Origin of the sequence: Streptosporangium album (assembly GCF_014203795.1) — a bacterium.
Lineage (GTDB): Bacteria > Actinomycetota > Actinomycetes > Streptosporangiales > Streptosporangiaceae > Streptosporangium > Streptosporangium album.
Genome location: NZ_JACHJU010000001.1, coordinates 2,846,949 through 2,902,267 on the forward strand (window position 1 = coordinate 2,846,949; position 55,319 = coordinate 2,902,267).

Here is a 55,319-nt window from a genome sequence, read left to right on the forward strand (position 1 = left end):
TCCAGGGTCAGGACCATCCCCTCTATCTCCAGGTGGGGCAGCAGGACGCGGGCGGCGGGCCCTTCGCCTTTCTTACTGGCGACCTGGCATTGGCCCAGGATCACGCCGTGCTCGTGGCTGATCGCGCCGACCAGGAAGACCCGCCCGCCCTCGGCGGTGCGTGCTCCGCGCAGCGCCTTGCCGTCCAGCGCCGCAGCGGGCAGTAGCCCGTCCGGGGCGGGATGGGTGAGCTGCCGCTGCGCCGCGCGGCGCTGTTCCCGCTCGGCCGGGGCCGGGAGTGCCGGGGAACCGCGGCGTGGGGGCGTCCTGCCGTATCACCTCGGCGACATAGCCGCTGATCGCCGTATCCAGCGCATCGGCATCCACCTCCGCCAGAACCCGGCGGAAGGTGCGCTCGCTGGGGACCAGGTAGCGCCCGGTAAGCGGATCACGATAGGCGCCCAGCCGCTCCAGCACCGCTTGCGAGGATCGGACGGCCCACTGCCAGATCGCCGCGATGCTGTCGCCGCCGATGACCAGGGTCGCGCACGCGGTCAACGTCAAGATGACCAACAGCGGATGTCGCAGCCCGCAGGCCGAACGTCGATCCGGGACCCTCGCCAACCGGGCCATCAACGCCGATTCCACCATGCTGGGGGCTGCGGCCAGCTCTGCTTCCCACAACGCCAGGCTGGCGAGTTGGTCAAGAACGCTGCCGGCCGGGGGCTGGGCCGGCGAGGATGTAGACACGAGCGCGGCTCCTGTGATGATCTTCGGTTTAGGACCCTGAAAGATCACCAGAAGTCGCGCTTCTTCATCTCCCACCTGCCGAAACGCTCAACATCGCCATACCGGATCAGAACCCGAGAACGCCGGGGCCCTGGACGTTCACCCGCGCGTGGCGATGCAGATCCTCCGGCATAGCCAGATCTCGGTCACGATGAACATCTACAGCGAGGTCTCGTCAGAGGAGACGCGCAAAGCGCTCAAGAAGCTGGGGGAGCGGCTGGATTCGTAGCCGTTGCTGTATTTCCGTGCTGTACGGCTCCCATAAGCCTCCCAGCACACGCGAAGCCCAGGTTGAGGGATCTTGGAGGACTATCCCTGACCTGGGCTTTTCTGTGTCCGACGTGGGGTGGAGCCTAGGAGATTCGAACTCCTGACATCCTGCTTGCAAAGCAGGCGCTCTGCCAACTGAGCTAAGGCCCCGAGATTCAAGTCGCCGAACTGCGTGCCCGCCGTACGACCTGCTTCAGTCGTACACCGTAGCAACAGGGACCGCCTCTGCGCCACTTGACCCCCGTGCCCGTCCTCACCACGGCTCAGGCACCATGCGGGCGGACTCGGATCCGCCATTTCATCCCATCCTTTATCGCAATTTACTGCGCTTCTTTCATATCAATCAATTTCACATTGAAACGGTCCATGTTCTGTTACCTTGACGGTCCGATCCCTTCAGGTATCAGGAGTCTCACGTGAGAAGAGGCATTACGGCCATCACGCTCGCCACCATGGTCACATTCACCACGACGGGATTCGCCCTTCCTGCCGAGGCCGGGGCCGGGGCCGGGGCGACGGTGCCGAAGGGAGCGGTCAAGGCCAAGGTGAAGAAGGTGATCGACGGCGACACCCTGCTCCTTCTCGTCGGCCGGCAGGAGATGAAGGTCCGGGTGCTGGAGGTCGACGCACCTGGCGGAAAGGCCTGCTGGGCGAGGGAGGCGACCGCGCGGACGGCCGGTCTGTTGCCGGTGGGCTCCACCGCGTACACATTGGCCGACAGGAAGCCTCGGGACGGAAACGGCCTCAACCTTCTCTACGTCTGGAATTCCAAAGGCGTTTTCGTCAACCGTAGCCTCGTCCGGTACGGCTATGCGAAATGGAAGTCGATGACACCGAACGATCGTTTCACCGACGTCCTCAAAAGCGACCAGAAGAAGGCGGTCCAGGAACGGCTCCGGATCTGGTCCGGGAGGTGCGGCGGCACGGCCACCCCGACACCGGCCCCCACCAGGACGCCGAAGCCGCCGAAGCCGAGTGACCCACCGGCCCCCAGGCCGAGCACCACGCCGTCGCCGAAGCCGAGCGACAGCGGGGGCGGCACCGACCCGCGCTTCCGGACGTGCGGTGAGGCGAACGCCGCGGGCTACGGGCCCTACCGGCGTGGGACGGATCCCGAATACGGCTGGTAGCAGGATCGCGACGGAGACGGCGTGGTCTGCGAACGCTAGATCATCGATCCACCGGACCGTCCGTCCCCCAGAAGGGACGACGCTCAGAAGGGACGACGCTCAGAAGGGACAACCCTCGGGAGGGACGCCGACAGCGCGTCAGCGGGGAGAGAGCCGGTGGCGCGGGACGTTCAGAAGGTGGAGGCGCCCACCGGCGTCTCCGCCTGATCCCTGCCGAGCACCAGGCCGGGCAGGTCGGCGATGGAGTCCAGGATGTGCGTGGCGCCGCCCTTGAGAAGGCGCTCCTTGCTGTGCACACCGGTCAGGATGCCGGCGACCACCGACGCGCCGGAGCGACGGCCCGAGAGCATGTCACTCTCGGAGTCGCCGGCCACCGCCACCTGACGGACATCCTCGATGCCGAGGCGGAGAACCGCGGCGAGGACCATGTCGGGCATGGGGCGGCCGCGTCCGGCGTCCTCGGGGCAGAGCACGAGGTCGACCTTGTCGGACCAGCTCAGAGCGGCCAGCATGCTGGTGATCGTGGTCCGGCTGAAGCCGGTGGTAAGGCAGATCTTGACCCCGGCGGCGCGGAGCTTCTCCAATGCCTCGACGGTGCCGGGCGGCGGGACCAGGCCCGCGCGTCCGATGACGCCCTCGTAGGAGCGCTCAAAGGTCAGGTTGGCCGCCTGGGCCTGAGCCTCGTTGTCGGGGAAGATGCCCCGGAAGACCTCGGCGGTCGGGCACCCCCGGGACCGGTGCACGTGCACCATGGCACGTGCGTACGCGCCGGTCCCGGGGACGATGCCCTGCGTGGCGATCGCCTCGGCGAACGCCCGCTCGACCATGGCGACATCACCGATCGTGGTGCCCGCCAGATCCAGGCAGGCAAGCCTGATGGGCATTACTTCCCCATCACGGGCAAGGACCATGAAAGCACCCAAATCGGTAGCCGCGTTTTCAGTTCTCGCTGCCGGTGGCCTCAGTCCACAGGTCCAGCTCGGCGCGGTCCGCCTGCACCTTGCGCCAGACCAGCAGTCCCCCAAGCGCGACAAGTGCCAGAACGACCAGCTTCTTCACGGTGTGACCCCACTTCTCGACGGTCTCACCTGCCGGGGTGAGACAACGCCCGGTTCTAACGGTTCCCTGCAGCCTAGCAAGGGATCGGGCCATGATCTGGTTTGCACCATAAGCCAAGGTGGCAAATCTACGCCAACCGGGTGATTTTAATCATCATGCCGTACGGCTCGCGCTTGAATGATCGCGATCCGCGACGAGTTCGACCTCGAAGCCGTCCTCGTTCTCAAGATAACCCGCGTAATGGGCGGTTCCGCCCGCATGAGGATGCCGATCGGTGAACATCAACGTCCATCCGTGCTCCGGTGCCGCCTCGACCAGCGCATCCACCCGCTCCGACCCGATGACGCGGAACGCCAAATGATTCAGACCCGGTCGGCATCGATCATGTGAGGAGGAGGTAAGCGCGGGTGACTGCTCGACGACGACATAGACGCCGTCCCGCGCCCAGCTCCGCCCGCCCTCCCAGTCCTGGAAGAGCTGGTATCCCATCTCCCCGAGCAACCATCCCCAGGACTTCACCGCACGGCCGAGGTCGGGAACCCAGAGCTCGATATGATGCAACATGACCGCTCATATTGCCAGGCATGACCACTTTCAGCCAGGTCGGTAGGCAGTCAGGCCCCGTCCAGCCGGCGGTCCCGCCCTCCGGGGACGGAGGGCGGACCCGGATCGTCACCTGCCTTTGACGAGGTCAGCGTAGTCGGGGTGACGTTCGATCCACGCCTTCACGAACGGGCAGCGGGGCACGACCTTCACCCCTTCGGCCCGGGCCGCGTCCAGCGCCGCGCGGGCAAGCGCACTGCCCACTCCCTTGCCCTCGAACTCATCGTCGACCTCGGTATGGGTGTAGACGATGACGCCGTTGTGCCGGATGAATTCCAACTGTCCCGCGTGCTTGCCGTCCACCTCCGCCTCGAAGAAATCGCCACCGGGCGAGAGTGTGACGTCAACCTGCATGGGGCCTCCTCCATCGGGGCCGCCGGACGGCGGCGCATCGATCAGCCGATCTCGTGCGACGTTCATTCCCGCAAAACCTATGAGATGTCCCGGCGGCCGCGCTGCGGCGTCCCGACGGATGATCATGTGGTGGCGATCTCCCGAACCAGCGGGAGCAAGACCCCCGGGCCGGCCGCCCCGCGGCCATCTCCCAAGGAGAGCCAGAAAGTTTTTGAAGGATCGGTAAACTAAGGGCGGTTACGGCGGCATTGACCTGGTGAACTGTCACGAGCCGGTCGACGCCCTCCCGAGAGGTTCGAGATTGCGGGTCACCGACATCGGTACAGAGCAGATCACTCCACCTTCCGGGGCGTCACCCGATGGCACCACCGTGCCGGCCCCTCCCTTCCCTCGATCGTCTGCAGAGGTTTCCCTGTGAGCACTGCCGTCCATGTCACCGCCGTATCCGACGACACTCTGGAAGACGTGTGCATGCTGGCCCTGGCCGGCGAGCTCGACTACACCAACGCCGAGCGGTTCCAGCACGATCTCCAGGAGTCCATCGGCTCGGAGCCGTGCGACCTCATCATCGATCTGAGTGACCTGACGTTCTGCGACTCCACGGGAATCCAGGTATTTCTGGCTGTTCGAAAGCTCGTCCACGATCGTGGCCGCATCATCGTGCTGGCCCGGCTCCACCCCCGCCTGGAGCGGCTCTTCCATCTGACCGGGCTCACCAGCGCCTTCAGCGTGCAGTCCACCGTCGATGACGCCGTCGAGCTCCTGCGGTCACGGCAGTCGTCGTAGAGTCCCGGACGGGCGGGCGCGGTCGCCCCCTCATGCTTGGCCGTTCCCCCGGCCCGTGCACCACCGCCAACACGGTCCACCCGCCTGCCTGCGGCGTCCACGCCCAGGTGCGGGAGGCCTCCGGCAGATATCTCTCCGCCTGTATGGTCGTAAGTTGGCAATGACCGGGCAGGTGTTTAGCATCATGTAACTCGTCAGCAACGCCCTGGTTCTGGAGCAAGTCGGCTTGCCCCCCGGTGACTGCCAGACAAGGCGACGTCAAGGGGGTGCCGTGACCGGCGACCGCGGCCAGCACTGGCCGATCGACGACGATCTCACCGCTCTGCGGCAACGTCTCCTCCAGCATGCGGCCCAGGCGGGTATGAGCGGTGAACGGCTGGACGACCTGCTTCTCGCCGTCAACGAGGCCGTCATCAACGTTCTGGAACACGGTGGCGGCAAGGGCACGCTGAGCATCTGGCACAACGACAGCTGCATCACCGTGGACGTCGTCGACACCTCGGGGAACCTGGCTCCCCGGCACATCCCCCCGGAACGCCCCACAGGCACGGTGCGGGGCTTCGGACTGTGGCTGATGAGCCAGCTGTGCGACGAGTTCACCATCCACCAGAACGCGGGAGAGTCACGTGTCCGGCTGCGGATGCGCCTGCACGCCACCCCTGCCCTGTAGGCCGGCGGTCCGGCCCCCCACGGAGTTACGGTCCGGCCGATATATGAATGGCCCGCACCGAGGGCTGATGACTACCCTCTTCATCGTTCGCACGATCGATCGAGGAGTACGCCCGTGATCCGCTACACCGACGCCGTCGACACGATCGACGCCGACCGGCTCAAGGGCTTCTTCGTCGGGTGGCCGACCCCCGCCTCCCCGGAGCAGCATCTGGCGGTGCTGCGCGGAAGTCACCGTGCGGTCGTCGCGATCGACGAGGAGACCGAGCTCGTCATCGGCTTCGTCAACATGATCAGTGACGGTGTCCTGACCGCTTACGTCCCCTGGCTGGAGGTCCTCCCCGAATACCAGGCTCAGGGGATCGGCTCCGAGCTGATGCGGCGGATCCTCGCCGACACCGAGCATCTCTACTCCGTCGACCTCCTCTGCGAGGCGCCGCTCCAGCCCTATTACGAGCGCTTCGGCATGCTCCCCGTCCCCGGCATGACGCTCCTGCACCGCTCCGCGCTCCACGGCTGAGGCACGGCTGAGGCTTCCGGTGCCGGAGCACTCAGCCGGGTACGGCTCTGCCGTACTCCAGATACGTCGATCCGCCGAGCTCGCGAGCCGCGGCCGCCGCCTTCACCCGCAGGGCCAGTCGCTCGGACACCACCTCGTCCACCTCGTCGACCGGATGGAACGCAAAGCTCGTCAGCTCGTTGTCGGAGAAGAAGATCCGCTCAAGCACATCCGCACCGAGCACGCCGCCGTCGAAGACGAAGAGGATCAGGTCGCCGTACTTCACGCTGGGCGCCCAGTCCGCCACGAGAAGGCGGCCTATCGGCGGCTGGATGCCGAGCTCCTCACCAACCTCGCGGACACAGGCCTCGTAGGGGGTCTCGCCCGGCTCCACGACCCCGCCGGGGATATCCCGCTGAGGTTTGTAGGACGGCTGGACGATCATGACGCGGCCGTCCTCGTCGAAGAAGAGGGCACCCGCCGCCGCCCGGGCCCGTGCCACGGGCGGAACCCCCGGCTCATCCACGGTGTCAACTCTAATAGAGCCCGGGCGGCGAGGACAGCGATATACACGCGGGTCGCTGCCGGCCGGGGCGGGCGGCAACGACCCGGCACACTACCTGGCAGGCCTCTGGGCGAGCAGTCCCGCGACGGCGTCCGCCGCCTCGGGATGCCGGACCAGCAGCGCGCCCACCTCACCGTGCCCGAGCCCGCCGGCGGCGGGAACGACCGGCCGCCACCCCGCGTCACACCCCAGCAGCGCCGCCACGGCGTCGCATGCCGCCGGGTGGCCGGCCAGCAGATCGGCCACCGGCCCCGCCTGCGCGGGCACCGGCCCGGCCGCCTCCGGCACTGCCCGCGTCTCCCACGGCGGCACCCATGTGTCGACGGCGGACAGGTCTGCGGGGAACGTACGGCCTGCCTCACGGACGAGCGCGGGCACCAGTTCGGGCGCCTGGTCCCGCAGGGTCGTGATCAGTTTGGGCAGCCACGGGAGCAGGACGGCGTCAGGCAGCCGCCCGAAGGCCTTGGACATCACCTCGACCACGAAGGGCGCCAGCGTCGGGACCGGCTCCAGCGCCTGCACGAACCCGCTCATGTACAGCGGGAACGCCGGGATGACGAGCGGGTTGGCCAGCAGTTCGTCGCACCGCGACCGCAGCTCGGCCAGGGGCAGCGCGCCGAGCCGGAACTGGGCGGCCCAGAGCAGCGACACCTTGGCGGTCGCCTCCGGGTGTGACTGCCGTACCGCGATTTCGAGCTGGGCGCGGTCACATCCCAGGGACAGCGCGAAGCCTTCCAGAGAGAACAGGAATCCGAGCATGGCGGCCACCTGGCGGACGCCGGTGCCCTCGTCCACGAAGGCGATCGGCAGCAGCGTGCAGTAGTGCGCGTATCCGGCGGTGACGAAGTCCTCACACCAGGCCGGCAGCACCGGCTCGGTGGCGCGATAGTGGGCCAGGAGCCGGCGGATCCGGCGCAGCACCTCGGGTGCGTCGTCCACGGTGCGCTCGGCGGCCAGCAGTTCCACGGCCCGCCTTCCGAGCTCGTCGACGGTCCGTCGGCTGCCCAGGTACAGGATGGCGTCTTCCACGGCCGCGAGAGCGACGGCGGCGGTGGCCTGAGGCTCCCGCACGGTACGGCGCAGGCGCTGCTCCAGCACCTGCTCGACGGTGACCCCCTCGTAGCCCAGCTCAATGATCGACTGCTGGTTACGGCCGATCGCCAGGTCCCAGCTCTCCTGGATCGACCGCTCGCCCAGCCGGCGCTCACCCATGATCGGACGGACGGCGTCCGAGGACAGCAGGCGGCGCAGCATCCACAGCAGGTCGGAGCAGGGCACCAGCTCGGGGTCCGCGTCGAGGTTCAGCAGCGCCCGATGGATCGTGCGCTTGCTCAGGTCGAACCCCAGCGGCTCCAGCCGGTCGTACACGTCACGGGCCAGCGGCGGGAGGGCATGGTAGCCGACCTGGCCGATCCGGTCTCCGCCCAGAAGGATCTCGCACAGCCGGCGCACGTCGCGGCGGCCGGGCACCACGTCCTTCTCGATGCAGGTGACCGCGGCGTCCTGGAAGTCGTAGGGCGTGGGACGGCTCCGGTTACGCATCCCGGCGAGCAGGATGGACGTCTCGAACACGGCGATGGCGTCCGCCGTACTGGCCAGGTAGCCGTTGCGGCGGGCCAGGTGGACGATGTCGACGCACCACCCCAGCAGCTCGGCCTCGTCGAGGCCGCCTGGCACGGGAGGGTCGGCCAGGAAACCGGACAACCGATCGATGACCGGCGCGGACGGGGTGGGGGCCGTCGGCCGCCCGTGCCCCGAGCGTTTGCGGGTCCCCTGCTGTCCCTTGAGCTGGAAGGGCGGGACGCCGGAGCGCGCCACCGCCTTGGTCCAGGTGGCCTCGGCGATCGACACCGAGCCGGAGGCCAGCGCGAACTGGGCCTCGATGGCGGAGTGGCTGGACGGGATGAGCCCGTACAGCCAGTGCGTGGCCGTCCGGGGGCTGATGTCGTAGGCCGGTGCCTCCGCGGCCAGCCCGAACTGCTCGACCCGGCTGGCCGCGTGGAACGCACCGCACACGTACAGGCACTGCGACGGGTCGGCGTCCGACGCGGCGAGGTGCTCGCGCATCCGGGTCCACATGTAGCGCTCGCGGTCCTCGTCACGGGCCAGCCGGTCGCCGTCGGTGGGGGTCAGCCGCCGGAAAAGGCTGCCGATCAGCACCATGACCTGGCGGTAGGTGTCGTGATCCGCGTCGGCCAGGGGCTGCTCCACGTACTGGTCCCACCACTCGGACCAGTGCCGGACCTTGCCGTGGTGGAGCAGGTGCGCTTCGAGTTCGGCGAAGCGGGGCCGCAGGTCGCCGATCTCGATGCCCACGGCGTCACCGTGCAGGGCCGGGTCCTCGCCGTGTCCGCCGGTCTCCCCGGACGGGGCCGGGTCCTCGCCGTTCCCGTCGGCGGCCGGGCCGGCCGGATCGCGGGGCAGCCACTGGAAGACGTGGTCCGCCGAGCGGTCCACCAGCACCAGTTCGACCCCCGGCGTGTCGAGGGCGTAGGCGATGACCTGGTATTCGGCCGACGCCTCGGTGATCGGCGCCACGACGCTGAGCGGCCCCCACTCCGGCGGGAAGCCGTCGAGCTCGGTCGCGAACGCCTGCAACGCCACGGGGAGGCGGCAGTTGCGCAGCTCGTCCAGGAGCGGCTGCAGGTCTTCGCACAGCTCCAGGTAGACGACCGTGGGCCGCTTCTCGCGCAGGCGTCGCGCCATGGCCAGCGCCGAGGCCGGTGAGTGGTGGCACACCGGGAAGATCTCAAGCTCCTCGCGCAGCGCCCGGTCGACGTCGTCGACCATGCCCGACAGGATGCCGGCCAGGCCGCTCGGCTCGTCGGCGAAGGCGGCGGCGGCGTCGAGCAGCTGCTGGCGGAGGGCGCCGAAGGTGCCCGGGCTCATCTGAATCCTTCCAGCGTGGAGATCCTGGCCTCCGGTTCCGGGGAGGAGGTCAAGAGAGCGTGGCGATCGCCTGGCGGCCGCCTTCGAGGAAACCCTGCCACGGTCCGCCGTCCTTCTTGCTGCGGGGCTCGATGACACCGTGCCAGTACTTGTTCAGGATGGCCAGGTCCTCCGGGCTGCGGCGGGCCAGGGAGCCCACCAGCGAGCCGGCGAGCGTCTCCGCCCGCAGCGTGCGGTCGCCGAAGAACTGGCTGTGCAGGATGGCGTCCTCGAGCACGCCGATCTGCTCGGCCGTGGACAGCGCCGACTCGAGCTTCTCGTCGTCGCTGGTGGCCGACGCCGCGGCGGCCCGCAGGTCGGCGAAGCTCTGCAGCAGGACGTCCAGCAGCGTCGGCGGCAGTTCCAGCTCGATCCGGTGGCGGTTCAGCAGCTCCGTGGTGCGGAACCGCACGATCTCCGCCTCGCTGCGCTTGCTCGTCACCACGGGGATCCGGATGAAGTTGAACCGCCGCTTCAGGGCCGACGAGAGGTCGTTCACCCCTCGGTCCCGGCTGTTGGCCGTGGCGATGATCGAGAATCCGGGCTGGGCGAACACGATGCCGTCGTCGTCGAGCTCGGGGATGGACACGTACTTCTCGGAGAGGATGGAGATCAGGGCGTCCTGCACGTCGCTGGTCGACCGGGTCAGTTCCTCGAAGCGCCCGATCACGCCCTGCTCCATCGCCGTCATGATCGGCGAGGGGATCATCGACTCGCGGGACTGCCCCTGGGCGATCACCATGGAGACGTTCCACGAATACTTGACGTGGTCCTCGGTGGTGCCGGCGGTGCCCTGGACGACGAGGGTGGAGTTGCGGGAGATGGCGGCCGAGAGCAGCTCGGCGAGCCAGCTCTTGCCGGTGCCCGGGTCCCCGATCAGCAGCAGCCCCCGGTCGGAGGCCAGGGTCACGATGCTGCGCTCGACGAAGCTGCGGTCGCCGAACCACTTCTGGGGGATCTCACGGTCGAGCCCGTCGGAACGCTCGGACCCGAGCACGAACAGCCGCACCATCCGGGGGCTGAGCCGCCACGAGAACGGCTTGGGGCCGTCGTCGATCGACTCCAGCCAGTCGAGTTCGTCGGCGTACTTGACCTCGGCCGGGGCGCGCAGCATCTCGTCGGTCATTCGCGGGTCTCCTAGGTGAGGAAGCTCTTCAGCTCGAGCACGAGTTTGCCGATGTGGCCCGAGATCACGGGTGTGCCCAGGTCCTTGAGGCGCTGGCGGAACCACGGGTCCACGCTCTGATGACCGGAGCTGTTCACCGAGCCGACCGGGATGAACTTCACCCCTGAACGGTGCACCGCCTCGAAGTCGGTGATCAGCGACCGGTCGTCGTAGAAGTCGGAGATCCACACCAGCGCGGTGTTGCGCGGTTCGGCGATCTTCGGCCGGGCCTTGGCCATCGCGACGGGGCCGTGGGTGCCGCCCCCGAGGGTCGTGCGCAGCAGTACCTCGAACGGGTCGTGCACCCAGGGCGTCAGGTCGAGCGCGCGGGTGTCGTACGCGATCAGGTGCACGTCCACCTTGGGCAGGCCCGCGAAGATCGACGCCAGGATGGTGCAGTTCACCATCGCGTCCACCATCGAACCCGACTGGTCGACGACCACGATCATCCGTGACGGCGTGGTCTTCCTGGCCGTGTGCCGGTAGTACAGCCTGTCCACATAGAGCTGCTGGTCTTCCGGGCTCCAGTTGGGCAGGTTCTTCCAGATCGTGCGGTTGAGGTCGAGGTTGCGGAACACCCGCTTCGGCGGCACCGACCTGTCGATGGTGCCCACGCTGGTCTTCTCGACCTTCGTGCGCAGCACCTCGGCGACCTCGTCGACGAACCGGCGGATCAGCGCCTTGGCGTTGGCCAGCGCGATCCCCGACAGGTTGGCCTTGTCCCGCAGCAACTGCTCGATGAGTGACATGCTCGGCGTCAGCCGGCCCGCCAGAGCCGGGTCGGCCAGCACCTCGCGCAGGCGCATGCGGCGGACGAGGTCGCCCTCCAGCCCGGCCAGGACACCGGCCAGCTCTCCCGCGCCGGGGTGGGACCGCAGCTGACCCGGCTCCGCCCCGAGCGCCTGCTCGAACCAGCCGACGTCCTGCTGCCATCGGGCCAGGTCGGTGGCGGTGACGTTGCCGGCCCCGGTGGCGAACACGTTGAGCAGGAGCTTCGACACCAGGGCCGCCCGGCGCACCTCGATCGCCCCGGCACGCTCCGGCGGACGCTCGTCGACGGACGCGGACACGGCGCCCTCCGGCGCGGGGTCGTCCTGCGCGGCGTCCTCGCCCCGCACGGCGCCGTCCACCGCGGTGTCGTCCTCCGCGGTGTCGTCCTCCGCGGTGTCGTCCTCCGGCGCCAGCAGGCCTCGCAGCTCGGGACCCAGATCCGGGAAGCGCTGCACGAGGGTGTCCACCGACACCGACGGGTCGAGCAGCGCCGGCGGCAGTCCGATGTCGTCGACGATGGCCACGCTGGCCGCCTCCAGCGAGGGCTGCTCGTCGGGGTCGAACAGCCGTGCCAGCAGGCGCCAGTAGAGCACTTGGCGCCGGTTCTCGTCGGCACCGATCCGGGAGTCGCTCATTTCCTCAGCAGCCGCCCTGCCCGCTCGCGCAGTACGGCCACCGCGTCGCCGGCCCGGGCCTCGGCCTTGGCGGCCTTGGGATCCGTGGGGCCCAGCGCCCAGTCCCCGTTGTGCGCCTCGACCGCCTTGCGCTTCACCGTCGCCTGGACCGCGAGGGGCTGCAGCGTCCACCGGCCGCCGTCCCAGCGGACCAGGCCGATGCACGCCGAAGAGGCGGCCACCATCGCGGAGGTGAGCGGGCCGCAGGCCGGCAGGCGGTCGGTGTCGACGGCGAGGGTGCTACCGCCCAGGTCCAGCGTGACCGCCGAACCGTCGCCGGTGGCCGTCTTGTAGCCCTCCACCAGCACGGGTTCGGCGATGCGCACCGGGTGGCGGTCCAGGGGCGGCACCGCCGGGGCGAGCACGCCGGCGAGCTGGACCCGGGCGGCGGCGAACGGGTCGACGGGCTCGCCCGCGCGTGCCCGGTCGTCGTGCCACACCAGGTCGCCGCTGTCCAGCAGGGGCAGATCCGTGACGTCCAGGCTGCGGCGTTCCGCCAGCGCGCCGAGCAACACGGGAAACCCGGTCAGCAGCCGCCACAGCGCCGGGCCGACGATCGTGTCCACCTTCGCGGCGGCGACGCTCGTGCGCACCAGCCGGGACGGCGCGCCGCCGCTGGGTTCCAGGATGCCGTGGACCTGTATCTGCACCGCGGTACCGTGCTCGTGCACGTCGACACCGAGGATCAGCAGCCGTCCCGACACCGTGCCGGCGGCCTCCGGACCGCCGGGCAGGCCACCGGCCTGTGACAACAGCAGGGCGCGTGTCCACAGGTCGGCCCACCGCCGGACGGGCAGCCGATCCGCCGCCTGGACCGGGCACGACGCCCGCAGTTCGGCCGCCAGGCCGTCGAGCAGCACCGCCGGCCTGCGCAGGCCGGGTTCGGCCGACAGCGCCTCGATCGCCTGGCCCGAGGCGGAGACGAGGTCGTGGTCGACGCCCCGCCATCCGGTGATGGCCAGCTCGTGGAGCCAGGACCGGCACCCGCTGAGCAGGTTGTCCGCCGCGACCACCGGCGGCACCGGCGAGGCCGGTCCCTCCCATGACGCCCGCGCCCGCCCCAGGGCGGCGTCGAGACGGGCGAGCAGGGCGTCGTGCACCGCGCCGAACAGCGCGGCACGCCCACCGGCCAGCGCCGTCAGGTGCTCGTCGGCGATCGAGCCGGCGGCGAGCTTCCCTGCCGCCTCACCCATCCGTTCACCGAGCGGCGTCGCCGCCATGGCCCCGGCCATGGCGGTCAGCGCCGCGGCACGCTCCTCGCCGAGCCGGGCGAACCCGTGCGCGAGGGCGTCGTCGAAGCCCGTCACCAGGTCGAGGGCCTCTCCGACTCCTGACGGGGTGCCGTCGAGCAGTTCGGCGAGCTGCACATCGAGCATCAGCTGACCGCCCCCGTGGCCGGGAACCAGTGCAGCTCCGCGATGGGCTCGGTGGTGTCCGGCAGCTCCAGGTAGGCCAGGTGGCGGAGGAACCGGCTGAACACGACGGCCGCCGGGGTCCGTTCGGGCCCGCCGCCCAGGCGGCTCGCCAGCCCGGCGGCGGACGACGTGCCGTCACTGACATCGACGCGCAGATAACGGGCGACACGGTCGACGCCGTACTGCAGCACAGCCTCCGCGATGAGCGCCTGCAGGTGCTTGCACGGCGAGCCGTACAGCCCACCGCACGGCCGGTTGTTGTTGGTGCTGCAGTTGTAGGTGTGGGTCCCGGCGGTGACCGACGAGACGTATACGCGCGCGATGTCCGAACCGCTGGACACGACGCCCTGCAGCCGCCCGTCCGCCAGCTCTACGAAAGGGACCTTCGCCAGTTTGCGGGGCTGAAGGGGGGACACCACCCGCGCTGAGCTGCACTGCTCCCACGCGGCTCTGTCCGCGTTCATGACCCTCGACCTCCAGCTCACCAGCTTGGAAACATCGCCCGGTACGGCGGCACCGACGCGAACGGCCGATCCGTGATCAAGAAATTTACCTTATTGCCGACTTGTCCAGAGCCCATTCCCGCGATGTCGGCCCCGGGGAACGGCCGTGAATCCGCCGTCAGGAGCTCACTCCCCGGCGGGGATGACCTGTCCCTCAGGCCCATGACTCCTGTCCCCCAGGGAGGAAGCCTTTGCCTAAGCCGGAGGTCGATCCCCAGGTCAGCAGGGGATAAGGAGCTTATCGTCTGTGCTCTGGGGGGATTCGATGGGCCTACTGAGGGTGAGCAGGGTCGGCGTGGTGGTCGTGGCGGCAGGTGCCGTACTGGCCGGGTGCGCACAGAGTGAAGATCCGCAGGCCAAGAAGGACGCCGGAATCGCCGCCGCCAAGGCGGCCGCAGCAGGTCAGGCAGCCCTCCTCAAGACGAAAATGGCGGCGGCCGCGAAGGTCCACGCCAACGAGCTGGGCGAGATCCCCGTGATCATGTACCACCGGGTGATCGACAAGCCGAGCACCCAGGACGACCGCACCCCCAAGCAGTTCCGCACGGAACTGGAGCGGTTGGCCAGGGAGGACTACGTCCCGATCACTGCGGCCGAGTATGTCAGCGGGCGGATCGACATCCCCGCGGGACGGCACCCGGTCGTCCTCACCTTCGACGACTCGTCCCCGTCGCAGTTCGATCTGGACGGGATGGGCGTGCCCAAACCGGGGACGGCCGTCGCCATCCTCCAGGACGTCGCCAAGGCCCACCCGGGGTTCCGCCCGGTGGCCACGTTCTACGTGACGCGCGACATGTTCGGGAAGACGAGCCCGGAAGAGCAGACCGAGATGCTGGCGTGGCTCCGTGACAAGGGATTCGACATCGGCAACCACACCCGTGACCACAAGAGCCTGGGCGGCAAGCCGGAGAAGCAGGTGAACGCCGAGGTCGCGGCGGGCCACGAGCTCATCACCAAGCTGGTCAACACCAACCCGGTCACGCTGGCACTGCCGTACGGCAACCAGCCGAGCCACAAGGACTGGGCTCTCAAGGGTGCCTCCGGCGGCGTCTCCTACAACTACGGCGGGGTGTTCCTCGCCGGGTACACCCCCGCCCTGTCGCCGTTCAACAAGAAGTTCGACCCGCTCGGCATCCCGCGCATCCGCTCGATGGACAAGACCGGCGACTGCGTGAAGTTCTGCTCCACCGCCTGGCTCGACTGGCTGAAGACGAACAGGGACGATCGCTACACCTCGGACGGTGACGTGAAGACGGTCGCCTTCCCCAAGTTCAAGTCTCCTTTCGTGATCAAGCGCTACGCCGATCGCGTCCTCGCCTACTGATCCGCCGGCCGGGAGGGATCGGGGAGGCGGTGCTCGGGAGTTCACCGCGGGGAGGCGGCGTTCACGTCCTTCTCCCCGGCGAGGGTGTTCCTCTGGAGGGACGACGGTTGGTAGGTTGATTCCCGGGTGAGCCGGGAAGTCTGGTCGGCACTTCTACCGGCGATCCCGAAAGTGCCGAGGTGTCATGCGTGCTCGCGACCTGGTCACCGAATTCCCGACCGTCTCCCTGGACACCCCCGTGCTCGACGCCGCCCGGCTCCTGGCCGACCAGGGACTGCCCGGCCTGATCGTGGTCGACGAGAACGGCTCGCCGCGCAGCATCCTGCCCGGCGCCCAGGTGATGCGTCTGGCCGTGCCCACCTACTGCCAGGACGATCCGGCGCTGGCCCGGGTGGTGGACGAGGCGCACGCCGACACCTTCCTGCGGTCGCTGGCCGGGCGGACGGTCCGCGAGTGCCTGCCGGAGAATCCGCGGGAGCTGCCGATCGCCGATCCGGACGCCACCGTGCTGGAGATCGCCGCGCTCATGGCGCGCACCTACAGCCCGCTCGTCGCGATCGTGGAGGAGGACCGCTTACAGGGAGCGGTCACGCTACAGGTGTTGCTGGACCGGACGCTCGACTCGTGACGGCCCTCGCGTGGCTGTCGGTGGCGGTGTTCCTCGGCGCGTACGCGCTGATCGCCAGCGAGCGGATCCACCGGGTCGCCGCGGCGCTGGGCGGGGCCGGCATCATGCTGCTGATCCACGCCACCGACGGCAGGGCCGCGTTCTTCTCCGAGCACACCGGGATCGACTGGAACGTCATCTTCCTGCTGCTCGGCATGATGATCATCGTTGGTGTGCTCAAACAGACCGGCGTCTTCGAATACCTGGCGATCTGGGCGGCGAAACGGGCGAAGGGCCGGCCGTTCCGGCTGATGGTCCTCCTGATTGTGATCACCGCCTCGGCGTCCGCGCTGCTGGACAACGTCACCACCGTGCTGCTGATCGCGCCGGTGACGTTCCTGGTGTGCGAACGGCTCGCGCTGCCGGTCGTGCCGTTCCTCATCAGTGAGGCGATGGCCTCCAACATCGGCGGCACCGCCACGCTGGTCGGCGACCCACCCAACATCATCATCGCCAGCCGGGGCGGGCTGAGCTTCAACGACTTCCTGGTCCACATGGCGCCCATGGTGCTGGTGCTGATGGTGGTCTTCATCGGGCTGTGCCGCGTGCTTTTCCGGAAGTCCTTCCGCTACGACCCGGAGCGGGCCGCGGAGATCATGCAGCTCGACGAGCGGGAGGCGATCGCCGACCGGTGGCTGCTGTGGCAGAGCCTGGCCGTGCTGGCCCTGGTGATGGCCGCCTTCGTCCTCCACCCCGTGCTGCACTACGAGCCCTCGGTCGTGGCGGTCCTGGGCGCCGGGATCCTGGTGGCCGCCACCAAGGTCACCACCGAGGACGCCATCCGCGAGGTGGAATGGCCCACCCTGGTGTTCTTCGCCGGGCTGTTCGTCATGGTCGGCGCCCTCGTCGAGACCGGTGTCATCGGGCGGATCTCCCAGGCGGCGGTGGACGCCACCGGCGGAAGGCTCGGGCTGACCACGCTGGGCCTGCTCTGGGCGTCGGCCGGCATCTCGGCCATCGTGGACAACATCCCCTACGTCGCCACCATGAGCCCCATCGTCGCCGACCTGGTGCAGGCCAACGGCGGCAACGGCCCCGCCCAGGTGCTGTGGTGGGCGCTGGCCTTCGGTGCCGACCTGGGCGGCAACGCCACCGCCGTCGGCGCGGCGGCCAACGTGGTCATCATCGGCATCGCCGCACGCAACCGCACCCCGATCAGCTTCTGGGAGTTCACCAAGTACGGCCTCATCGTCACCTCCGTCACCGTCGCCCTGGTGACGCCGTACCTGTGGCTGCGCTATCTGACGTAGAGCGCACACCGGACATCCACGATGTCCGGTGTGGGCTGCGGCGTCAGTGGGACAGGATCTCCTCCGCGGGCTCCGGAGCCCGGAGCCCGCGGACTCCCGGGGAGAACAGCGCGGCCAGGGAGGCCAGGACGACGACCGCGGCGCAGCCGAGCAACGCGGCCCTCGGACCGATCGTGATCGCCAGCGGTCCCGCCACCAGCAGGCCCACCGGGCCGAACATCAGGGAGCCGAGGGCGTCGTAGGAGCTGACCCGCGACAGGGACTCGGGAGGGATCTCCCGCTGCATCGTGGTGTTCCACAGCACCCCGAAGATGTCGAAGCAGACGCCCATGACGACCGCGCCGACGACGACCGTCCACAGCGGGGCCCCCAGGCCGAGCAGCAGGTACGGCAGGGCGGTGGGCACGGTGAGGACCGTGCCCACCAGGATGGGACGGCGGGGCCGTAGCCGCAGTGCGATGAAGACGCCACCGATCATGCCGACCGCCTCACCCGCCAGGACCGCCGACCAGGCGGGCGCTCCGCCCAGGTGCTCCTTGGCCACCAACGGTCCGAGCACGCCGTGCGCGGCCTGTATGGCCATCACCAGCACCGAGAACTGCGCGACGACCACCCAGAGCCACTGCCGGGAGACGAACTCGCGCCAGCCGCCGCGCAGGTCCGCGATGACGGAGTGGCTCGCGGACGCGTCGCGCTCCGCCGGGGCGAGCCGCAGCGCGGCGATGAGCACGGCCGCCACGGCGAACATGAGGGCGCTGACGGCCAGCGCCCAGCCACCGCCGAGCAGGACCACCGTGGCCCCGCTCAGGACGAGCCCGGCGACGCGCGCGCTGTTGGCGCCCAGTCCCAGTACGGCGTTGGCGGTCTGCAGCCGGTCGGCGGGGACGACGTCGGGGATGATCCCGGTCAGGGCGGGGAAGAAGACCGCCATCGCGATGCCGGTGGCCGCCGCCGCCGTCACCAGGGCGGGGAGCGGGGTCCATCCGGTGAGCAGCATCGCGGCGAGACAGGCGAACGCCACCGCGTTGAGCGTCTCACCGGCCATCATCACCCGGTGCCGGGGCAGCCGGTCCGCGATCACCCCGCCCACGAGCATGAACGCCACCATCGGCACCGCCTCGGCGGCCAGGACCACCGACAGCGTCGTGGCCGTCGAGCCGGGCAACCCCAGGACGCCGAAGGCGAGAGCCACGGGCGCGAAGGAGCTTCCCAGCATCGAGATGGTCCGGGCGGCGAGGAGCAGGGCGAAACGCCGATCCCGGAGCATGTCGAGGTCGCGGCGGTAACTCTGCACGTGCTGACTCCTCACAAAACCCGAACGGCCTCCATCCTGTCGTCATTCGGTGGCGATGTCTCCCCAATATCCGAGGCCCGTGAGGCGCCCGGCCTACGGAGCGGCGGCCCGGCTCCGGCATGACGACGGGACCACGCCGGGGTGGGCGCGGCGCGGCCTCAGCGCTCCACCGCAGACCGGCGCAGCGCTCCACACCGGCTGCGCGGTCACGCCGGATCAGCCGGCGCCACCCACCGCCGACGCCTCCCGCCTGCGGAAACTCATTGGACAGCCGATGAGATGCCTGGCAGCCTCGTTGAGATGAAGCGGACGTTCGAGGAACTGGTCGCCGAGGCCGAATCCGTCTCCGTCGACGGCTGGGACTTCTCCTGGCTGGACGGCCGGGCCACCGAGGAGCGCCCCTCCTGGGGATACGCGCGGCTCCTGGAGACAAGGATGGCGCAGGCGAAGGCCGCGCTGGACGTCGAGACCGGCGGCGGGGAAGTGCTGGCGGGAGTGCCGCGCCTCGCCCCGCTGACGGTCGCCACGGAGTCCTGGCCGCCGAACCTCGCGAGGGCGAGCGGACGGCTGAACCCGCGGGGCGTGGCGGTGGTCAGCACCGGCGACGAGCCACGGCTCCCGTTCGGCGACGGGGTCTTCGATCTGGTGGTCAGCCGCCACCCGGTGACCACCTGGTGGGAGGAGATCGCACGCGTGCTCCAGCCGGGAGGGACGTACTTCTCCCAGCAGGTCGGTCCCCGGACCGTCGTGGAGGTGACGGAGTTCTTCATGGGCCCGCAGCCGCCCGGCTCGGCACGCGATCTCGAACTGGCCAGGGCGGCGGCCGAAGCCGTCGGCCTGGAGGTGGTCGACCTCCGGATGGAGTCGCTGCGCACCGTGTTCCATGACGTCGGCGCCATGGTCTACTTCCTGCGGAAGGTGATCTGGATCGTCCCGGGCTTCACGGTCGACCGCTACCGCACCGAACTCAAGGCCCTGCATGACCGCATCCAGACCGACGGCCCCTTCCTCGCGCACACGACGCGTTTCCTCATCGAGGCCCGCAAGCCGGCCTGAGGTCGGCGCACCGGTTCCTCCGGCCGCTCCGGATCCTCCACAGGGACACGCGTTTTCGCGGTTGCCGGGCGCCTCTCCTCAGGCGAGGTCCCTGGCGGTGAGGGCCGCCTCCAGCAGGCGTGCCTCGGCGGGGACGGTGAGGTCCAGGCCGGTCAGCGCGGTCACCCTGTGCAGCCGGTAGTCGAGGGTGTTGCGGTGGATGTGCAGATCCTGGGCGGTCCGGCGGCGGTTGTGGCCCCGGTTGACGAAGGCGCGCAGCGTGTCGACCAGCTACGGGTGGTCGTTCAGCGGATCGAGCTTGGCTGCGAGCCTGGCGATTCCGGCACCGGGGCGGGCCAGCTGATATTCGACGAGGACGTCGTCGAAGCGGTAGAGGCCGGGTGGGCGGCCGAGCAGATCCACACCCGCCTCGACCAGCTGCGCGTGCTCGGCGGTCTCCGCCAGGGCCCGCCACCAGACTTCGGCGCTGATGAGGTAGGCGGTGAGCGCGGCCTCCAGCGGGACGCGCTCCTCGGCACGCCGCGCCGACCACGCGATGAGTTCGGTCAGGTCACCGAGATCGAGGACATCGCCCTTCCGCAGCGTCCGCAGCATCAGGCCGAGCACCACCGCGACCGACCGGCTGACCTCCTCGTCGAGGATGTCCTGGGGCTGCTCCCGGTAGAAGGGCACCTCGGACGCGCAACGCGCGACCACGACCGCGGTGAGCTCCCGGACACGCGGAGCCATGCGGGCGTGGAGGTCGAGCATCCAGGGATCGCCACATCGCACAAACCGGGATGTCAATCATTGCCGCGAGTGCGGAGAGACGGCGGGCGTTTACGCGTTCAGGATGTGCGATCAAACGAGAAGTGCGTCCGACGTAACGTGCGGTTCACTTCTCGACGGCCTCGGTCAGGAGACCCCCCGTGTATCGAAGACTGCTCCTCCCGCTGATCGCGCTCGTGCTCGCCCTCACCACCGTGCCGCACACGGCCATCGCCGACGCCGGCTTCCCCTCGGTGGGCCGGAACTGGGGCGCCCCCGGGCCCTATGCCACCGCCGTGGACGTGGGCGCGGTCACCACGCTCTACTACCCGCGTGACATCGCGCAGAGCCCGCGCCGCCATCCGGTGATCATCTGGGGGAACGGCACGTTCGCCTTCCCCGTGGTCTACCGCGACCTGCTGCTCCACTGGGCCAGCCACGGCTTCATCGTGGCCGCCGCGAACACTCCCCAGTCCAATCTCGGCATCTCGATGCTGGCCGGCATCGACCTGCTGGCGAGCAGGAACGCCAACCCGGGCAGCGTCTTTCACGACCGAGTCGATCTGAGCCGCATCGGCGCGTCCGGCCATTCGCAGGGCGGCGCGGCCGCCATCGTGGTCGGTGCCGACCCACGGGTGGACACCATCCTCCCGATCCAACCCGGCCCGCTGGCCAACGTGAACGCGGTGGGCGGTCCGATGTTCGCCCTGGCCGGGCAGTACGACAGCATCGTCTGGCCGACGCTGGTCAAGGCTTTATACGACGACGCCGACCACATCCCGGCGATCTATGGCGAGGTCAGGGGTGCCGACCACTTCACCGTCGTGGGTGACCCCGGTCCCTTCGCCGCGCCGACGACGGCGTGGTTCCGCTTCCAGCTCATGGGCGACGAGGAGGCGCGCGGCGAGTTCTTCGGCTCCGGCTGCCGCATCTGCTCCGACACCCGGACCTGGTCCGACGTCCGCCGCAATCCCCTGGCGCTCCAGGTGCCGGGCACGACATCCTGATCTCTGCGGTCAAGCCGTCCGGCGGTGGGCCCTCGGCGCGGAACCGCCGTCCCGCGCCTGTTCCTCCCGGCCTCCCGTCGACGGCCCGCCCCCGCACCCTTGGGTGCGGGGGCGGGGCCCTGTCCTGAGATGGCGCGGCGGCACGATCACGTAGCGCAGGCGGGCGTGAGACCGCTCGTCAGGGGCGGCGTGCCGCGGCGACGAACAGCGGCACCGCCATGAAGAGCCGTCCATCGCGTGCGCGCCCGGCCTGCTCCGCGGTCCAGGTGGCGGCCTGGTCCGGGGTGATGGCCCCCGCGGCGCAGGCGGCGTCGGCGATCCCGGAGAGCGCGGGCAGCATCAGCTCGTCGCTGAAGACACCGGTGCGCACCTCGACGGCGACGTCGTCGAATCCGGCGTCGAGCAGCAGGTTGCGGTAGCCGCGGGCGGCACGGGGGGCGGCTATGGTGTCGGCGCGGGCGTGCACGATGGTCCGGGTGAGGCCGGGGTGGTCGGAGTCGATGACGAAGGTGTCCCAGTCCTGGCCGATGAGGACGATGCGCCCGCCCGGGGCGAGCACCCGCCGCGCCTCGCCGAGCGCCCTGGCCGGGTCGCCGAGTTCGTGGTAGACCTTCTCCGCTCGATAGCCGGCCAGCTGTCCGTCCTGGAACGGCAGCGCATAGGCGTCGCCGACCCGCAGATCCGCACCGGGACGGCGCCGGCGGCCGACGGCGATCATCTGCTCGCTGACGTCGACGCCGACAGCCTCCGCGCCGTGCTCGGCCATCTCGGCGACGGCGCGCCCCACGCCACAGCCGACGTCGACCACGGGTGCTCCCGGTGCCAGATCGAGCAGTCCGTAGGAGTGGGCGCGGAGCGCGACCGAACTCGGCAGGGCGTCGACCGCGTCGAGTAGCCGGATCAGCCCGCTGACGGGGTCGTCTTCTTGGGGAGTGACGATGGTGTTGGACATGCGATCGAGGATGCGACTTAATGTCGACATGAAGTCAAGCGGGGATCGCGCGGTGATGAGCATCGGTGAGATCGCGCGGCGGTTCGGGCTGGCGACGCATGTGCGGCGGCACCGGGAGTCCGCGGGTCTGCTGGCGCCTGCCCGGGCCGAGGGCGAGCCCCGCGGAGATCGGCGAGGATGGCGGGATGACACGCATCGAGACACCGTGGGGTCCATGGGAACCGGCGCCGCTGGCCGAGGTCGTCGAGCTGTTCACGGGCTTGGCGGCACCGTGGTGGGTGAGCGGCGGGTACGCGATCGAGCTCGCGGTCGGCAGGCCGTACCGCGAGCATGCGGACGTCGACATATCAGTGCTCCGCCGCGACCATGAGACGGTACGGCGCCTGCTGACAGGCTGGGACTGCTGGGCGGCCGACCCGCCCGGGACGCTCCGGCCATGGCCTGTGGACGAACCGCTGCCACCCCCGGTCTATGACATCTGGGTCAGGGAAGGCGGGGGCGGGCCGTGGCGCTTCCAGCTGACGCTCGACGAGTCCGACGGTGACCGGTGGGTGTACCGCCGGGACGCACGGATCCACCGCCCGCTGGAATCGTGCACGGTCGCCGCAGGCGACGGCCCCCCGCGGATCGCTCCGGAGATCCAGCTCCTCTACAAGGCCAGAGACCCGCGCCCCAAGGACGAGACCGACTTCACCGAGGTCCTGCCCCACCTGACCGAGGCCCAGAGGCTGTGGCTGGACGGAGCCCTCGCGACCGAGCACGGCACCCACCCGTGGCGTGCCCGGCTGCGCCCCTGAACGGGGATACCGATGACGTCGCCCTTCGACGCGGACCGGGCGGGCGCCGCTCCGGAGCGGCGCCTGTTGATCGGCACTCGATCAGGCGGCCAGGTCCAACACCAGGGTGGCCACGACCAGCAGGAGGAACCCGGCCGCCAGGCCGAACTGCGGCGAGTAGTCGCGGGCGAGCAGGTGGGTGTAAACGGCACAGACGAAGAACAGGGTGAGGCCGATCGCGGCGGCCGTCCCGATCGGCGGCACGCCGATGACCAGAGCCGGCGGCGACGTCGACATGCTCGTCAAGCAGGGCTCGGCGACGGTTCTCCACCGGCAGGCGGATGCGCTGCGCTTCATCGGCCGCGCGTTCGGCAATCCGCTGGACGGACCAGCGGGCTGACGGGACACCGCCACCTGGGTGTCGCGGTATCAACCGGGCGGTCGCTCACGTGTACCGCACAGGGGACGTCAACCAGAGATCATCCGCTGAACGCACCCGTTCACGTCGGCTCCGCCCCCCTGTGTGCGGAGCCCGTGCTTCATTCCGTCAGGACAAGCCAGCTCCTGCCGTCGATGAGCTCACGTACCGCATCGAGATGACCGGCGTGGCAGGCGGTCTCCGTAATCACGTGCAGGATGATTTCTCGCAGATCATGGTGCCGCCAGTCGCTGAAGATCCCGGGGGCCCGCCAGGCCGGCGGGGTGTCCAGAGGGGTCGCGGTGATGATGGCGTTCGCGAGGTCTATCTCCTGCCGGTACAGGTCGAACACGTCCTCGGCCGGCACATCCGGACCGACCTGCCAGGCGTCGTCGGGGGCTTCGGCCAGCCAGTCGATGACGTTCTGCTCGCCGGCGACGACGGCGCGGAACCAGAACCGTTCGACGTCCAGGGCGAGATGCCGTACCAGTCCCAGGCAGGTCCACCCCGACGGCAGCACCGGCCGCCGTAGCGCTTCCTCGTCAAGACCGTCCAAGATTCCAAGCACGTGATCACGCTGAACTCTCAGGTACGAAAGAAGTGCCTTGATCTCCCCGCCCGATGTCGGCTGTGCCATCGTTTCACCCCTGGTTCAAGCGGGTCGGACAATCGACCCGATCATCGGTTACTTCGCGATCTCCCAGATGTGGCCGCCGGGATCGCTGAAGCTGGCGGTCCGTATGCCCCAGGGCCGATCCATCGGGCCGTTCAGCAGCTTCACTCCACGAGCGGCCAACTCCGCGCACATGGCATCCACGTCGTCCACGTCGATGGTGAGCTGAATGCGGGATCCGATCTCGCGAGGTGCCACCCCTGCGGGCTCGATGAGCTCACGCGCCGCTGTGGTCCTCAGCAGGTTGATGATCGTGTTCCCGAAGTCGAACACGGCCGAGTCGTCGTCCTCGAACTTCACCGGCAGGCCGAAGACCTCCCGGTAGAACTGCTTGGCGGCGTCCAAGTCCTCGACGAACAGAGTGATGGCACCGATACCCGTCGGCCACGAGCCCACTTATCCACCTCTTTGCCCTGAGTTACAGCCCCGAAGGGTCTCTCATCGTCTACGGTGCGCACCGAATGTACACACCGTAGACTTCTTCCTGTGCCGGAGGCAAGAAGCAGTTACCACCACGGCGACCTGCGAGACGCGCTGGTGCAGGCGGGCCTGGCGATGTCACGCGACCGTGGCGCCGAGGCGATCGTGCTGCGCGAGGCCACTCGGCGAGTTGGCGTGACCGCACGGGCCGCCTACCGCCACTTCGCTGACAGAGACGCGTTGGTCCACGCCGTGGCTCAAGCGGCCCTGACTCAGATGGCCCACGCCATCGAACAGAGGCAGATCGAACAGAGGCAGAGAGAGGCGAGAGACGGCTTGGCGATGCTGCGCGGGGTCGGGGAGGGCTACATCCAATTCGCACTCGATGAGCCCGGCTGGTTCGACGTGGCCTTCTTCGCGATGTCCGACATGGTCAACCCCACCTCAACCGACTCGGGCGGCGACGCCAGGCGTTCGCCGTACCAGCAGTTCCAGGACGCCCTGACCTGCCTCGTCGGCGCGGGACTCCTCAACCCCGACAGAGCCGGCGACGCGGCCATCACTTGCTGGTCGGGAGTGCACGGCTTCGCCACGCTCAATTCCCGCGGCCCCCTGCGACAGCTGCCACGAGAACGTGTCGACGCGCAGGCCGAGCGGCTGGTCGCGGACCTCGTGGACGCCGTCACAAGAGGACACGGGCCCGCTGCGTTGGAAACGCTTTGCGGCGCTCGGTCCAAGTAGGAGGTGTAAGGGCGAACGACGAAGGGAGCGAGGCCAGTGCGCCTCAGTGAAGATCCCGTGGCCTTCGAGGCCTTCTACCGCCGCCACGTCGACGCTGTCATGCGGTTCGTCGTACGCCGGGTGAGCGATCCCCATCTGGCCGCCGACCTGACCGCTGACACCTTCCTGGCGGCCTTGGACTCAGCGAATACCTACCGGCCCGGCCGGGGCAGCGAGATCGCATGGCTGTACGGCGTGGCGCGCAACGTCGTATCGGCCCACCATCGCCGGACGACTCGTGAGACGCGGGCAACCAGCCGCGTCGCGGGCAGACGGATGATGGACGACAACGATCTCGTCCGGATGGAAGAGCGGATCGACGCCGAGCGCCGGATGCGGCGCGCTCTGGAGGCGATGGCCGACCTGCCCGAGGGCGAGCGGGCCGTGCTGGAGCTCGTGGCGATCGACCAGCTCACCGTCACGGAAGCCGCCGCGGCCCTGGGCATCGGGAAGGTCACCGCGCGGGTCCGGTTACATCGGGCCAGACGCGCCCTTGAAAACGTCGCTTCGCCGTCGGCTGTGTACGTGGAGGGACAGGCATGAACAGCAACTTCGAAGAGCGCCTGCTCAGTGCACTCAAGGAAGAAATCACCACAAGGACGTCTGAAGAGAACATCGCTGTTCAGACACCGGTGCGACGTGGCCCGAACCGTCGCCTCCTGGGGCTCTCCGCCGTGGTGGCGGGGGCCGCGGCGGCCGTCACGGTGGCGTTCACGCTGTTCGGCGGCGCCGGCACACCGGCCTATGCGGTGGACAAGGGCGCGGACGGATCGGTCGGGGTGCAGATCAACGAGTTCCGCGACCCCGACGAGCTGGAGGCAAAGCTCGGCGCGGCGGGGATCAAGGCGGTGGTCGACTACCTGCCCGCGGGCCAGACCTGTCAGCAGTCCCGGGGCGAGCATGCGGCCACGGGCGGGCAGATGCAGATCGGCGTCGGGAGGGACGGCAAGGGGATCGCGTTCACGATCGGCAAGGGGCAGATCGGGTCAGACCAGACGCTGGTCCTGGCGATCTCCATCGACCGGGCCGGCGTGGACAAGCCACCCGTCGCGACCTCGCTGCAGGTGGTCAAGGGCTCGGTCGCGCCCTGCGAGACGACCGCCCTGCCCATCCCCACCGACCCGTCCACCAACGACGGCAAGCACGACAAGGGGACCGGCCCCACTGACAACACCGACAACAGCGGCAAGAACGAGGGCCCCAGCAACAACACCGGCAACGGCGGCAAGGACGAGGGTCCCAGCCTGAACACCGTCACCGGCTGAGGAGAGATACGAACATCCGACTACTGCTGGCCGTACCGGCATTGGCCTTGGCGCTCACCGCGTGCGGTGCGGAAGCCGGTGACGATGGCGTCGCCGGCGCGAGCACCTCCTGACCAGCGCCGACGCCGACACTGTGACGTGGGTGGCCGCGGAGGGCGCAGTGATCCGCCGCGGCCACCCACTGCTCAAGATCGACCGAAAGCCGCTCGTGCTGATGTACGGCAGGCTGCCGCTCTACCGGCAGCTGCGGCAGGGCATCACCGACGGCCCGGACGTCAAGCAGTGGCAGGACGATCTGGGCCTGCCGAAGACGGGGCGGGTGGACGCGACGCAGGTCGTGTCCGCGCCTGCCACGGTCCGGGTGACCGAGGCGAAGGTCGATGTCGGCGAGCGTACCGGCCCTGGTCAGGGGGTGCTTAGGGTTAGCGGTATCCGGCAGCTGGTGCACGTGGATCTCGACACCGACGACCAGGCACTGGCCAGGAAGGGCGCCGGGGTCACCGTCAAGCTGCCGGGTGGCGAGCGGATCGGCGGAAAGATCACCTCGGTGGGTACGGTCGCCAAGTCCGCCCGGTCCGGACAGGGACAGGGGCAGGACAGCGGCGAGACCACCGTCGATGTCGACATCACCCTGAACAAGACACCGCGCACCAAGCTCGACCAGGCCCCGGTCGACGTCGAACTGGAGAGCGAACGCCACAAGGACGTGCTCGCCGTGCCGGTCGAGGCGCTGCTGGCGCTGCGCGAGGGCGGGTTCGGTGTCGAGGTCGTCGAAGGCTCCGCCACCAGGGTCGTGCCGGTGGAGGTCGGCGTGTTCGGCAGCGGCAAGGTGGAGATCAGCGGCACCGGCCTCACGGAGGGCATGAAGGTCGGGGTGCCCGCCACATGAGTATCGTCGAGCTGCAGGGCGTGACCAAGGTCTACGGCGGACAGGTCGAGGCGCTTCGCAGTGTGGGCCTGACGGTCGAGTACGGCGAACTGCTGGCCATCGTCGGCCCTTCCGGCTCCGGCAAGTCGACCATGCTCCAGCTGATCGGAACCCTGGACCGGCCCACGTCAGGCACCGTACGCATCGCCGGCTACGACCTGGCCGAGCTGTCGGACCGGGAGCTGTCGGCGCTGCGCGCCCGCCACCTGGGGTTCGTGTTCCAGCAGTTCCACCTGGCCATCGGCGTGAGCGCGCTGGACAACGTGGCCGACGGCCTGCTTTACACCGGCACCGCGCTGCGCGAGCGGCGAGAGCGGGCCGAGGCCGCCCTGGAACGGGTCGGCCTCGGCAGGACCGGCGTGCGGGTGTGGGTGGACAACCGGTGGTTCACCGTCATCGGCATCCTGGGGCCGATGCCGCTCGCCCCGGAGATCGAACGCTCGGCGCTCGTCGGGTTCCCCGCTGCCGAGACGTACCTGGGTTTCGACGGGCACCCCACGACGATCTACGAGCGTTCTGCCGAGGAGGCGGTGGAGGCCGTCAGGGCGGTGCTGGGCTCCCTGACCACGGCCGGCTACGCGCTGTCGAGGGACTGGCCGCCCGTCGTACCGCCGTGGGCGATCGGCGGGGCGGTCGGCGCCACGCTCCTCATCGGTACGATCGCCGGCCTCTATCCCGCCATGCGCGCCGCCCGCCTGTCCCCGACGATCGCTCTGGCCACCACCTGAGTACGGTCCACGTCCTCCGGCGGCCTCTCCTGATGAGGCCTTCGCCACACCCTGCCCTGGGCCCTGGCCCATCACGAAAGTGAGGTAGATCCATTTTCTCGGTCAGCTCACCACGGTGAACTCGGCCCGCGACCTCGATCGGATGCGGACCGCGATCCTGGCGCTGCGCCGCGCCTACGACGTGACCCCGAAGAGGTTCACCGATCTGGAGATTCCCGCCGACGGTGCGATGGTCGCCATGCTGGCCATCCAGGCCTCACCGGACTGGCCGCAGGTCAGCCAGGCCCTCAAGGAACTGCGGGACGCGACCGCACCACCGCGCCGACCGCCGTCAAGAAGATGATGGGCCATGGCGCGATGAAGCCCCCGCCGCCCGACGCGCCGGAGCGATTCAACGCGACGACGGGCCAGGCGGTCTTCTGCAACGAAGACCCCAGCCGGCTCGGCTTCTCCGCCGCCTGGGCCACGTACCAGCGACGCCTTGAGCGGAACCCGGTGACCGGACGGGCCAGCCGCTTCTCCGCCCAATGCGCCGGCTGGCCGCTGCCGGTGCAAGAAATCCGGCTCCACCGCACCGGAGGGTCGCTGGTGCTGTCGGGACACCGCTACGAGTCCATCTCCCTGTACGCGTGGACGACGCAGATGCGCTCGGCCGTCGGCGGCACGGTGTTCACCGTCAACGACGACATGCACGGGTCGGTCCTGCGGGAGCCGAGCTGCGCCGCCAAGCTGGTGTCGTACTTCACCACAGGCCGGATCGACCGGGGCTGCGACGGTGTTCCGGTGCCGGAGAGCTAGCCGACGGCCCCACTGGGCCTGACCGCGGCAGCTGGTGACGACTCCGGCTACGTCGGCGCTGTGCGGATCGGCGACTGGGCTGTGCTCGTCGAACTCTGGGGCTGGAGGGCCCCGTCGAGCCCGGCGCGCTGGACCGCGTCTCGAAGGGGACCGGAGTCGTGTCGATCAATCGGCACGACTACGCCTCGGATGGCTTTGTCTATGCGGTCGACCGTGACGTGATGCTGAGTTTCGAGCCCTTGGCACCCCAGTACCGGAAGGGTGTCGACTCCGAGCGGTGGGAACCCGCGATGGAGGAAGTCGGCCTGGGACGCCGTACTTTTGATGATCCAAGTCAGCAGACTCCAGGCAGCGTGCATACCTTCGCCGCCATTTTGGCGGCGGTGTGACGCAGGGTCTTGATGGCTCGCTTCTGTGAGTAGCCGAAGGAGTCCGAATCGCCGGAGTAAATCATCAGCGCGCTACCCTTGCGCGCCACGAGGCCCGACAACAGGGGAGACCATTCTTTGTTGAGCTTGTCGTACATCATGATGCGCATCAGCGCAGCCTCGTTCGCGAGCCGCGTACGGTTCACTACCCACTGGGTTTTCCCGTCGTTGGCCCAGCTGTACGGCTTGCCGTCCGGCTTGGCCCCGCACCGCCTGGCGTCGGCGAGCAGCTTTCTCATGGCTGTCTTGGCCGCCTTGGCGTTCCGATAGATCACAAGTTGTTCGCTGTCGTACGACGGCCCGCTGGTGGTGTGGACAATGGTGCGCGCGACCGACCGGTCTGCCGTCGTGGCGCGTTTGCGCCCGCAAGGGTTCAGCTCCAAGGGCTTGTTCAGCTTGTCGCTGATTTTCCACCACACCTCGGCTTTCTCCACCTCCGACTGGGGTGCACGGGCGGCCTTCTCGCTCAGCAGGAAGTTCTTGGGGATCTCGACGGGGACAGGGGCAAGGGCCAGAGACACCCCAAGGATTATGATCATGCTGGGTTAGACGGACGGAGCGCCCACCAGGTTCGCACGATCATTCAATAAGAGATGATTCGCCGTGATCTTGGAGTCGTCCCTGCTCACTGTCTCGCTGTGGCCGTCGCGACGGTCAGGTGAAGGTCTGGCTCAGCTTCTGACGGCGTGCGAGCTCCGTGTGGAGGTGATCGGCAACGGCGATCGCCATACCCTCCGCAGAGCCCGGACGTGCCACTTCCTCGTCAGCAGCCGATTGCTGCACGTCTTGTCGTGGGTCACATGGATACACGCTCGTGGGGACGGGCGTGGCCTGTCCGGTTGGCCTGACCTCCGGTGAGGCGTTGGAGATCTTCGGGCACAGCCGCATCTCGGTCACCATGGAGATCTACACGCACGGGGACGGCGAGGGCCGCCAGGATGCCCTCAAGAAGGTCAACGGACCGTTCGAATGAGGCCGTTGCAGTACCCGTTGCAGCAAAACGCCCCGAAGCTTGATCGCTTCGGGGCGTTTAACGAGGTGGGGCTACCAGGACTTGAACCTGGGACCTCTTCCTTATCGGGCAAGGCGGGAGGGGGCGGGATCATGGGCTATACCCGCTCCCACCTGCGCATATGACAGGGAGACCACGCCACACCTGTCGCACCTACTCCAGCAGCGCCGCTTGCCCAGACACTGGCCCTGGCGGCAAGCCTTCATGAACATCTTCGACATCTGAGGTTCAGGAACTTTTCGGACACCCTCTACTGGTCGAGGTAGGCCAGAACGGCGAGTACGCGGCGGTGGTCGCTGTTGGATGGTGGTAGGCCGAGTTTGGCGAAGAGGGTGTTGATGTGGTTGCTGACCGATTTTTCGGTGATGACCATGTGTGCAGCGATCGCAGCGTTGGAGCGGCCCTCGGCCATCAGGCGGAGCACGTCCCGCTCCCGCGGGGTGAGGACAGCCAGGGTGTCGCGCTGGTGGAGCAGCTGCGCGACGACTTCCGGGTCCATTACCGTGGCGCCGGCGGCGATCTGGCGGATCGCGTCGATGAACTGTCGTACGTCACCGACGCGGTCCTTGAGAAGGTACCCGACCGCACCGGTGCGGTCGGAGAGCAGTTCGCGGGCGTAGAGCCGTTCGACGTACTGAGAGAGGATCAGGACGGGAAGACCGGGTACCTCGGCACGAGCGGCGATCGAGGCGCGCAGTCCTTCGTCCGTGAAGGTGGGGGGGAGGCGCACGTCGACCACGGCGACGTCGGGGCGGAGCGAGACGAGCGCTTCGGTCAGCTGCGGACCCTCGTCGATGGCGGCCACCACGTCGAAGCCGTACGCGGTCAGCATCCGGCTCAGCCCGTCGCGCAGTAGCAGCTGGTCCTCGGCGATCAGGACGCGCATGGCAGTTCCATGTCCAGTACGGTAGGCCCGTCTGGGGGGCTGGTGATACTGAGGGTCCCGTCGAAGGCGGACAACCGGCGCTGGATGCCGCGCAGCCCGGTGCCGCGTGACGGGTCGGCGCCGCCGCGGCCGTCATCGTGCACGGTGATGCGCAGCGCGTCGCCGTCGCCGGCGACGGCGACGGCGACCTGGATGCGATGGGCGCCGCTGTGCCGGATCGCGTTGGCCAGTGACTCGGCGATAACGAAGTACGCCGCGGACTCCACCGGGGCGGCCAGACGCCGGTCGAGTCGCAGATCCAGTTCGATTGGGATGCCGCTGGTCAGGGCCAGGGCTTGCACCGCTCCGGCCAGGCCCCGATCGGCCAGCACCGGCGGGTGGATGCCACGTACCAGATCGCGTAGTTCCGTCAGTGCCACGCCGACGCCGGCCTTCGCCTCGGCCATCAGCGCCTTGGCACTGGCCGGATCGGCGTCGATGACGTCCTCGGCGATGCCGAGATTCATGGTTGCCGCCACGAGGCGCACCTGCGCGCCGTCATGCAGATCACGTTCAACGCGGCGTAGTTCCACAGCGGAGGCATCGACGGCGGCTGCCCTGGTGGCGGTCAGTCGATCCACCCGTGCGGTCAGCCGGGCGGTGGAGGTGGGACCCAGCAGAGCACTCGCCAGCCGGGCCTGACCGGTGACGAGATGCCGGGGCAGGCGATAGGCGAGCAGTACCAACCCCACGCCGACCGGGACCAGCAGCCACGTCAGGGGGCCGGACCGGCCGGTGATCTCCAGCACCACGGGATCGAAGGTCGTGCGGGCCGGCAGCAGCACCCGCAGCAACGGCGCGAACATGCATTGCACGGCCGCCAGCCACAGCCCGAGACCCAGCGTCACGCAGATCACGCCCATCGCGAACTGGCACGGCAGCCAGGTCAGGTCGCGCCACGTGGCCGGGTCGCCGAGCAAGGCGCGGGTCCGGGCGAGAATGCCGGTGGGCAACGGCGAGTAGGGAGAGGTCACCGGTCCGCCCAGCACCGTAGTGGCCCGGCGGCGTTGCAGATCGGCCAGCCGACGGGTCAGCCAGGCAACGGTGACGAAGAGCAGGATGCCCAGGCCCCCCGCCAGACTCGCCGGGACCGAGATCAGCATCAGCAACAGCAGGAACGGTGCAGCCAGCCCGATGGCCGCACCGGCCAGTAGTTGCCCCTGCTCGCGTGCCACGCGCGCGATCTTCTGTCGCATGGTGACGATCCTCCCAGCCGTATCGCAGACGTCAGCGCAGACGCCCCTCTGGCCAACAAGATCAACGTTAGGTTCCGGGTCGGTCGGTGGTCGATGAGCCAGGAACCCCGATCGATCCAGGTACCTGCACCCCTATGACATCAGGTGCGGGAGCCATAGTCCGCTCCCCACGAACAGGCGAATCTTTATGTCGTGAATGGCGCGTCGCCGGACGCATCGAACGATCTGAAGAGGGACGGATGTCATGCGGCACATAGGGGCTCAGACGGGGGCAGCGGCTCGAATTGGCGGATCCGCCGCTCATAGACCAGGCCGGGCCAGGCGGTTGCCGCGGATCCCGGCGACTCTGGCAGCACTCGCCTCATCGGTGCTAGTCCTTCTGGCCGCTCCCGCACACGCCGCGCCAGCCGACCTGACCGCCACCGAGGTGTCCTTCGTCGGCAACGGTGGCGTGGTCCTGCACGGCACCGTTCTGGCGCTCGCGTCAGCGACAGAGCGCCGACCGGCGATGGTGATGATGGAGGGAGCCGGCAATCGAGGCCGGCAGGAGCTGCGTCCCGAAGCCGAGGCATTCGCCCGACATGGCATCGTGACGCTCATCTACGACAAGCGAACCGTGGGCTACTCCCTTCTTCACCGCGACTACTCGGTTCTGGCCGACGATGCACTTGCCGGCCTGCGGCTGCTGCGCTCCCGCGCCGACGTCGACCCGGCACGGCTCGGACTGTGGGCGCTGTCCGAAGGGGCGTTCGCCGCACCGCTGGCCGCCAACCGTTCGGCTGACGTGAAGTTTCTGATCACCGTCGGCGCGGTCGGCACCACCCCTGGAGCCCAGACGGCATGGGGGTACGGCGAGTACCTGCGACACGCTGGGGTGTCCGGGTCATTGCCGCACATGCTGCAGACGACCGCCGTGCGGATGACGATCGGAGCGGGCATATTCCCGGAGGCGGACTTCGACCCGGTACCGGCCTGGGAACACGTGCGCCAGCCAGTACTCGCCCAATGGGGTGAACTCGACCGTGAAGCCCTCCCTCGGGAAAGCGGCCAGATCATCCGGGAGGCGCTGGAACGTGGCGGCAACACCCACTACACGATCCGGTTCGTCCCTGGTGTTCGGCACAATCTGAACCTCACCGCCAACGGCGGCTTCGACCGGCTCCACAGCCTCTCGCCCGACTTCGGCGACTACGAGACCTCCTGGATCGACCGTCCGGCGCGCGCGCTGCCCGGCACGAGCGCCGACCCGGTTCCGGCTCAGGACCTGCCTGCCCCCACACTCGCGCCTCTGGCCTGGTATGAGTCCCCTTGGCTCCAGCTCGTCGCCCTCCTGCTGTTCCTGGTGGGCTTCGCCGGCTATCCGCTGGCCGCCGCCACGCGCCGTATCCGCGGCCGTCACAGTACATCGCCGGTACGGCGTTCCGCACGCTGGCTGGCCGCCACCGGCCTGATGACCACGATGGGCTCGCTCATGTACGTCTTCTTCATGGTGGCCACAGCGGCGAATGTGATCGGACCTATGGTGGTCGGCCGCCCGATACCCTGGCTCGTTCTGCAGCTTCTCGCTGTCGCCACCGTCGTGACCACTGCTGCGACCGCGCTGTCGTGGCGACGTCACCGCCGCGACCTGGCCCACGCCGACCAGGTCCGACTCGGCCTGCTCATCACAGCGGGCCTGCTGTTCCTGCCCTGGGCGGCCTACTGGGGACTGCTTGTCCCATGATGTCGGCACCGCTGCAAGGTCAGCCGGCAAGCACGTCGAGTCACACGCCCCAGAACCGTGCAGCGGTTGGGTCGAGCGTGAGCTGGTCTGGGACGGCGAGCAGTCAGCCTCGACCCCACGGACACGGAACGGCGCACACTCGGACTCGTGAACGATCCCTAAGGGCTTGCAGGCCAGTTCGCCGCAGGCCAGGGTTTGGCGGTGACCCCAACGGCCGAGATCCCAATAATGTGACCTTGTGACCAAGGACTTCGCGATTGTTCAGGCTTCTGCCGACGATGGGGATGTGCTGGGCGAGATCCACATGGAGTCCTGGAAGACGGCCTACATCGCAACGCCGCTTCCTTTGTGTCTTCCTTAACACGCTGGCAATGGCTCGGCGGACACTGATCAGCCGGTGACTTCGGTGCCGCCGTGCAGGGTGGCGAGGTCGGCGGCGGCGCGGCCGGAGAGCCAGCCGTCTCGGTTGTAGGACGGGGCCACTGGGCGTGAGGTCAGCTGGGGGAACATCTCGTCGACCGCCTCGTTGACCGCCTGGTCGCGGGCGGCCAGCACGGGGAGCAGGTCCGTGCCCGAGTTCGCGGCGGCCTCGCGCACCGCCTCCCCGGTGGCCTCGGCCAGGCGCTCGCCGATCCGCTGGGCGTAGGAGGTGAGGAACGACTGCCGGAAGGAACGGGTGGTGGAGCGGCCATGGCCGTCGCGGTGGGAACCGGCGTGCACCATGGCGGTGGTGGCCTGTACCAGTAGCGAGGTGAACAGCAGTTCCACCGCGTCCAGGTCGGCGGGGAAGCCGAGCACGGTGGAGAAGCCGAAACTGCTGCTCCATACCGCGCGGCAGCGGTTGGCCGCGGCCACCGTGTCGACCAGGACCGCCTTGGGCCCCTCGTAGGGGGCCTCGACGCCGATCCGGCGGCCGGCAGGCTTGTCGGTGGCGCTCTGGCCGTGTGCTGCGGCGGCCAGCAGCGCCGCATCGATGCTGTGCTTGGCCATCAGCCGCTGCGCCGCGGTGGTGAAGGTCTCGGCCTCGGCGGGGAACTCGGTCGACTCGGCCTTGGCCAGCAGCGCCCTGACCCGGGTCAACATGCGCTCATCGACCGCAGGGCCGCGCCGCAGGGTGGCGGGCCGGGCGGTGCCCGGCGGCGAGATCAGCCGCTCCAGCCGGGGAAGGGTGGCCAACAGGCAGATCAGCTGGAGCAGGAGGGTGACCAGGGCGGCCCGGTCCAGGCGTTCACGCTCACCGCGTGCCTGCGAGTAGTCGTCGCCCTCCCACCAGACCTTCGCCTCCAGCGCAGACAGCTGGCCGTGCCATTGGGGGTCGACGGTGGCCGCGGCATACTTCTGTGCCTCGTCAGCGATCGCGTCGGTCAACAGCCGCACGTGCCGGGCGCCGAACTCTTTGCGGGCCATCCGCACGACGTCGGCGGGCTGCCAGCCCCGCCGCCAGACATCGGCCAGATCGCGCCGCAGCGTGGCGGTCAGCGTGCGGTCGGCGACGCGCCGCCATCGGCTGACCCCGGGCCGCTCGACCAGCGCCGCCGCGCTTCGTTCGAACCCGTCGGTGTCGCCATGGAAGCGGGCGTGCACCGCCTCGGCCACCAACTGCTCGGCGAGCTCGGCGGGGCTGGACCGCCAGGACTGGTCGAACGGCGCGAACCCGGCCTTGCCGGGGAAGCCGAACGACGAGAAGTCATGCTGCCCGGCGGCCCCGTGGGGAGCCCCTGCGTCCCCGGACTGCCGCCGCTTGCGCTCCTTCTCCTTGGCCTTGCGCCGTTCCCGGTTGGCCTTGCCCATCGTCGGCTGCTCCCTGTTTCCGCTCGCTGGAGACTCGCGAATCTGAATTGTGCCGGGTTTCCCGCGACGGCGGTAACCCGATCACGGTTGCATAGATCGCCGATCGCGTCCGGGCCAACCCGAGCCGTGATCGTACCGACACCGCTGCTCAGGCTGTCGTCCGCCAGTGTTCGGCTGACGTGGTGTTCGAAGGCCTCGTCGGGGTCGCGGCGGCATCGGCGATCAGTTCGCACAGGGCCTGGTAGACGCACAACAGCGCCCAGACTTCTTGGCGGACCCCGTCGGGCTGGTGGGAGCGCAGCCGAACGGTGATATCGCCGCGCAGCGTGGTCTTGATCGCGCCGATCGCGGTTTCTCCCTCCCAGCGTTGCCGATACAGGGCAGGGATCTCCTCCATCGGCGCGGCAGTGGGGTCGAGCATCGTGGTGGCCAGGCAGAACAACTCACTGACGGTCTGCTGGGCGCCGTCGTCGCCGATCAGATCCCGGGTGAGCGTCTGCTCGCCAACGCTGTAGGGGCCGAAGGCGGCATCGATCAACGCCCGGGTGCCAACCTCGGCATGCGCTACACAGCGGACCTGGGGGAACGCCCCATCGGTCGGGCCGCCGAACTCGGTACGGTTGGCCGGGCTGTCGGGCAGGTCCAGGGTGAACCCGTCGATCGCGGTCAATCGGCGTCCTCGCCACCACACCCCGGGCGTGTCCGGGCCGCCGACCGGTCCACGGGCCTGCTCGAACAACACCTTCAAGGGCGCGGCGTCCACTCGCCCCGGCGGAAACGTCCGGGTCAGCACCCCCACCGCCACCCGATCAGACAGCCGCCCCCGGCCGGACCGCTTCACCGTCTCTCTCACACGCACCACACGAGCCACAACAGACGGTAAGCGATCAGCTCACGTGCTTATCGAAGCGGCGTTGCCCCTTCCTGTGCCGGGATGGCGCTACACTGATCGCCATGCATCGTCTGTTGTGTCTGAGCTGGTGGCGCTCCACGTAGGAGCGGCTACCTCTTTACACACGACCGGGCCGTTCGAATGGACGGCCCTTTGTGTTCTCCCTGGATAAGGGCCGCCATCAGAACTGGCGAACCACTTATCAAAAGGAGAAACCACATGACCACGAGCCTCGGCACCACGTCACCGGCCGAACGATCCGTTTCTCCAGATGCGCTCGGCGTGCTCGCCGCTCAACGTCGCAGCGCTGAGCTGGAGCACCTGATTCGCGAGCACCCTGAGCGGTTTCGCGTGCTGACCGGGGACCGCCCAACAGGTCAATTGCACCTGGGTCACTACTTTGGCACCCTTCACAACCGCGTCCGCCTGCAGGACCTGGGAGCGGAGATGATGGTGCTCATCGCGGACTACCAGGTCCTGACGGATCGCGACTTCGCCGACCGGCTCACGGACCATGTGGAGGGCCTGGTGCTCGACTACCTGGCCATCGGCATCGATCCGGAGCGGGCCACCATCTTCACCCACAGTGCGATCCCGGCGCTCAACCAGTTGCTCCTGCCGTTTCTCAGCTTGATCTCGGTCGCGGAGCTCAGCCGGAATCCCACCGTCAAGGACGAGATTGCCCACTCCCGCCAGGCGGCCGTCAGCGGGCTGATGTTCACCTACCCCGCCCACCAGGCCGCCGACATCCTGTTTTGCAAGGCCAACCTCGTTCCGGTCGGGCAGGATCAATTGCCCCACCTGGAGGTCACCCGCACCATCGCGCGCCGCTTCAACAACCGCTACGGCAATGGCGGGAATCCGGTGTTCCCCGAGCCCGACGCCCTGTTGTCGGCGGCCCCCCTGCTGCTCGGCACCGACGGCACCAAGATGAGCAAGAGCCGCAGCAATGCCATCGCCCTGGCCGCCACCACCGACGAAACCGCCAAGCTCATACGCGGCGCCAAGACCGACTCAGACCGCCACATCACCTACGATCCGGCCACCCGACCCGAGGTTTCCAGCCTCGTCCTCCTGGCCGCGCTGTGCCTTGACTGCGATCCCCACCAGGTCGCCGACGACATAGGCAGCCGGGGAGCGGGCGCGCTGAAGGCCACCGTCACCGAGGCAGTCAACGGCTACCTGGCGCCGATCCGCGCACGACGCGCCCAGTACGCCCAAGACCGCGGCTACATCCGTCAGGTGCTGTACCACGGCAATGAACGTGCCACCGCCATCGCCGAGGCCACCCTCAAGGAGGTGCGGGCCGCGATGAACGCCCTCTACTGAGCTGTGGGCCAGTGCTCCGGCGTTCACGCCGGGGGTGAAGGCCCACGCGGGAGTGCCCGCTAGAAGGCCACTGAAGATCTTGCCGGGTATCTCGGTGGTTGGGGTCAAGGCGGGACGGTTCTGTCGCTATGTGGAGCTGGGAGCCAGGATCCAGGCTCCGCTGGTCCGGGTGAGTCCGAGGTTGATCAGGGTCCGCAGGTTGAGGGCGGCGGCTCGGGTATGGAGCCAGGTGTTGTTCTTGATGACGCCGAGGTAGCGCAGGCGCCGGTTGCCTCGGGCCACGACCTGGGCGACGGCGCGCTCGACGGGAGGTCGCCAGCGGCGGTGGTCGGCCTGCCAGGCCGGGTCGGTGACGGCTTGGGTTCGGGCGGCGGCCAGCAGGTCGTGCTGGGCATGGATGGTGACGTTGCGCCCGGTCGCGGAGGTGGTACAGCGGGCCCGCAGCGGGCAGGGCGCGCACACCTTCTTGAACTGGGCGATGTGGGAGCCGTCGGGCTGGGGGCGGCCCAGCGCTGTGGTGTGGCCGGCCGGGCAGGTGGCTTTGCCCGCGGCGGTGTCGATGTGGAAGTCATCGACGGTGAAGCCGCCCGCGATGGTCTGCTTCAGCGGCGGCGGTTTGATGATGAGGCGGTGGCCGGCGTCGGTCAGTGCCCGGCGAGCCGCACCGGTGCCGTAGGCGGCGTCGCCCAGCACGGTGACCGGCGCCCTCTCGTCGGCGAGCAGGTCGGTGGCGACGGCGGCCTCATGATGGGCCGCTCCGGTGCCGGGCCGCAGCGCGACGTCGGTGAACAGTCCGGTCTCGGGTTCGACCGCGAGGTGGGCCTTGTAGCCGTCCTGGTACTGGGTGCGGCTTTTGTGCACGTGCCGCGATTCGGGATCGACGGTGGAGACCATCCGGTCCGGCGCGGCGCGCCGGGCGATGCGCCAGCGCCCGTCGCGGCCGTCGGAGTCCGGCGCGGGTTCCACATCCTGGTAGGCGACCAGTGCCAGAATGCCGACCGCATTGGCGCCCTTGTCGTCGAGCGGCTGCTCGGGTAACTCGGCCGGCAGAGCGATCGCATCACCGACCAGCGCGTCCACCAACGCCGCGCGGGCTTGGGCGTCCTTCCAGGCGATGCGCGGCTTGCCCGGATCGGCGTAGTCGTGGCCGGTGCACTGGGCCGCGGCGACCGGGGCGGCGCCCGGCACCTCGCGGATCACCGCGCGGATCGCGGCGATCAACTGGGTGACGGTGTCTTGGGTGGCCACCGCGTCCTGCAGCACGGTGGAATCCAGCGCCCGCCGCTGCCGGCCCTTCAGCACCCCGGTCGCGGCAACGATCTCCTTGACCCGAGTGAAGATCCGGTCCGGGTCGGCCGAGCGGGCCAGGCGACGCCGGAAATAGGTCAGCAACGATGCATCGAACGCGGTGTCATACAACCCCAGCCCACACGCGGCCTTCCAGCGCAGGTCACAGCGCAGCTCCTGGACCGCGTCAAAATCGGAAACCCCGTACAGGGCCTGCAGCACCAGCGCCGCGGCCAGCACCTGCGGCGGCATACTCGGGCGCCCGTTGGGCGAGGGATACATGTCGGCGAACATGCCGCCGGGAAACAACTCCTCGCGGTGCTCGGCCAGGAACGCGAACATGCTGCCCGCCGGGATCAACTCCCGGCAGGTGGCCCACACATCCGGCCCGACCAGCTCTCCAGTCCATTGACCTTGCATAACAACCAGTCTGACCCCGCCACCATTTGCGGCGAAGCCAGACCCCCGACATCTTCAGTGGCCTTCTAGAGCATCTCCCGCCTGGTCGGTCACAAGGGCACGGTGGTGACGGAGAAGGTCTACCGGAAGCAGCTCCGCCCGGTACTACTGGAAGGAGCCGAGGTGATGGATCAGATCTTCCCGCAGGCTTAAACGCTGTTCATGACCGCGTCTCGGCCTCCGCGTTGGGCTTGTCCTCGGCTCGTGGCACGCCGGCGATCAGGACGAGCGCAGCAATAGCGCCGTAGAGCGGGAGCACGAACCCAGGCCCCTGCGAACCCTCAGGGCAATAGGGGGAGAAGAACGCAATGGTCGATAGCGCGTAGTAAGCGGCTGTCGCGAGCGCTCCGCCCGCTCCTATCCAGGCCAGGAGTCGGCGCCTTTGGGGCAGTGATCGCCGTGCGGCCACGGCCAGCGCTATCAAAGCAGGGGGAAGAAGAGTGGCCATCGCGCCGAAGCCCAGGCCGAGCACATCACGATCGGTGTATCCGTCTTCGGTGTTCAGATAGGCGCAGATGTAGATCTCTGTATCTACTGGCAACGAAGCCCAGTTAGGAAGGGTGGACAGAAGGATGGCACCCATCCAGCACAACAGTGCGCGGTGCTTCATCGCCTAATCCCCCAGGACCCCACAACCGCTCATCCTCCGGGCGGACCTCGGGACGGGGATGCTCAGTGTTCCGGCTGTAGCTCGTGACCTTCGGACGAGATACGACCTTAGTCACTCACTTAGTCACCCGGAAGATCAAAAAGGCCACTTCCCTTGGTGGGAAATGGCCTCTGAGCTGAGTGGGGCTACCAGGACTTGAACCTGGGACCTCTTCCTTATCAGGGAAGCGCTCTAACCGTCTGAGCTATAGCCCCTCATTACGCGAAAGAACGGTATCGCATCTGTCTGCCAGAGGCGAACCCGCTCGGTCGAACAGGGAAAAGCTTACCCTGTTCCGGCACCCGCTTGCGCCATGTCCCCGACCACTGGGCCGGGGACACAGCGGAGGCGTTTACTCGGCCTCGCTGAAGGTGACCTCCACGCCGCCGACCAGCTCGGAGGCGATGTTGTAGATCACTGAGCCGAGGGTGGACAGGGCGGTGATCAGCACCACGTTCACCGCGCCGATCAGGGCGGTGTAACCGAGGATGGGGACCGGCTCGAACCAGGAGGCGACGTCCACGCTGCTGGTGGACTTGCCGTCGGCCGTCGTCAGCTGGTTCACCGCCTGGACGATGCTGTCGAACACTCCCAGCCCGGACAGCACCATGTAGAGCACCGCGACCGCGACGAACAGCACCACGAAGCAGACCAGGGACACCACGAAGCTGAACTTCATGGCCGACCACGGCTCGATCCGGCGCAGCACCAGGTGCGCCTTACGCGGCGACCTGGAAGGAGCGGCCTCCGCCGCCTTCTTGGCCGGTCTCTCCGGCCCGGGGGACGACAGACCCCCGGGAGCCCAGGAGGAACTGTCGGTCTCCGCGGACTGCGGGCGGATCCGCACCGTGGAGTCGCTTGGCTTGCCGTCCTCGATCGCCGTCACGTTCTGCCTGCCCTTAGAGTCGTCGGTTACCGAATCATCGGTCTCCGGCGTGGGCTTGCTACCGTCAGCCGGTGACTTGACCGCCTCGGCTGCATCCGCTTCGGTGGCTTTGTCCATCTTCTCTGTCACCTGGTCACGTGTCGATGAGGAGGCCGGACGTGGACGACCTGGCTTGGCCTGGGCGCACATGAACTACTCACCTTCCGCGTTCTGCTCGGTCTCCAAGGCCTCGGCATTGCGGGCGAGCGCTACGACGCTGTCGCCTTCCGCGAGATTCATCAGACGTACCCCCATGGTCTGGCGTCCGGACTGCTTGATCTCTCCTGCGCTGGTCCGGATAACCCCGCCGACGGAAGTGATCGCGAAAACCTCGTCCTCCGGCCTGACCATGGCAGCACCAACCAGCTTGCCACGCGCACTGACGATCTTGGCAGTCAGGACGCCCTTGCCGCCCCTTCCCTGAAGAGGGTACTGATCCGCCGGGGTGCGCTTGGCGTATCCGCCTTCGGTCGCGATCAACACGTCATCGCCGTCGCCGATGCGGTTCATCGCCAGCAGCTCGTCTCCCTCCAGGAAACGCATGCCGATCACACCGCTGGTCGCCCGGCCCATCGGACGCAGAGCCTCGTCGGAGGCCGTGAAGCGGATGGACTGAGCGCCACGCGAGACGAGGAGGAGGTCGTCCTCCTCGGACACCAACCGGGCAGCGATCACCTCGTCATCTTCCCTCAGGTTGATGGCGATCAGGCCACCCGAGCGCGGCGAGTCGTATTCCGACAGACGCGTCTTCTTCACCAGGCCACTGCGGGTGGCCAGCACGAGGTACGGCGCGACCTCGTAGTCGCGCAGGTCCAGCACCTCCATGACGATCTCGTCCGGCTGCATGGCCAGCAGGTTCGCCAGGTGCTGGCCGCGCGCGTCCCTGCCGGAGTCGGGCAGTTCGTAGGCCTTGACCCGGTAGACCCGGCCCTTGTTCGTGAAGAACAGCAGCCAGTGGTGGGTCGTCGTGACGAAGAAGTGGTCGACGATGTCGTCCTGCCGCAGCTGTGCGCCGCGCACCCCCTTGCCGCCGCGCTTCTGCGCCCGGTAGAGGTCGGTGTTGGTGCGCTTGGCGTAGCCGCCGCGGGTGATCGTGACGACCATGTCCTCCTCGGCGAGGAGGTCCTCGATCGACATGTCGCCCTCGTAGGCGATGATCTCCGTCTTGCGCTCGTCACCGTACTTGGACACGATCTCCGAGAGCTCGTCCAGGACGATCGACCGCTGCCGCTCGGGCGAGGCCAGGATCGCCTGGTAGTCGGTGATGTGCGCCATCAGCGTGTCGTACTCGTCGGTGATCTGCTGCCGCTCCAGGGCGGCCAGCTTGCGCAGCTGCATGTCGAGGATGGCCTGCGCCTGGATCTCGTCGATCTCCAGCAGCGACATCAGGCCGCCCTGCGCGGCGGACGCCGACGGGGAGCGCCGGATGAGGGCGATGACCTCGTCCATCCGCTCCAGTGCCTTGAGCAGCGCGCGCAGGATGTGGGCCCGCTCCTCGGCCTTGCGGAGCAGGTAGCGGGTCCGGCGGACCACGACCTCGATCTGGTGCGCCACGTAGTGGCGGACGAACTGGTCCAGCCGCAGGGTCCGCGGCACGCCGTCGACCAGGGCCAGCATGTTGGCGCCGAAGGTGGTCTGGAGCTGGGTGTGCTTGTAGAGGTTGTTCAGCACGACCTTGGCGACCGCGTCGCGCTTGAGCACGATCACCAGACGCTGGCCGACCCGGGACGAGCTCTCGTCACGGACGTCGGCGATGCCGGTGATCCGGCCCTCCTTCACCGACTCGGCGATCGACAGTGCGAGGTTGTCCGGGTTGACCTGGTAGGGAAGCTCGGTGACGACCAGGCACTGGCGGCCCTTGGCGTCCTCCTCGACCTCCACGATCGCCCGCATCGTGATCGAACCACGGCCGGTCCGGTAGGCGTCGTCGATGCCCCGGCGGCCGACGATCAGCGCGCCGGTCGGGAAGTCGGGGCCCTTGACCCGGGCGATCAGCGCCTCGAGCAGCTCCTCGTCGTCCGCCTCGGGGTTCTGCAGGGCCCACTTGATGCCCTCGGACACCTCGCGCAGGTTGTGCGGCGGGATGTTCGTGGCCATGCCGACCGCGATGCCGGCCGACCCGTTGACCAGCAGGTTCGGGAACCTCGACGGGAGGACCAGCGGCTCCTGGGAACGCCCGTCGTAGTTGGGCTGGAAGTCGACGGTGTCCTTGTCGATGTCACGGATCATCTCCATGGCGATCGGCGCGAGCTTGCACTCGGTGTATCGCATGGCGGCCGGCATGTCGTTGCCCGGCGACCCGAAGTTGCCCTGGCCGTCGACCAGGGTGTAGCGCAGCGCCCAGGGCTGTGCCAGCCGTACGACGGTGCCGTAGATCGAGGAGTCGCCGTGCGGGTGGTAGGAACCCATGACGTCGCCGACGACGCGTGAGCACTTGAAGTAGCCGCGGTCGGGGCGGTAGCCGCCGTCGTACATGGCGTAGAGGACGCGGCGGTGCACCGGTTTGAGTCCGTCGCGGACGTCGGGCAGCGCGCGGGCCACGATGACGGACATCGCGTAGTCCATGTAGCTGCGCTGCATCTCCGACTGGATGTCGACCGGCTCGATGCGCTCTGCGGGCGGAGTGTTCACATCCGTCACGGGTGATGGATCCTTTTCAGAGTCGGAGAGAGGGCTGTACGGCTACCGCTACACATCGAGGAAACGGACGTCTCGCGCGTTCCTGATGATGAAGGAGCGGCGGGCCTCGACGTCCTCACCCATGAGAACGCTGAACAGGTCGTCGGCCTGGGCTGCGTCGTCGAGGGTGACCTGGAGCAGGACGCGGGTGTCGGGGTTCATCGTGGTGTCCCAGAGCTGGGCGGCGTTCATCTCGCCCAGACCCTTGAACCGCTGGATGCCGTCGTGCAGACGCGGGTCGCGCTTGCCGCGCTCCATGCCGTCCCGGATGATCGCGTCGCGCTCCTGGTCGGAGTAGGCGTAGGAGGCGTCCTCGCCCCGGCGGTCCCATTTGATCTTGTAGAGCGGCGGCTGGGAGAGGTAGACGTGCCCGGCCTCGATCAGCGGCCGCATGAAGCGGAACAGCAGCGTCAGCAGCAGGGTGTTGATGTGCTGGCCGTCGACGTCGGCGTCCGCCATCAGGATGAGCTTGTGGTAGCGGAGCTTGGCGATGTCGAACTCGTCGTGGACGCCGGTGCCCATGGCGGTGATCAGCGCCTGGACCTCGTTGTTCTTCAGCACCTTGTCGATGCGCGCCTTCTCCACGTTCAGGATCTTGCCGCGGATGGGCAGGATCGCCTGGAACTTGGAGTCGCGGCCGCCCTTGGCCGAGCCGCCCGCCGAGTCACCCTCGACGATGAACAGCTCGCACTTCTCGGGATCGCTCCACTGGCAGTCGGCCAGCTTGCCGGGCAGGCCGGAGCCGGACTCCAGCAGCGACTTGCGCCGGGTCAGGTCGCGGGCCTGGCGGGCCGCGAGGCGGGCGCGTGAGGCCTGCAGGGACTTGTTGATGATGTCCTTGGCCTCGCCCGGGTTGCGCTCGAACCAGTCGCGCAGGTGGTCGTTGCAGGCCTTCTGGACGAACGACTTGGCCTCGGTGTTGCCCAGCTTGGTCTTGGTCTGGCCCTCGAACTGCGGGTCGGCCAGCTTTACCGAGATGATCGCGGTGAGACCCTCGCGGATGTCCTCACCGGCCAGGTTGTCGTCCTTGCCCTCCTTGAGGAACTTCTGCTCGCGCGCGTAGCGGTTCACGATCGACGTCAGCGCGGCCCGGAACCCCTCCTCGTGGGTGCCGCCCTCGGCCGTGTTGATCGTGTTGGCGAAGGTGTAGACCGACTCGCTGTAGGAGTTGTTCCACTGCATGGCGATCTCGACCGAGATCCCGTCACCGTTCTCCTCGAAGTCGATCACCGAGAGGTGAGCGGGCTCCTTCTTGGAGTTGAGGTGCTTGACGAAGTCGGACAGGCCGCCCTCGTAGTGGTAGACCGCCTCTTTGGGCTCGCCGTTGACGTGGTCGGGCCGCTCGTCCCGCAGGGAGATCGTCAGGCCCTTGTTGAGGAAGGCCATCTCCTGGAATCGGCGGGAGAGGGTCTCGAAGCTCCACGTCGTGGTCTCGAAGATGGTCTCGTCGGCCCAGAAGGTGATCGAGGTGCCGGTCTCCTCGGTCGGCTCCCCCTTGATCAGGGGATGGACCGGCCGGGTCTCGGCGTAACTCTGCCGCCAGTGGTGACCGTCAGTGCGGATCGCGACCTCCAGCTTGCTGGAGAGCGCGTTCACCACCGAGACGCCCACACCGTGCAGGCCGCCGGAGACCGCGTAGGACTTGCTGTCGAACTTTCCACCCGCGTGCAGCACGGTGAGGACGACCTCGACGGCCGGGCGGCCCTCCGCCTCGACGATGCCGACGGGGATGCCGCGGCCGTTGTCCACGACCCGCACGCCGTTGTCGGCGAGCAGGGTGACCTCGATCCGGTCGGCGTGACCGGCCAGGGCCTCGTCGACGGAGTTGTCCACGACCTCGTAGACGAGGTGGTGCAGGCCGCGTTCTCCGGTCGAGCCGATGTACATACCCGGGCGCTTACGGACCGCCTCGAGCCCTTCGAGAACAGTGATTGAGCTAGCGTCGTAGGACAAGTGCGGAATCCTCCTGCCGCGGACATGCAGAGGAAGCGAGAACAGCCCCCGCGGTGCCCGTCACCGTCGTGAATGCCCCGATGCGCGCACCCAGGGGAGTCGGCTTACGCGCCGGGGGTGACACGCAAACGGACGTGTCCGGAATTCGGTTTCATTCTAGCGGCTCTGAGGGCATGATGTGGCATTGACGGGCTCTAGAATGCCCTGTCGCGCGTCGACCCTCCACTCAAGCATCCCCCTACGGGGACGGGTGTCATCGCGCCAGAAAGGCCGCTGATCCGTTTTCCGGGGAGGCGATCAGCCGTAGGTGTCGCCCGGGCCACGGCTCCCCGTGACGCGCAGCCCGCCGCTGGGACGCGGGCCGTTCTGCGGTCCGCGCACCTTCACCCGCTGCACGGTCCCGTCCCCGAGCTCCTCGTTCAGCCGCCTGACCAGCGTTCTCGCCAGCAACCGCACCTGGGTCGCCCAGGCCGTGGAGTCGGCGACCACCACGACCTCCCCGTCGGCGAAGGTCTCCGGCCTGGTGTGCGCGGCCAGATCGGAGCCGACGATCTCATGCCAGCGGCCGAACACCCCGCCCACGGCGACGGGCTGCTCCCAGCCGCGGTCGGACAGGAGGTCGGCGATGGCCCTGCCGAAAAGCTGGGGATCTCCGAAATCCCTGCGCGGCCCGGCCGCCCTGCGCCGGGGCTCGCGGCGCGGCAGTTGCCCCCTTCTGGCCGCGTCCGACTTGGCCTGGGCCAGCTTCTCCCTGGCGAGCGCGGCGCCCTTGGCCGCGGCGCTCTTCGCCGACCCCGGCTCCGGCGTCCTCTCCACGGAGCCCGCCGCGTCCCTCCTGGGCCCGGATTCCGGCGTCCTCTCCCCGGCACCCGCCGCGCTCCTCGCCGAACCGGCCCCGGGCGGCCTCCCGCCGGGCTCCGACGGCTTCTCACCGGACACGGTTCACGCTCCCCTCGGCGACGTCGAACCGGCATCCGGTCAGCTCCGCAGGCACGTCGTCGGCGACCGCGGCGGTGATCAGCACCTGCTCGGCCGGGGCGACGATCTCCGCCAGCCGGCGACGGCGCTGGTTGTCCAACTCGGCGAAGACGTCGTCGAGGATCAGCACCGGATCGCCGCCGTCCGCCCTGAGCAGATCGTAGGCGGCCAGCCGGAGTGCCAGCGCGAACGACCAGGACTCGCCGTGGCTGGCATAGCCCCGTGCGGGCAGCTCTCCCAGCCCGAGGAACAGATCGTCACGGTGCGGACCGACGAGGGTGACGCCGCGTTCGAGCTCTGCGTCCCGGACCTCCAGCAGCCCGGCCCGGAGCCGCTGCTCCAGGGTCACGCGGTCGGCTCCCGGCTCGGTGGGCAGCGTGCCCCGGTATTCCAGACCGGCCGGGGCGGAGGAGGGCGCGAGCGCGGCGTAGGAGGCGGCGACCAGCGGCCGCAGCGCCTCGACCAGCTCCAGCCGCGCCGCCAGCAGCTCGGCGCCGTACCGGGCCAGATGGGCGTCCCAGACCTCCAGGGTGCTCAGCGGATCTCCGGCCCCGGCCTCGGTGAACGCCGCGTCGTTCTCGGCCCGCCGCCCGCTCCGGCCGCCCCGCCTCGACCGCGCCGCCGTACGCAGCAGGGCGCCGCGCTGCTTGAGCACCCGGTCGTAGTCCGCGCGGACCCCCGCGAAACGGGGGGTTCTGGCCACCAGGAGATCGTCGAGGTAGCGGCGCCGCTCCGAGGGGTCGCCCTTGACCATGGCCAGGTCCTCGGGGGCGAACAGGACCGTGCGCAGCAGCCCGACGATCTCGCGTGGACGTGAGACCGGTGAGCGGTTCAGCCTGGCCCGGTTGGCCCTGCCCGGGTTGATCTCCAGCTCGACCAGCGCCCGCCGGTCCTCCCGCACGACCACGGACCGGATGATCGCCCGCGCCGCCCCCTGCCGCACCAGCGGCCCGTCGTTGGCGACCCGGTGGCTCGACTGCGTCGCCACGTAACCCAGCGCCTCGACCAGGTTGGTCTTGCCCTGCCCGTTGGGCCCGACGAAGGCCGTGACACCGGGCTCCAGGCCGAGGTCGACGGTGTCGTAGGACCGGAAGTCGGTCAGGGAGAGGTTGGCGACATGCACCCCAGGAAGATTAGTCGCCCCCACCCGCCACTGGGGCGCCGCCGCGTCCACACGGCCGCGCGCCGCCGTGGACGAGCGGATGGCCGTACGGCCCGCGACCCGGCAGGGCCACCGCCCGCACCGCGGCCCGCGGCCCGCGCGGAGAGCGCGGGCACGGGCCGTGTCCGGCCTCGGTCTACCTGTCGGCCTCCTTCGGCGGGGCGACGTCGGCGCCGGGAGCGTCCGCGCCCTTGGCGACCTGGCCCTCCTTGGCGGCGATGGCGTGCCCGCCGAACTGGTTGCGCAGGGCCGCGACGACCTTCATGGCCGGTGAGTCGTCCTGCCGGGAGGCGAACCTGGCGTACAGCGCGGCGGTGATGACCGGCAGCGGCACCGCGTGGTCCACGGCCGCCTGCACCGTCCAGCGGCCCTCGCCGGAGTCCTGCGCGTAGCCCTTCAGCTCCTCCAGCGCGGGATCCTCGTCGAGCGCGCGGACCAGCAGGTCCAGCAGCCACGAGCGGATGACCGTGCCGTGCCGCCAGCTCTTGAAGGCGCCGGCCACGTCGGTCACGACGTCGGAGGCCTCCAGCAGCTCCCAGCCCTCGGCGAAGGCCTGCATCATGCCGTACTCGATGCCGTTGTGCACCATCTTGGCGAAGTGGCCCGCGCCGACCCCGCCCGCGTGGACGAAACCGCCCTCCTCGGGCTTGAGCGTCTCGAAGACCGGCATCAGCCGTTCGACGCCGGCGTCCGAACCGCCGACCATCAGCGCGTAGCCGTTCTGCAGGCCCCAGATCCCGCCGCTGACGCCGCAGTCGACGAAACCGATCCCGCCCGCCTCAAGCTCGGCGGCGTGTTTCTGGTCGTCCAGGTAGTGGGAGTTTCCGCCGTCGATCACGATGTCCCCGGCCGACAGCAGGCCGCCGAGCTCCTCGATCGTCGCCTGCGTCGGAGCGCCTGCGGGCACCATGACCCACACCGCGCGCGGAGCCTCGAGCCGGTCCACCAGGTCCTTGAGGCTGGAGACGTCGCTGACCGCCGGATCGCGGTCGTAGCCGACGACGTCATGACCGCCACGGCGCAGCCGCTCGGCCATGTTGCCGCCCATCTTGCCCAGCCCGATCATGCCGATCTGCATTCGAGCACCCCCTTCAGGGTTTCATCATCCATCTACACCCGGCGTGCCAGCGCAAGCCGTACCAGATCGGCGTTTCCATCGACGGGACCGCCCTCGGGGCTGTGGAGAACGTCTTCCAGACCGATACGCGTGGCCAGACCCAGATGCCCTGCTTCATCAACAAGTATCCAAGCCGGTTCTTCCTCACCGTGGAGAAGCCGGGGGCCCGGAACGGCGAGTTCGTCGAGCCTGCCGAGCACGGCGTGCGCTCGGGACACGGCCGTGTCCGCGGAGCCGCCGACGACCTCGACGAGCACCCGCACGCACTCCAGCCCGGTGCCGGCGAGCGTGTCGGCGTCGTCGACGGACCAGACCCCGGCCTCGACGTCCACGCCGAGCCGCCGAAGATGATGCCACAGGTCGGAGAAGCCGGGTTCGGCGAGGTTGACGGAGGCGAAGTCCGGCCGGTCCTGTGGGGACAGCCCGGCCCAGCCGAGTACGGCTGCGCGGCGCGCGTCCACATCCCCGCCGGTTATCCACAGCCCTGTGCTCACTCCGACGGGCAGCCCGGGACAGGCCCGCCGGACGGCGCGGACGGCGGCACCGATGTGAGCGGCGCTGAGAGACTCCCTGCCGGTCTCGTCGCGCGGATGCGTATGAACTGCCGACGCACCCGCCTCACGGGCCTCACGGGCCGCCTCAGCGAGCTCCAGGGGTGTCAGGGGGAGAGCCGGGTGGTCTCCGGGCGCCCGGCTCCCGTTGAGACATGCCTTGATCATGGTCACGTCCCTCATGCTCCCTGGTCTCACCTGGCGCCCGCGGGCCGGGCCCGCCTCATGTCCGCGGTCCCACCCGCACCGGCCTGGTTCAGGCCGGCCGCGCTGGGGCGGCCGTCAGCTCGACAGCCGGATGGGCATGATCAGGTAGCGGTAGTCGGGGACGCCCTCGTCGTCCCCAGGCTTGCCGCCGGTGAGGATGGCGGGCTTGGTGGAGGTGGTCATCTGCAGGCGGGCCACGTCGGAGTCGATCGCGCCGAGTCCCTCCAGCAGGAACTGGTGGTTGAAGGCGATGTTGATGTCGTCGCCGTCGAAGTCCACGGGAAGCACCTCGACCGCCTGGGCCTCGTCGCCGCTGCCCGCCTCCAGCACGACCTCGCCGCCGCGGAAGGCCATCCGGACGGGGGTGTTGCGCTCGGCGACCAGGGCCACGCGCTTGACGGCCTCGACGAAGGCGCTTGTGGACAGGTCCGCGCGGGCGGAGAACTCGGTCGGCAGCAGCGACCGGTACTTGGGGAACTCCGGGTCGAGAAGCCGGGTGGTGGTGCGCCGTCCTGCGCTGGAGAAGCCGATCATGCCCTCACCGGTGCCCCCTGCGGAGCTCATCGCGACCTCGACCTCGGCGCCGGTGCTCCCCAGGGCCTTGGCGGCGTCGGCGAGCGTCCTGCCGGGGATCATGGCGATCGCCGAGAAGTCGGGCTGGCCCGGCTGCCACTTCAGCTCTCGTACGGCGAGCCGGTAGCGGTCGGTGGCGGCGAGGGTGACGGTGTCGCCCTCGATCTCCATGCGCACGCCGGTCAGCATCGGCAGGGTGTCGTCCTTGCCCGCGGCGACGGCGACCTGGCCGACGGCCGAGGCGAACACGTCACTGCCCACGCGTCCGGCGGCCGGGGGCATCGTCGGCAGGGAGGGGTAGTCCTCCACAGGCATGGTGAGAAGGGTGAACCGGGCGCTCCCGCAGGTGACGACCGCCTTCGCGCCGTCCACGACGAAGTCCACAGGCTGTGCGGGGAGTGCCCGGGTGATCTCGGCGAGGAGCCTGCCCGAGACGAGCACCACGCCCGCCTCGCCGCTCTGCGGTTCGAGGGTCACCTCTGCGGAGACCTCGTAGTCGAAGCCGGAGAGCTTGAGCTGCCCCTTGTCGGTGACCTCGAGACGCATGCCGGCCAGCACCGGCACGGAAGGACGCGCCGGAAGGCTGCGCGCCGTCCATGCGACCGCCTCAGCGAGCACGTCTCGCTCGATCCGGAACATCACGTGGATCTGCCTCCTGTGTGTCGAGCGCTCTTCGCTCGGTGCCTTGGGTTCGGGTCTTCACTGTCCCGCACATGCGCTCCCCCGGAACCCCTCTTATGGCTCTTGGCTTTTCTAGTTAGAGATACAAGGGGTAATCGCATTAGGGGCTGTGGAAACTGTGGAAGATGGTTGTTTCCGCAGGTCAACTATAGTTTTTTCATCCACCGGGGCTGTGGGCGAGCGATGTGGACAACTCGCGGGGCTGGGGAGAACCGAGTTGTACCCACAGGCCGTCCCCAGATCATGGACCGTTCGTCCACCGGTTATCCCCAAGGTTTCCCCAGGTTGTCCACGGGTAAAGAGGTCGTTTTGTCCCTGGGGAAAACTCTCTTCACAGGGCGTCCCCAGGTTATCCACGAGTTGTCCCCAAGTTCTCCCCAGGTTCTCCCCAGAGTTATCCCCAGGCCTTGATCGCCCTCGCGACCCCCCGGTCCAGCATTGATCATGGTCGGAGACCCCGAGCGCCCCTCGACGCGTCCGTATCGTTGATCCACAAGGTTTTCCACAGCCTGTGCATCAAGCGGTGGCGAGTCTCACCCATTACGCGACTGCTGCTTGATCCTGGTGGTGAGTTCGTTGACCTGGTTGTAGATCGAACGACGCTCGGCCATGAGGGAACGGATCTTCCGGTCGGCGTGCATGACCGTGGTGTGGTCGCGCCCGCCGAACTGCTGGCCGATCTTCGGCAGTGACATGTCGGTGAGCTCTCTGCACAGATACATGGCGATCTGCCGGGCGGTGACCAGGACGCGCGAGCGCGACCCGCCGCACAGGTCGTCGATCGACAGGCCGAAGTAGGCGGCGGTGGACGCCATGATCGTGGCGACCGTTATCTCGGATCCGGCGTCCTCGGTGATCAGATCCTTCAGCACGACCTCGGTGAGCTGCAGGTCGACCGACTGCCTGTTGAGGCTGGCGAACGCGGTGACCCGGATCAGCGCCCCCTCCAGCTCGCGGATGTTGGTGGAGATGCGGCTGGCGATGTATTCGAGCACCTCGGGCGGCGCGGCCAGGCCCTCCTGGATCGCCTTCTTGCGCAGGATCGCGATGCGGGTCTCCAGCTCGGGCGGCTGGACGTCGGTGATCAGACCCCACTCGAACCGGTTGCGGAGCCGGTCCTCCAGGGTGACCAGCTGCTTGGGCGCCCGGTCGCTGGAGATGACGATCTGCTTGTTGGCGTTGTGCAGGGTGTTGAAGGTGTGGAAGAACTCCTCCTGGGTCTGCTCCTTGCCCTCCAGGAACTGGATGTCGTCCACGAGCAGGATGTCCACGGCCCGGTAGCGGCCCCGGAAGTTGTCGGCCTTGTGGTCGCGGATGGAGTTGATGAAGTCGTTGGTGAACTCCTCCGAGCTCACGTATCTCACCCGCGCGCCGTCGTAGAGGCTCTGCGCGTAGTGGCCGATCGCGTGCAGCAGGTGGGTCTTGCCCAGACCCGAGTCACCGTAGATGAACAGCGGGTTGTAGGCCTTGGCCGGCGCCTCGGCCACCGCGACGGCGGCCGCGTGGGCGAACCGGTTGCTGGAGCCGATGACGAACGTCTCGAAGGTGTACTTCGGGTTCAGCCGGGCCGGCTCTCCCTGGGGGCGGCCGCCGCGGCTGTCCCATCTGTTCTGCACCGCACCGGGTGCCGGACCCTGCGCGGGGCGGTCGAAGGCGTCCTGCTCCGGACGCGAGGCGGCGGACGGCTGCGGGGTGTATCCGCCCCGTCCGTACCCGCCGCCGCCCTGCTCGGCCGGCGGCGGGGCCGGGGAGGGCTCCGCCGGGAGGTACGGCTGAGTCTGCTCCTCATGTTGATAGGAGTAGGGGAACGGCTGGGCCTGTGGTTGGTGCTGTGGATATTCGGTGGGCGCCGGGGCGGCCGGTCCGGCGGCCTGGTAGGGCTGCTGGGCGCCGGAAACGCCGTTGTGCTGGGAAGACGTCGGCTGTGCATAACCCTGCTGCGGTCCGCCGTTCTGGGGATAACCCGACGGGGGCGCCTGTGGATAACTTTCCGGGCGGGAGGCGACGCCGCGCTCGGAACCCGCCGCGCTGGGGTCCACCATCACCGCGACCCGCATCGGGCGGCCGAACTCCTGGGACAGCGCGTGGCTGATCAGGGGACGGAGCCTGTTCTCCAGGACATCCCTGGCGAAATCGGTCGGGGCGGCGAGCACCACGGTGTCGTTCATGAGACCGAAGGGCCGGGTCATGCTGAGCCAGACACGCTGCTGGGAGGGGACGCTCTCGTTAAGGGAGTTCTCCAGTGCCCGCGCCCATACCTCACCGAGGTCCATTCCATCCACTGCCCGGCTCACCTCCTCCGACGCGGCCCCCGCCTGAGCTCACCGCGATCCGTTTATCCACACCGATGGCCGCCGGGCGCACCGGATTCCCCTGTTGTCCACATGCCGCTCGGCCCGTGGCTCCGTGGGGCCGCTCTCCAGGAATCCACATTGAATCCACAGGGTGTCCACAGCCCCGCACTCGCCGCCGGACGCGTCCTGGCAGCGGAGAGTGGGTGTGGAAGAGCCGACAGTAGCCCTGTCCACAACCGTGTTCAAGACGTTGTCCACAGCCTAGTGGCACTACGGGGGAGGCTGAGTGCTCATCCTGTGGACGGCGGGGCGTCGGTGGATAAAGGGGCTGTGGATTAGTGGATAACCTGTATCCGCGTGCTCGCCGGGCCTCTCTGGTTTGACCTGGGACACGTATTCCCCGTAACGTACGACGGTCGGCTTGCCACGCGGCGGCTATTTCGCATGCCCCGCTTCCGGCAAGCCAGCCATTGTCGAGCGTCCCCATGTGCTGGGGATGCGACTCAAGCCTGGAGCCCACTCGTGAGCAAGCGTACTTTCCAGCCGAACAACCGCCGTCGCGCGAAGACCCACGGCTTCCGGCTGCGCATGCGCACCCGCGCCGGCCGCGCCATCCTGGCCGCCCGTCGCCGCAAGGGCCGCGCCGAGCTCTCCGCCTGATGCATCCGTTGCGCCCGGTCCGCCGGGTGCAAGGCAGTGTTACGTCGCCCGCCGGCCGTGATGCCGGCGGGCGATAGCCGTACCTGCCAGGGTCAACCAAGGTTCTCTCGTGTTGCCGTCCGTGTCCCGCATGCGCCGGGGTGAGGAGTTCGCCAACGCGGTCAGAAAGGGAAGCCGTGCAGGCCGTCCCACCCTGGTCGCGCACTTGAGCGTGCGCGCAGAAAGGGATGGGCCGCCCCTGGTCGGGTTCGTGGTGAGTCGCGCCGTAGGAGGCGCGGTTATCCGAAATCGAGTCAAACGTCAGTTGAGACACCTCGTCCGGGACCGTCTTCACCGTCTCCCGAGAGGTAGCCTGCTGGTTGTACGCGCCAATCCACCGGCCGCGTCCGCGCGAAGCGAGCGCCTTGCCGCCGAACTCGACGTCGCGCTGGATCGTTTACTCAGGCGGCGAGAGCCTTCCAAGGCTCACATGGATGGGCGATGATGACGGCGCAGCAGATCGCCGGAGTTACTCCGGCTGCCAGGATCCTGATGGCTCCTATCCGGTTCTACCGGACCTTTGTGAGCCCTCTGCTGGGTCCTCGTTGCCGTTTCCATCCTTCGTGC

General features: G+C 68.7%; 60 protein-coding genes and 2 tRNA genes (2 of these 62 cut by a window edge). 25 read left to right on the plus strand and 37 right to left on the minus strand.

Features of this window, described 5'->3' with window-relative positions:
• The 3 genes from FHR32_RS13560 to FHR32_RS13575 form a co-directional block, all read right to left on the minus strand.
• A protein-coding gene (locus FHR32_RS13560; protein WP_376773365.1) for an ISAs1 family transposase crosses the window boundary here: on the minus strand, positions 1–188 show its beginning. It extends 298 nt beyond the left edge of the window; the window shows 188 of its 486 coding nt (coding positions 1–188); it begins with the start codon at positions 186–188; its stop codon lies beyond the left edge, outside the window.
• The gene (locus tag FHR32_RS47240; RefSeq protein WP_376773366.1) at positions 73–630 is read right to left on the minus strand and encodes a transposase family protein; all 558 of its coding nucleotides are present in this window, start codon (positions 628–630) and stop codon (positions 73–75) included. The genes FHR32_RS13560 and FHR32_RS47240 overlap by 116 nt, the downstream gene beginning before the upstream one ends.
• Positions 631–1,115: 485 nt before the next feature.
• Positions 1,116–1,188: transfer RNA gene (locus FHR32_RS13575), tRNA-Ala, on the minus strand.
• Between the two features lie 266 nt (positions 1,189–1,454).
• On the opposite strand from FHR32_RS13575, the gene FHR32_RS13580 reads away from it, so the two are divergent.
• Complete coding sequence (locus tag FHR32_RS13580) at positions 1,455–2,168, plus strand: thermonuclease family protein (protein WP_184754623.1); 714 nt, start codon at positions 1,455–1,457, stop codon at positions 2,166–2,168.
• Between the two features lie 170 nt (positions 2,169–2,338).
• Here the strand turns inward: FHR32_RS13580 and FHR32_RS13585 are convergent, their stop codons facing one another.
• From FHR32_RS13585 to FHR32_RS13595, 4 genes are all read right to left on the minus strand, one after another.
• On the minus strand, positions 2,339–3,052 hold the full coding sequence (locus tag FHR32_RS13585) for an HAD-IA family hydrolase (protein WP_246466143.1): 714 nt from the start codon (positions 3,050–3,052) through the stop codon (positions 2,339–2,341).
• Between the two features lie 55 nt (positions 3,053–3,107).
• Entirely contained in the window at positions 3,108–3,227 is a 120-nt protein-coding gene (locus tag FHR32_RS44350) for a DLW-39 family protein (RefSeq protein WP_312882319.1), read from the minus strand.
• A 153-nt stretch (positions 3,228–3,380) separates the two neighbouring features.
• A complete protein-coding gene (locus tag FHR32_RS13590; protein ID WP_184754625.1) occupies positions 3,381–3,791 on the minus strand; it encodes a VOC family protein in 411 nt (136 codons plus the stop codon).
• 108 nt (positions 3,792–3,899) lie between these two features.
• Positions 3,900–4,184, minus strand: a complete 285-nt coding sequence (locus tag FHR32_RS13595) for a GNAT family N-acetyltransferase (protein ID WP_184754626.1) — start codon at positions 4,182–4,184, stop codon at positions 3,900–3,902.
• 414 nt (positions 4,185–4,598) lie between these two features.
• Here FHR32_RS13595 and FHR32_RS13600 point away from each other — a divergent pair, with 414 nt between their 5' ends.
• The 3 genes from FHR32_RS13600 to FHR32_RS13610 all read left to right on the plus strand — a co-directional run bounded on the left by FHR32_RS13600 (position 4,599) and on the right by FHR32_RS13610 (position 6,159).
• Positions 4,599–4,970 (plus strand): STAS domain-containing protein, encoded by a 372-nt coding sequence (locus FHR32_RS13600; protein ID WP_184754627.1) that lies wholly within the window; start codon positions 4,599–4,601, stop codon positions 4,968–4,970.
• A 271-nt stretch (positions 4,971–5,241) separates the two neighbouring features.
• Positions 5,242–5,640 carry an ATP-binding protein gene (locus FHR32_RS13605; protein WP_184754628.1) on the plus strand — a complete coding sequence of 133 codons (399 nt, stop codon included), beginning with the start codon at positions 5,242–5,244 and terminating at the stop codon, positions 5,638–5,640.
• Positions 5,641–5,754: 114 nt separating this feature from the next.
• Positions 5,755–6,159 (plus strand): GNAT family N-acetyltransferase, encoded by a 405-nt coding sequence (locus FHR32_RS13610; RefSeq protein WP_184754629.1) that lies wholly within the window; start codon positions 5,755–5,757, stop codon positions 6,157–6,159.
• A 31-nt stretch (positions 6,160–6,190) separates the two neighbouring features.
• Here FHR32_RS13610 and FHR32_RS13615 read toward each other — a convergent pair whose 3' ends face one another.
• From FHR32_RS13615 to FHR32_RS13640, 6 genes are all read right to left on the minus strand, one after another.
• Positions 6,191–6,664 (minus strand): NUDIX domain-containing protein, encoded by a 474-nt coding sequence (locus tag FHR32_RS13615; protein WP_184754630.1) that lies wholly within the window; start codon positions 6,662–6,664, stop codon positions 6,191–6,193.
• Between the two features lie 90 nt (positions 6,665–6,754).
• Positions 6,755–9,592, minus strand: coding sequence for a DUF5682 family protein (locus tag FHR32_RS13620; protein ID WP_184754631.1), 2,838 nt, complete (start codon positions 9,590–9,592; stop codon positions 6,755–6,757).
• Between the two features lie 49 nt (positions 9,593–9,641).
• The gene (locus tag FHR32_RS13625; RefSeq protein ID WP_184754632.1) at positions 9,642–10,757 is read right to left on the minus strand and encodes an ATP-binding protein; all 1,116 of its coding nucleotides are present in this window, start codon (positions 10,755–10,757) and stop codon (positions 9,642–9,644) included.
• A gap of 11 nt (positions 10,758–10,768) precedes the next feature.
• Positions 10,769–12,202, minus strand: a complete 1,434-nt coding sequence (locus FHR32_RS13630; protein ID WP_184754633.1) for a VWA domain-containing protein — start codon at positions 12,200–12,202, stop codon at positions 10,769–10,771.
• Positions 12,199–13,617 (minus strand): hypothetical protein, encoded by a 1,419-nt coding sequence (locus tag FHR32_RS13635; protein WP_184754634.1) that lies wholly within the window; start codon positions 13,615–13,617, stop codon positions 12,199–12,201. Before FHR32_RS13635 ends, FHR32_RS13630 begins: the two co-directional genes overlap by 4 nt.
• Positions 13,617–14,120, minus strand: coding sequence for a hypothetical protein (locus FHR32_RS13640; RefSeq protein ID WP_184754635.1), 504 nt, complete (start codon positions 14,118–14,120; stop codon positions 13,617–13,619). The genes FHR32_RS13635 and FHR32_RS13640 overlap by 1 nt, the downstream gene beginning before the upstream one ends.
• A gap of 304 nt (positions 14,121–14,424) precedes the next feature.
• Between FHR32_RS13640 and FHR32_RS13645 the strand changes: the two genes are divergently transcribed.
• The 3 genes from FHR32_RS13645 (at position 14,425) to FHR32_RS13655 (ending at position 17,400) form a co-directional block, all read left to right on the plus strand.
• Positions 14,425–15,483 carry a polysaccharide deacetylase family protein gene (locus tag FHR32_RS13645; protein ID WP_184754636.1) on the plus strand — a complete coding sequence of 353 codons (1,059 nt, stop codon included), beginning with the start codon at positions 14,425–14,427 and terminating at the stop codon, positions 15,481–15,483.
• A gap of 184 nt (positions 15,484–15,667) precedes the next feature.
• Entirely contained in the window at positions 15,668–16,111 is a 444-nt protein-coding gene (locus FHR32_RS13650; RefSeq protein WP_184754637.1) for a CBS domain-containing protein, read from the plus strand.
• Positions 16,108–17,400 (plus strand): ArsB/NhaD family transporter, encoded by a 1,293-nt coding sequence (locus FHR32_RS13655; protein ID WP_184754638.1) that lies wholly within the window; start codon positions 16,108–16,110, stop codon positions 17,398–17,400. The genes FHR32_RS13650 and FHR32_RS13655 overlap by 4 nt, the downstream gene beginning before the upstream one ends.
• Positions 17,401–17,443: 43 nt before the next feature.
• On the opposite strand, the gene FHR32_RS13660 is transcribed toward FHR32_RS13655, so the two are convergent.
• Positions 17,444–18,694, minus strand: a complete 1,251-nt coding sequence (locus tag FHR32_RS13660) for an MFS transporter (RefSeq protein ID WP_184754639.1) — start codon at positions 18,692–18,694, stop codon at positions 17,444–17,446.
• 300 nt (positions 18,695–18,994) lie between these two features.
• Here FHR32_RS13660 and FHR32_RS13665 point away from each other — a divergent pair, with 300 nt between their 5' ends.
• Entirely contained in the window at positions 18,995–19,750 is a 756-nt protein-coding gene (locus FHR32_RS13665) for a class I SAM-dependent methyltransferase (RefSeq protein WP_184754640.1), read from the plus strand.
• A gap of 78 nt (positions 19,751–19,828) precedes the next feature.
• On the opposite strand, the gene FHR32_RS44355 is transcribed toward FHR32_RS13665, so the two are convergent.
• The gene (locus FHR32_RS44355; RefSeq protein WP_312882659.1) at positions 19,829–20,020 is read right to left on the minus strand and encodes a helix-turn-helix domain-containing protein; all 192 of its coding nucleotides are present in this window, start codon (positions 20,018–20,020) and stop codon (positions 19,829–19,831) included.
• Positions 20,021–20,500: an RsbRD N-terminal domain-containing protein gene (locus FHR32_RS13670; RefSeq protein ID WP_246466145.1), complete on the minus strand. Its 480-nt coding sequence runs from the start codon at positions 20,498–20,500 to the stop codon at positions 20,021–20,023.
• Between the two features lie 158 nt (positions 20,501–20,658).
• Here FHR32_RS13670 and FHR32_RS13675 point away from each other — a divergent pair, with 158 nt between their 5' ends.
• Entirely contained in the window at positions 20,659–21,504 is an 846-nt protein-coding gene (locus tag FHR32_RS13675; RefSeq protein ID WP_184754641.1) for a poly(ethylene terephthalate) hydrolase family protein, read from the plus strand.
• Positions 21,505–21,682: 178 nt separating this feature from the next.
• On the opposite strand, the gene FHR32_RS13680 is transcribed toward FHR32_RS13675, so the two are convergent.
• Positions 21,683–22,456: a methyltransferase domain-containing protein gene (locus FHR32_RS13680; protein WP_184754642.1), complete on the minus strand. Its 774-nt coding sequence runs from the start codon at positions 22,454–22,456 to the stop codon at positions 21,683–21,685.
• Positions 22,457–22,641: 185 nt separating this feature from the next.
• Here FHR32_RS13680 and FHR32_RS13685 point away from each other — a divergent pair, with 185 nt between their 5' ends.
• Entirely contained in the window at positions 22,642–23,253 is a 612-nt protein-coding gene (locus FHR32_RS13685; protein ID WP_184754643.1) for a nucleotidyltransferase domain-containing protein, read from the plus strand.
• An 81-nt stretch (positions 23,254–23,334) separates the two neighbouring features.
• Here the strand turns inward: FHR32_RS13685 and FHR32_RS13690 are convergent, their stop codons facing one another.
• Complete coding sequence (locus FHR32_RS13690; protein WP_312882322.1) at positions 23,335–23,496, minus strand: DoxX family protein; 162 nt, start codon at positions 23,494–23,496, stop codon at positions 23,335–23,337.
• Positions 23,497–23,500: 4 nt separating this feature from the next.
• Here FHR32_RS13690 and FHR32_RS45940 point away from each other — a divergent pair, with 4 nt between their 5' ends.
• Positions 23,501–23,632: a hypothetical protein gene (locus FHR32_RS45940; protein WP_281391038.1), complete on the plus strand. Its 132-nt coding sequence runs from the start codon at positions 23,501–23,503 to the stop codon at positions 23,630–23,632.
• A 139-nt stretch (positions 23,633–23,771) separates the two neighbouring features.
• Here FHR32_RS45940 and FHR32_RS13695 read toward each other — a convergent pair whose 3' ends face one another.
• Both FHR32_RS13695 and FHR32_RS13700 read right to left on the minus strand, forming a co-directional pair.
• Positions 23,772–24,287 (minus strand): DinB family protein, encoded by a 516-nt coding sequence (locus FHR32_RS13695; RefSeq protein ID WP_184754645.1) that lies wholly within the window; start codon positions 24,285–24,287, stop codon positions 23,772–23,774.
• 48 nt (positions 24,288–24,335) lie between these two features.
• Entirely contained in the window at positions 24,336–24,719 is a 384-nt protein-coding gene (locus tag FHR32_RS13700; RefSeq protein ID WP_184754646.1) for a VOC family protein, read from the minus strand.
• Positions 24,720–24,809: 90 nt separating this feature from the next.
• Here FHR32_RS13700 and FHR32_RS13705 point away from each other — a divergent pair, with 90 nt between their 5' ends.
• The 8 genes from FHR32_RS13705 (at position 24,810) to FHR32_RS13740 (ending at position 29,631) form a co-directional block, all read left to right on the plus strand.
• Positions 24,810–25,484 carry a TetR/AcrR family transcriptional regulator gene (locus FHR32_RS13705; protein WP_184754647.1) on the plus strand — a complete coding sequence of 225 codons (675 nt, stop codon included), beginning with the start codon at positions 24,810–24,812 and terminating at the stop codon, positions 25,482–25,484.
• A 36-nt stretch (positions 25,485–25,520) separates the two neighbouring features.
• Positions 25,521–26,066 (plus strand): RNA polymerase sigma factor, encoded by a 546-nt coding sequence (locus FHR32_RS13710; protein WP_184754648.1) that lies wholly within the window; start codon positions 25,521–25,523, stop codon positions 26,064–26,066.
• The gene (locus FHR32_RS13715) at positions 26,063–26,788 is read left to right on the plus strand and encodes a hypothetical protein (RefSeq protein WP_184754649.1); all 726 of its coding nucleotides are present in this window, start codon (positions 26,063–26,065) and stop codon (positions 26,786–26,788) included. The genes FHR32_RS13710 and FHR32_RS13715 overlap by 4 nt, the downstream gene beginning before the upstream one ends.
• 142 nt (positions 26,789–26,930) lie before the next feature.
• A complete protein-coding gene (locus FHR32_RS13720) occupies positions 26,931–27,677 on the plus strand; it encodes an efflux RND transporter periplasmic adaptor subunit (RefSeq protein WP_184754650.1) in 747 nt (248 codons plus the stop codon).
• Positions 27,674–28,444: an ABC transporter ATP-binding protein/permease gene (locus FHR32_RS13725; RefSeq protein ID WP_184754651.1), complete on the plus strand. Its 771-nt coding sequence runs from the start codon at positions 27,674–27,676 to the stop codon at positions 28,442–28,444. The genes FHR32_RS13720 and FHR32_RS13725 overlap by 4 nt, the downstream gene beginning before the upstream one ends.
• 115 nt (positions 28,445–28,559) lie before the next feature.
• Positions 28,560–28,787: a hypothetical protein gene (locus tag FHR32_RS13730; protein WP_184754652.1), complete on the plus strand. Its 228-nt coding sequence runs from the start codon at positions 28,560–28,562 to the stop codon at positions 28,785–28,787.
• A 14-nt stretch (positions 28,788–28,801) separates the two neighbouring features.
• The gene (locus FHR32_RS13735; protein ID WP_184754653.1) at positions 28,802–29,242 is read left to right on the plus strand and encodes an alpha/beta hydrolase; all 441 of its coding nucleotides are present in this window, start codon (positions 28,802–28,804) and stop codon (positions 29,240–29,242) included.
• A 158-nt stretch (positions 29,243–29,400) separates the two neighbouring features.
• On the plus strand, positions 29,401–29,631 hold the full coding sequence (locus tag FHR32_RS13740; protein WP_184754654.1) for a DUF6461 domain-containing protein: 231 nt from the start codon (positions 29,401–29,403) through the stop codon (positions 29,629–29,631).
• Here FHR32_RS13740 and FHR32_RS13745 read toward each other — a convergent pair.
• A complete protein-coding gene (locus FHR32_RS13745; RefSeq protein WP_184754655.1) occupies positions 29,577–30,191 on the minus strand; it encodes a hypothetical protein in 615 nt (204 codons plus the stop codon). The two genes, FHR32_RS13740 and FHR32_RS13745, sit on opposite strands and share 55 nt — an antisense overlap.
• 305 nt (positions 30,192–30,496) lie before the next feature.
• Between FHR32_RS13745 and FHR32_RS13750 the strand changes: the two genes are divergently transcribed.
• Positions 30,497–30,643: a hypothetical protein gene (locus FHR32_RS13750; RefSeq protein ID WP_184754656.1), complete on the plus strand. Its 147-nt coding sequence runs from the start codon at positions 30,497–30,499 to the stop codon at positions 30,641–30,643.
• A gap of 289 nt (positions 30,644–30,932) precedes the next feature.
• On the opposite strand, the gene FHR32_RS13755 is transcribed toward FHR32_RS13750, so the two are convergent.
• Together FHR32_RS13755 and FHR32_RS13760 are read right to left on the minus strand one after the other, a co-directional pair.
• Positions 30,933–31,568 (minus strand): LuxR C-terminal-related transcriptional regulator, encoded by a 636-nt coding sequence (locus FHR32_RS13755; RefSeq protein WP_184754657.1) that lies wholly within the window; start codon positions 31,566–31,568, stop codon positions 30,933–30,935.
• Complete coding sequence (locus tag FHR32_RS13760) at positions 31,556–32,803, minus strand: sensor histidine kinase (protein WP_184754658.1); 1,248 nt, start codon at positions 32,801–32,803, stop codon at positions 31,556–31,558. Before FHR32_RS13760 ends, FHR32_RS13755 begins: the two co-directional genes overlap by 13 nt.
• Positions 32,804–33,170: 367 nt before the next feature.
• On the opposite strand from FHR32_RS13760, the gene FHR32_RS13765 reads away from it, so the two are divergent.
• Complete coding sequence (locus tag FHR32_RS13765; protein WP_221465394.1) at positions 33,171–34,526, plus strand: alpha/beta hydrolase family protein; 1,356 nt, start codon at positions 33,171–33,173, stop codon at positions 34,524–34,526.
• Between the two features lie 390 nt (positions 34,527–34,916).
• Here the strand turns inward: FHR32_RS13765 and FHR32_RS13770 are convergent, their stop codons facing one another.
• Positions 34,917–36,317 carry a DUF2786 domain-containing protein gene (locus tag FHR32_RS13770; protein ID WP_184754659.1) on the minus strand — a complete coding sequence of 467 codons (1,401 nt, stop codon included), beginning with the start codon at positions 36,315–36,317 and terminating at the stop codon, positions 34,917–34,919.
• Positions 36,318–36,465: 148 nt separating this feature from the next.
• On the minus strand, positions 36,466–37,170 hold the full coding sequence (locus FHR32_RS46670; RefSeq protein WP_184754660.1) for a transposase: 705 nt from the start codon (positions 37,168–37,170) through the stop codon (positions 36,466–36,468).
• 258 nt (positions 37,171–37,428) lie between these two features.
• On the opposite strand from FHR32_RS46670, the gene trpS reads away from it, so the two are divergent.
• Entirely contained in the window at positions 37,429–38,538 is a 1,110-nt protein-coding gene (trpS, locus tag FHR32_RS13780) for a tryptophan--tRNA ligase (RefSeq protein ID WP_184754661.1), read from the plus strand.
• Between the two features lie 126 nt (positions 38,539–38,664).
• On the opposite strand, the gene FHR32_RS13785 is transcribed toward trpS, so the two are convergent.
• The 12 genes from FHR32_RS13785 to dnaA all read right to left on the minus strand — a co-directional run bounded on the left by FHR32_RS13785 (position 38,665) and on the right by dnaA (position 54,032).
• Positions 38,665–40,245, minus strand: coding sequence for an IS1182 family transposase (locus FHR32_RS13785; protein ID WP_184754662.1), 1,581 nt, complete (start codon positions 40,243–40,245; stop codon positions 38,665–38,667).
• Between the two features lie 199 nt (positions 40,246–40,444).
• A complete protein-coding gene (locus FHR32_RS13790; protein WP_184754663.1) occupies positions 40,445–40,894 on the minus strand; it encodes a hypothetical protein in 450 nt (149 codons plus the stop codon).
• 180 nt (positions 40,895–41,074) lie between these two features.
• Positions 41,075–41,148, minus strand: a tRNA-Ile gene (locus tag FHR32_RS13795).
• A 137-nt stretch (positions 41,149–41,285) separates the two neighbouring features.
• A complete protein-coding gene (locus FHR32_RS13800) occupies positions 41,286–41,936 on the minus strand; it encodes a DUF3566 domain-containing protein (RefSeq protein WP_184754664.1) in 651 nt (216 codons plus the stop codon).
• A 75-nt stretch (positions 41,937–42,011) separates the two neighbouring features.
• Positions 42,012–44,498, minus strand: coding sequence for a DNA gyrase subunit A (gyrA, locus tag FHR32_RS13805; RefSeq protein WP_184754665.1), 2,487 nt, complete (start codon positions 44,496–44,498; stop codon positions 42,012–42,014).
• Between the two features lie 48 nt (positions 44,499–44,546).
• Entirely contained in the window at positions 44,547–46,490 is a 1,944-nt protein-coding gene (gene gyrB / locus FHR32_RS13810; RefSeq protein ID WP_184754666.1) for a DNA topoisomerase (ATP-hydrolyzing) subunit B, read from the minus strand.
• 297 nt (positions 46,491–46,787) lie between these two features.
• A complete protein-coding gene (locus FHR32_RS13815; RefSeq protein WP_312882325.1) occupies positions 46,788–47,306 on the minus strand; it encodes a DciA family protein in 519 nt (172 codons plus the stop codon).
• Positions 47,307–47,418: 112 nt separating this feature from the next.
• Complete coding sequence (gene recF, locus FHR32_RS13820; RefSeq protein WP_184754668.1) at positions 47,419–48,591, minus strand: DNA replication/repair protein RecF; 1,173 nt, start codon at positions 48,589–48,591, stop codon at positions 47,419–47,421.
• Positions 48,592–48,766: 175 nt separating this feature from the next.
• Positions 48,767–49,708 carry a phosphogluconate dehydrogenase (NAD(+)-dependent, decarboxylating) gene (gene gnd / locus FHR32_RS13825; protein ID WP_184754669.1) on the minus strand — a complete coding sequence of 314 codons (942 nt, stop codon included), beginning with the start codon at positions 49,706–49,708 and terminating at the stop codon, positions 48,767–48,769.
• A 32-nt stretch (positions 49,709–49,740) separates the two neighbouring features.
• Positions 49,741–50,466 (minus strand): 3-keto-5-aminohexanoate cleavage protein, encoded by a 726-nt coding sequence (locus FHR32_RS13830; protein WP_246466931.1) that lies wholly within the window; start codon positions 50,464–50,466, stop codon positions 49,741–49,743.
• A gap of 114 nt (positions 50,467–50,580) precedes the next feature.
• Positions 50,581–51,720 carry a DNA polymerase III subunit beta gene (dnaN, locus tag FHR32_RS13835; protein ID WP_184754671.1) on the minus strand — a complete coding sequence of 380 codons (1,140 nt, stop codon included), beginning with the start codon at positions 51,718–51,720 and terminating at the stop codon, positions 50,581–50,583.
• A 572-nt stretch (positions 51,721–52,292) separates the two neighbouring features.
• Entirely contained in the window at positions 52,293–54,032 is a 1,740-nt protein-coding gene (gene dnaA, locus FHR32_RS13840; protein ID WP_184756514.1) for a chromosomal replication initiator protein DnaA, read from the minus strand.
• A gap of 543 nt (positions 54,033–54,575) precedes the next feature.
• Here dnaA and rpmH point away from each other — a divergent pair.
• From rpmH to yidD, 3 genes are all read left to right on the plus strand, one after another.
• Positions 54,576–54,713: a 50S ribosomal protein L34 gene (gene rpmH / locus FHR32_RS13845; RefSeq protein WP_010849920.1), complete on the plus strand. Its 138-nt coding sequence runs from the start codon at positions 54,576–54,578 to the stop codon at positions 54,711–54,713.
• A gap of 121 nt (positions 54,714–54,834) precedes the next feature.
• On the plus strand, positions 54,835–55,197 hold the full coding sequence (gene rnpA, locus FHR32_RS13850) for a ribonuclease P protein component (RefSeq protein WP_312882660.1): 363 nt from the start codon (positions 54,835–54,837) through the stop codon (positions 55,195–55,197).
• On the plus strand, positions 55,194–55,319 hold the 5' end (the start) of the coding sequence (gene yidD, locus FHR32_RS13855) for a membrane protein insertion efficiency factor YidD (RefSeq protein WP_246466147.1). Its footprint extends 156 nt past the window's final position; only the first 126 of its 282 coding nucleotides appear in the window; the start codon lies at positions 55,194–55,196; its stop codon lies beyond the right edge, outside the window. Before rnpA ends, yidD begins: the two co-directional genes overlap by 4 nt.

Coding starts and splice junctions, on each gene's coding strand:
- FHR32_RS47240 (WP_376773366.1), bottom strand. CDS start 630: ATGGTGGAATCGGCGTTGATGGCCCGGTTGGCGAGGGTCCCGGATCGA.
- FHR32_RS13585 (WP_246466143.1), bottom strand. CDS start 3,052: ATGCCCATCAGGCTTGCCTGCCTGGATCTGGCGGGCACCACGATCGGT.
- FHR32_RS13590 (WP_184754625.1), bottom strand. CDS start 3,791: ATGTTGCATCATATCGAGCTCTGGGTTCCCGACCTCGGCCGTGCGGTG.
- FHR32_RS13595 (WP_184754626.1), bottom strand. CDS start 4,184: ATGCAGGTTGACGTCACACTCTCGCCCGGTGGCGATTTCTTCGAGGCG.
- FHR32_RS13620 (WP_184754631.1), bottom strand. CDS start 9,592: ATGAGCCCGGGCACCTTCGGCGCCCTCCGCCAGCAGCTGCTCGACGCC.
- FHR32_RS13625 (WP_184754632.1), bottom strand. CDS start 10,757: ATGACCGACGAGATGCTGCGCGCCCCGGCCGAGGTCAAGTACGCCGAC.
- FHR32_RS13630 (WP_184754633.1), bottom strand. CDS start 12,202: ATGAGCGACTCCCGGATCGGTGCCGACGAGAACCGGCGCCAAGTGCTC.
- FHR32_RS13635 (WP_184754634.1), bottom strand. CDS start 13,617: ATGCTCGATGTGCAGCTCGCCGAACTGCTCGACGGCACCCCGTCAGGA.
- FHR32_RS13640 (WP_184754635.1), bottom strand. CDS start 14,120: ATGAACGCGGACAGAGCCGCGTGGGAGCAGTGCAGCTCAGCGCGGGTG.
- FHR32_RS13645 (WP_184754636.1), top strand. CDS start 14,425: ATGGGCCTACTGAGGGTGAGCAGGGTCGGCGTGGTGGTCGTGGCGGCA.
- FHR32_RS13650 (WP_184754637.1), top strand. CDS start 15,668: ATGCGTGCTCGCGACCTGGTCACCGAATTCCCGACCGTCTCCCTGGAC.
- FHR32_RS13665 (WP_184754640.1), top strand. CDS start 18,995: ATGAAGCGGACGTTCGAGGAACTGGTCGCCGAGGCCGAATCCGTCTCC.
- FHR32_RS13670 (WP_246466145.1), bottom strand. CDS start 20,500: ATGCTCGACCTCCACGCCCGCATGGCTCCGCGTGTCCGGGAGCTCACC.
- FHR32_RS13680 (WP_184754642.1), bottom strand. CDS start 22,456: ATGTCCAACACCATCGTCACTCCCCAAGAAGACGACCCCGTCAGCGGG.
- FHR32_RS13685 (WP_184754643.1), top strand. CDS start 22,642: ATGACACGCATCGAGACACCGTGGGGTCCATGGGAACCGGCGCCGCTG.
- FHR32_RS45940 (WP_281391038.1), top strand. CDS start 23,501: ATGACCAGAGCCGGCGGCGACGTCGACATGCTCGTCAAGCAGGGCTCG.
- FHR32_RS13695 (WP_184754645.1), bottom strand. CDS start 24,287: ATGGCACAGCCGACATCGGGCGGGGAGATCAAGGCACTTCTTTCGTAC.
- FHR32_RS13715 (WP_184754649.1), top strand. CDS start 26,063: ATGAACAGCAACTTCGAAGAGCGCCTGCTCAGTGCACTCAAGGAAGAA.
- FHR32_RS13725 (WP_184754651.1), top strand. CDS start 27,674: ATGAGTATCGTCGAGCTGCAGGGCGTGACCAAGGTCTACGGCGGACAG.
- FHR32_RS13735 (WP_184754653.1), top strand. CDS start 28,802: ATGAAGCCCCCGCCGCCCGACGCGCCGGAGCGATTCAACGCGACGACG.
- FHR32_RS13755 (WP_184754657.1), bottom strand. CDS start 31,568: ATGCGCGTCCTGATCGCCGAGGACCAGCTGCTACTGCGCGACGGGCTG.
- FHR32_RS13760 (WP_184754658.1), bottom strand. CDS start 32,803: ATGCGACAGAAGATCGCGCGCGTGGCACGCGAGCAGGGGCAACTACTG.
- FHR32_RS13770 (WP_184754659.1), bottom strand. CDS start 36,317: ATGGGCAAGGCCAACCGGGAACGGCGCAAGGCCAAGGAGAAGGAGCGC.
- trpS (WP_184754661.1), top strand. CDS start 37,429: ATGACCACGAGCCTCGGCACCACGTCACCGGCCGAACGATCCGTTTCT.
- FHR32_RS13785 (WP_184754662.1), bottom strand. CDS start 40,245: ATGCAAGGTCAATGGACTGGAGAGCTGGTCGGGCCGGATGTGTGGGCC.
- FHR32_RS13790 (WP_184754663.1), bottom strand. CDS start 40,894: ATGAAGCACCGCGCACTGTTGTGCTGGATGGGTGCCATCCTTCTGTCC.
- FHR32_RS13800 (WP_184754664.1), bottom strand. CDS start 41,936: ATGGACAAAGCCACCGAAGCGGATGCAGCCGAGGCGGTCAAGTCACCG.
- gnd (WP_184754669.1), bottom strand. CDS start 49,708: ATGCAGATCGGCATGATCGGGCTGGGCAAGATGGGCGGCAACATGGCC.
- FHR32_RS13830 (WP_246466931.1), bottom strand. CDS start 50,466: ATGATCAAGGCATGTCTCAACGGGAGCCGGGCGCCCGGAGACCACCCG.
- dnaA (WP_184756514.1), bottom strand. CDS start 54,032: ATGGACCTCGGTGAGGTATGGGCGCGGGCACTGGAGAACTCCCTTAAC.